The 56264-nt window shown below is 68.1% G+C and carries 54 protein-coding genes and 1 tRNA gene (1 of these 55 running past the window's edge); 43 read left to right on the forward strand and 12 right to left on the reverse strand.

Features of this window, described 5'->3' with window-relative positions; translation table 11 throughout:
- Nucleotides 1-2056: respiratory nitrate reductase subunit gamma (locus HYZ11_02110; protein MBI3126381.1), on the reverse strand; the 2056-nt coding region annotated here is incomplete at its 3' end.
- Between the two features lie 250 nt (nucleotides 2057-2306).
- Between HYZ11_02110 and HYZ11_02115 the strand changes: the two genes are divergently transcribed.
- The 9 genes from HYZ11_02115 (at nucleotide 2307) to HYZ11_02155 (ending at nucleotide 8898) form a co-directional block, all read left to right on the forward strand.
- Complete coding sequence (locus HYZ11_02115; protein MBI3126382.1) at nucleotides 2307-2774, forward strand: Rieske (2Fe-2S) protein; 468 nt, start codon at nucleotides 2307-2309, stop codon at nucleotides 2772-2774.
- 4 nt (nucleotides 2775-2778) lie between these two features.
- Nucleotides 2779-3915 carry a cytochrome bc complex cytochrome b subunit gene (locus HYZ11_02120; GenBank protein MBI3126383.1) on the forward strand — a complete coding sequence of 379 codons (1137 nt, stop codon included), beginning with the start codon at nucleotides 2779-2781 and terminating at the stop codon, nucleotides 3913-3915.
- A 16-nt stretch (nucleotides 3916-3931) separates the two neighbouring features.
- Nucleotides 3932-5143 (forward strand): hypothetical protein, encoded by a 1212-nt coding sequence (locus HYZ11_02125; GenBank protein MBI3126384.1) that lies wholly within the window; start codon nucleotides 3932-3934, stop codon nucleotides 5141-5143.
- A gap of 97 nt (nucleotides 5144-5240) precedes the next feature.
- Nucleotides 5241-5438, forward strand: a complete 198-nt coding sequence (locus tag HYZ11_02130; protein MBI3126385.1) for a type II toxin-antitoxin system HicB family antitoxin — start codon at nucleotides 5241-5243, stop codon at nucleotides 5436-5438.
- 109 nt (nucleotides 5439-5547) lie between these two features.
- Nucleotides 5548-6432 carry a 3'-5' exoribonuclease gene (locus HYZ11_02135; protein MBI3126386.1) on the forward strand — a complete coding sequence of 295 codons (885 nt, stop codon included), beginning with the start codon at nucleotides 5548-5550 and terminating at the stop codon, nucleotides 6430-6432.
- An 89-nt stretch (nucleotides 6433-6521) separates the two neighbouring features.
- Nucleotides 6522-6740: a hypothetical protein gene (locus tag HYZ11_02140; protein ID MBI3126387.1), complete on the forward strand. Its 219-nt coding sequence runs from the start codon at nucleotides 6522-6524 to the stop codon at nucleotides 6738-6740.
- 278 nt (nucleotides 6741-7018) lie between these two features.
- Nucleotides 7019-7438, forward strand: a complete 420-nt coding sequence (locus HYZ11_02145) for a cobalamin B12-binding domain-containing protein (protein ID MBI3126388.1) — start codon at nucleotides 7019-7021, stop codon at nucleotides 7436-7438.
- Nucleotides 7438-8271 (forward strand): tetratricopeptide repeat protein, encoded by an 834-nt coding sequence (locus HYZ11_02150; GenBank protein ID MBI3126389.1) that lies wholly within the window; start codon nucleotides 7438-7440, stop codon nucleotides 8269-8271. Before HYZ11_02145 ends, HYZ11_02150 begins: the two co-directional genes overlap by 1 nt.
- Before the next feature lie 189 nt (nucleotides 8272-8460).
- Nucleotides 8461-8898 (forward strand): hypothetical protein, encoded by a 438-nt coding sequence (locus HYZ11_02155; GenBank protein ID MBI3126390.1) that lies wholly within the window; start codon nucleotides 8461-8463, stop codon nucleotides 8896-8898.
- Nucleotides 8899-9198: 300 nt separating this feature from the next.
- Here the strand turns inward: HYZ11_02155 and HYZ11_02160 are convergent, their stop codons facing one another.
- From HYZ11_02160 to HYZ11_02170, 3 genes are read right to left on the reverse strand one after another with little or no spacing between them, the layout of a single operon-like run.
- Nucleotides 9199-10008: an ABC transporter permease gene (locus HYZ11_02160; GenBank protein ID MBI3126391.1), complete on the reverse strand. Its 810-nt coding sequence runs from the start codon at nucleotides 10006-10008 to the stop codon at nucleotides 9199-9201.
- Entirely contained in the window at nucleotides 10008-10928 is a 921-nt protein-coding gene (locus HYZ11_02165; protein MBI3126392.1) for an ABC transporter permease, read from the reverse strand. Before HYZ11_02165 ends, HYZ11_02160 begins: the two co-directional genes overlap by 1 nt.
- Nucleotides 10929-12560, reverse strand: a complete 1632-nt coding sequence (locus HYZ11_02170) for an ABC transporter substrate-binding protein (protein MBI3126393.1) — start codon at nucleotides 12558-12560, stop codon at nucleotides 10929-10931.
- A gap of 197 nt (nucleotides 12561-12757) precedes the next feature.
- On the opposite strand from HYZ11_02170, the gene HYZ11_02175 reads away from it, so the two are divergent.
- From HYZ11_02175 to recJ, 4 genes are read left to right on the forward strand one after another with little or no spacing between them, the layout of a single operon-like run.
- Nucleotides 12758-12970, forward strand: coding sequence for a hypothetical protein (locus tag HYZ11_02175; protein MBI3126394.1), 213 nt, complete (start codon nucleotides 12758-12760; stop codon nucleotides 12968-12970).
- A gap of 21 nt (nucleotides 12971-12991) precedes the next feature.
- On the forward strand, nucleotides 12992-13297 hold the full coding sequence (locus HYZ11_02180; protein ID MBI3126395.1) for a peroxiredoxin family protein: 306 nt from the start codon (nucleotides 12992-12994) through the stop codon (nucleotides 13295-13297).
- A gap of 23 nt (nucleotides 13298-13320) precedes the next feature.
- A complete protein-coding gene (dacB, locus tag HYZ11_02185; protein MBI3126396.1) occupies nucleotides 13321-15063 on the forward strand; it encodes a D-alanyl-D-alanine carboxypeptidase/D-alanyl-D-alanine-endopeptidase in 1743 nt (580 codons plus the stop codon).
- Entirely contained in the window at nucleotides 15060-16850 is a 1791-nt protein-coding gene (recJ, locus tag HYZ11_02190; protein MBI3126397.1) for a single-stranded-DNA-specific exonuclease RecJ, read from the forward strand. The genes dacB and recJ overlap by 4 nt, the downstream gene beginning before the upstream one ends.
- A gap of 346 nt (nucleotides 16851-17196) precedes the next feature.
- On the opposite strand, the gene HYZ11_02195 is transcribed toward recJ, so the two are convergent.
- On the reverse strand, nucleotides 17197-18372 hold the full coding sequence (locus tag HYZ11_02195; protein ID MBI3126398.1) for an SAM-dependent methyltransferase: 1176 nt from the start codon (nucleotides 18370-18372) through the stop codon (nucleotides 17197-17199).
- Nucleotides 18373-18609: 237 nt separating this feature from the next.
- Between HYZ11_02195 and HYZ11_02200 the strand changes: the two genes are divergently transcribed.
- Complete coding sequence (locus tag HYZ11_02200; GenBank protein ID MBI3126399.1) at nucleotides 18610-18861, forward strand: MoaD/ThiS family protein; 252 nt, start codon at nucleotides 18610-18612, stop codon at nucleotides 18859-18861.
- Nucleotides 18861-19313, forward strand: coding sequence for a molybdenum cofactor biosynthesis protein MoaE (locus HYZ11_02205; GenBank protein MBI3126400.1), 453 nt, complete (start codon nucleotides 18861-18863; stop codon nucleotides 19311-19313). Before HYZ11_02200 ends, HYZ11_02205 begins: the two co-directional genes overlap by 1 nt.
- Nucleotides 19314-19347: 34 nt before the next feature.
- On the opposite strand, the gene HYZ11_02210 is transcribed toward HYZ11_02205, so the two are convergent.
- Nucleotides 19348-21309: a TRAP transporter permease gene (locus HYZ11_02210; protein ID MBI3126401.1), complete on the reverse strand. Its 1962-nt coding sequence runs from the start codon at nucleotides 21307-21309 to the stop codon at nucleotides 19348-19350.
- 158 nt (nucleotides 21310-21467) lie between these two features.
- Nucleotides 21468-22508: an immunogenic protein gene (locus HYZ11_02215; protein ID MBI3126402.1), complete on the reverse strand. Its 1041-nt coding sequence runs from the start codon at nucleotides 22506-22508 to the stop codon at nucleotides 21468-21470.
- A gap of 301 nt (nucleotides 22509-22809) precedes the next feature.
- Between HYZ11_02215 and HYZ11_02220 the strand changes: the two genes are divergently transcribed.
- The 11 genes from HYZ11_02220 (at nucleotide 22810) to HYZ11_02270 (ending at nucleotide 32439) form a co-directional block, all read left to right on the forward strand.
- Complete coding sequence (locus HYZ11_02220) at nucleotides 22810-23454, forward strand: phosphoribosylanthranilate isomerase (GenBank protein ID MBI3126403.1); 645 nt, start codon at nucleotides 22810-22812, stop codon at nucleotides 23452-23454.
- The gene (trpB, locus tag HYZ11_02225; protein MBI3126404.1) at nucleotides 23454-24686 is read left to right on the forward strand and encodes a tryptophan synthase subunit beta; all 1233 of its coding nucleotides are present in this window, start codon (nucleotides 23454-23456) and stop codon (nucleotides 24684-24686) included. Before HYZ11_02220 ends, trpB begins: the two co-directional genes overlap by 1 nt.
- Nucleotides 24686-25534: a tryptophan synthase subunit alpha gene (locus HYZ11_02230; GenBank protein MBI3126405.1), complete on the forward strand. Its 849-nt coding sequence runs from the start codon at nucleotides 24686-24688 to the stop codon at nucleotides 25532-25534. Before trpB ends, HYZ11_02230 begins: the two co-directional genes overlap by 1 nt.
- Before the next feature lie 26 nt (nucleotides 25535-25560).
- On the forward strand, nucleotides 25561-26961 hold the full coding sequence (leuC, locus tag HYZ11_02235; GenBank protein MBI3126406.1) for a 3-isopropylmalate dehydratase large subunit: 1401 nt from the start codon (nucleotides 25561-25563) through the stop codon (nucleotides 26959-26961).
- Nucleotides 26962-26963: 2 nt separating this feature from the next.
- Entirely contained in the window at nucleotides 26964-27602 is a 639-nt protein-coding gene (locus HYZ11_02240) for an isopropylmalate isomerase (protein MBI3126407.1), read from the forward strand.
- Complete coding sequence (gene leuB, locus HYZ11_02245) at nucleotides 27583-28677, forward strand: 3-isopropylmalate dehydrogenase (protein ID MBI3126408.1); 1095 nt, start codon at nucleotides 27583-27585, stop codon at nucleotides 28675-28677. Before HYZ11_02240 ends, leuB begins: the two co-directional genes overlap by 20 nt.
- Nucleotides 28677-29702 carry an aspartate-semialdehyde dehydrogenase gene (locus HYZ11_02250; GenBank protein ID MBI3126409.1) on the forward strand — a complete coding sequence of 342 codons (1026 nt, stop codon included), beginning with the start codon at nucleotides 28677-28679 and terminating at the stop codon, nucleotides 29700-29702. The genes leuB and HYZ11_02250 overlap by 1 nt, the downstream gene beginning before the upstream one ends.
- 34 nt (nucleotides 29703-29736) lie before the next feature.
- Entirely contained in the window at nucleotides 29737-30591 is an 855-nt protein-coding gene (gene mtnP, locus HYZ11_02255; protein ID MBI3126410.1) for an S-methyl-5'-thioadenosine phosphorylase, read from the forward strand.
- Entirely contained in the window at nucleotides 30588-31874 is a 1287-nt protein-coding gene (gene hemL, locus HYZ11_02260) for a glutamate-1-semialdehyde 2,1-aminomutase (GenBank protein MBI3126411.1), read from the forward strand. The genes mtnP and hemL overlap by 4 nt, the downstream gene beginning before the upstream one ends.
- Nucleotides 31875-31968: 94 nt before the next feature.
- The gene (locus HYZ11_02265; protein ID MBI3126412.1) at nucleotides 31969-32295 is read left to right on the forward strand and encodes a septum formation initiator family protein; all 327 of its coding nucleotides are present in this window, start codon (nucleotides 31969-31971) and stop codon (nucleotides 32293-32295) included.
- A 67-nt stretch (nucleotides 32296-32362) separates the two neighbouring features.
- Nucleotides 32363-32439, forward strand: a tRNA-Met gene (locus tag HYZ11_02270).
- Nucleotides 32440-32790: 351 nt separating this feature from the next.
- Here the strand turns inward: HYZ11_02270 and HYZ11_02275 are convergent.
- On the reverse strand, nucleotides 32791-33060 hold the full coding sequence (locus tag HYZ11_02275; GenBank protein ID MBI3126413.1) for a hypothetical protein: 270 nt from the start codon (nucleotides 33058-33060) through the stop codon (nucleotides 32791-32793).
- A 175-nt stretch (nucleotides 33061-33235) separates the two neighbouring features.
- Here HYZ11_02275 and fdhD point away from each other — a divergent pair, with 175 nt between their 5' ends.
- From fdhD to HYZ11_02350, 15 genes are all read left to right on the forward strand, one after another.
- Nucleotides 33236-34606: a formate dehydrogenase accessory sulfurtransferase FdhD gene (fdhD, locus tag HYZ11_02280; GenBank protein MBI3126414.1), complete on the forward strand. Its 1371-nt coding sequence runs from the start codon at nucleotides 33236-33238 to the stop codon at nucleotides 34604-34606.
- Between the two features lie 689 nt (nucleotides 34607-35295).
- The gene (locus tag HYZ11_02285; GenBank protein ID MBI3126415.1) at nucleotides 35296-37167 is read left to right on the forward strand and encodes a 4Fe-4S binding protein; all 1872 of its coding nucleotides are present in this window, start codon (nucleotides 35296-35298) and stop codon (nucleotides 37165-37167) included.
- A gap of 44 nt (nucleotides 37168-37211) precedes the next feature.
- Nucleotides 37212-37934 (forward strand): molecular chaperone TorD family protein, encoded by a 723-nt coding sequence (locus HYZ11_02290; GenBank protein MBI3126416.1) that lies wholly within the window; start codon nucleotides 37212-37214, stop codon nucleotides 37932-37934.
- A 237-nt stretch (nucleotides 37935-38171) separates the two neighbouring features.
- Nucleotides 38172-38414 carry a hypothetical protein gene (locus tag HYZ11_02295; protein ID MBI3126417.1) on the forward strand — a complete coding sequence of 81 codons (243 nt, stop codon included), beginning with the start codon at nucleotides 38172-38174 and terminating at the stop codon, nucleotides 38412-38414.
- A gap of 16 nt (nucleotides 38415-38430) precedes the next feature.
- Nucleotides 38431-38631, forward strand: a complete 201-nt coding sequence (locus HYZ11_02300; protein MBI3126418.1) for a hypothetical protein — start codon at nucleotides 38431-38433, stop codon at nucleotides 38629-38631.
- A 39-nt stretch (nucleotides 38632-38670) separates the two neighbouring features.
- Complete coding sequence (locus HYZ11_02305; protein MBI3126419.1) at nucleotides 38671-41520, forward strand: formate dehydrogenase subunit alpha; 2850 nt, start codon at nucleotides 38671-38673, stop codon at nucleotides 41518-41520.
- A gap of 27 nt (nucleotides 41521-41547) precedes the next feature.
- Complete coding sequence (locus HYZ11_02310; GenBank protein MBI3126420.1) at nucleotides 41548-42120, forward strand: 4Fe-4S dicluster domain-containing protein; 573 nt, start codon at nucleotides 41548-41550, stop codon at nucleotides 42118-42120.
- A 100-nt stretch (nucleotides 42121-42220) separates the two neighbouring features.
- Entirely contained in the window at nucleotides 42221-43270 is a 1050-nt protein-coding gene (gene nrfD, locus HYZ11_02315; protein MBI3126421.1) for a polysulfide reductase NrfD, read from the forward strand.
- On the forward strand, nucleotides 43270-43698 hold the full coding sequence (locus HYZ11_02320) for a cytochrome c (protein MBI3126422.1): 429 nt from the start codon (nucleotides 43270-43272) through the stop codon (nucleotides 43696-43698). Before nrfD ends, HYZ11_02320 begins: the two co-directional genes overlap by 1 nt.
- A gap of 67 nt (nucleotides 43699-43765) precedes the next feature.
- Complete coding sequence (locus HYZ11_02325) at nucleotides 43766-44875, forward strand: VCBS repeat-containing protein (protein ID MBI3126423.1); 1110 nt, start codon at nucleotides 43766-43768, stop codon at nucleotides 44873-44875.
- 183 nt (nucleotides 44876-45058) lie between these two features.
- Nucleotides 45059-45781: a dienelactone hydrolase family protein gene (locus HYZ11_02330; protein ID MBI3126424.1), complete on the forward strand. Its 723-nt coding sequence runs from the start codon at nucleotides 45059-45061 to the stop codon at nucleotides 45779-45781.
- Between the two features lie 25 nt (nucleotides 45782-45806).
- Nucleotides 45807-46784 (forward strand): fumarylacetoacetate hydrolase family protein, encoded by a 978-nt coding sequence (locus tag HYZ11_02335; GenBank protein ID MBI3126425.1) that lies wholly within the window; start codon nucleotides 45807-45809, stop codon nucleotides 46782-46784.
- Between the two features lie 80 nt (nucleotides 46785-46864).
- On the forward strand, nucleotides 46865-47185 hold the full coding sequence (locus HYZ11_02340; GenBank protein ID MBI3126426.1) for a hypothetical protein: 321 nt from the start codon (nucleotides 46865-46867) through the stop codon (nucleotides 47183-47185).
- A 268-nt stretch (nucleotides 47186-47453) separates the two neighbouring features.
- Nucleotides 47454-48443, forward strand: a complete 990-nt coding sequence (locus HYZ11_02345; GenBank protein ID MBI3126427.1) for an ABC transporter substrate-binding protein — start codon at nucleotides 47454-47456, stop codon at nucleotides 48441-48443.
- A 315-nt stretch (nucleotides 48444-48758) separates the two neighbouring features.
- Nucleotides 48759-49751 carry an ABC transporter substrate-binding protein gene (locus HYZ11_02350; GenBank protein ID MBI3126428.1) on the forward strand — a complete coding sequence of 331 codons (993 nt, stop codon included), beginning with the start codon at nucleotides 48759-48761 and terminating at the stop codon, nucleotides 49749-49751.
- A gap of 73 nt (nucleotides 49752-49824) precedes the next feature.
- On the opposite strand, the gene HYZ11_02355 is transcribed toward HYZ11_02350, so the two are convergent.
- The 4 genes from HYZ11_02355 to HYZ11_02370 form a co-directional block, all read right to left on the reverse strand.
- On the reverse strand, nucleotides 49825-50685 hold the full coding sequence (locus HYZ11_02355; GenBank protein ID MBI3126429.1) for a hypothetical protein: 861 nt from the start codon (nucleotides 50683-50685) through the stop codon (nucleotides 49825-49827).
- Nucleotides 50686-50909: 224 nt separating this feature from the next.
- On the reverse strand, nucleotides 50910-52493 hold the full coding sequence (locus HYZ11_02360; GenBank protein ID MBI3126430.1) for an ABC transporter substrate-binding protein: 1584 nt from the start codon (nucleotides 52491-52493) through the stop codon (nucleotides 50910-50912).
- A gap of 114 nt (nucleotides 52494-52607) precedes the next feature.
- The gene (locus tag HYZ11_02365; protein MBI3126431.1) at nucleotides 52608-53063 is read right to left on the reverse strand and encodes a YaiI/YqxD family protein; all 456 of its coding nucleotides are present in this window, start codon (nucleotides 53061-53063) and stop codon (nucleotides 52608-52610) included.
- A gap of 47 nt (nucleotides 53064-53110) precedes the next feature.
- On the reverse strand, nucleotides 53111-53851 hold the full coding sequence (locus HYZ11_02370) for an aspartate/glutamate racemase family protein (GenBank protein MBI3126432.1): 741 nt from the start codon (nucleotides 53849-53851) through the stop codon (nucleotides 53111-53113).
- 181 nt (nucleotides 53852-54032) lie between these two features.
- On the opposite strand from HYZ11_02370, the gene HYZ11_02375 reads away from it, so the two are divergent.
- Nucleotides 54033-55187 carry an acyl-CoA dehydrogenase family protein gene (locus HYZ11_02375; GenBank protein ID MBI3126433.1) on the forward strand — a complete coding sequence of 385 codons (1155 nt, stop codon included), beginning with the start codon at nucleotides 54033-54035 and terminating at the stop codon, nucleotides 55185-55187.
- Nucleotides 55184-56264, forward strand: the 5' portion of a protein-coding gene (locus tag HYZ11_02380) for an acetate--CoA ligase family protein (GenBank protein ID MBI3126434.1). The gene runs 1055 nt beyond the window's last position; 1081 of the gene's 2136 nt are visible here — the first part of the coding sequence; the start codon lies at nucleotides 55184-55186; its stop codon lies off the right edge, out of view. The genes HYZ11_02375 and HYZ11_02380 overlap by 4 nt, the downstream gene beginning before the upstream one ends.

Here is a 56264-nt window from a genome sequence, read left to right on the forward strand (position 1 = left end):
CCCCGCCCGCCCCGCAGCAGAGCGAGCGGTCGCGCGAGCGCCGGAGCTCGCGGTAGTCCCCCGAGATCCGGTGGAGGACCTCGCGCGGGGCCTCGAACACCCCGTTGTGCCGGCCCAGGTAGCAGGGGTCGTGGTAGGTGAGGGAGGGGAAGGCGCGCTTCGGCTTGAGGCGGCCCTCCCGGATGAGGTCGGCGATGAGCTGGGTGTGGTGGATGACCTCGTACTTGCCGCCGAAGTCCGGGTACTCGTTCTTGTAGGTGTTGAAGCAGTGGGGGCAGGTGGTGATGATCTTCTTGATCCCGTAGCCCTCCAGGGTGGAGATGTTCTTCTTGGCGCACATCTGGAAGGTGAACTCGCCTCCCGCGCGCCGCGCCGGGTCGCCGGTGCAGGACTCCTCGGGGCCCAGGATGCCGAAGTCCACGCCGGCCGCCTTGAGCACCTTCACCATGGCGCGGGAGACCTGGATGTTGCGGTCGATCATCGAGCCCGTGCACCCGACCCAGAAGAGGTACTCGGCCTTCTCGCCCTTGCCGAAGACCTTCACGTCGAGGCCCTCGTACCACTCCTCGCGGTTGTGCTGGGCGCCCACCCAGGGGTGCATCCGCTCTTCCATGGACTTGAGGAACTGGCGCGCGTTCTCGCTCGTCTTCGATTCCATCATCACGAGGTAGCGCCGCATGTCCACCATCTTGGGGATGTGCTCGATGTAGACCGGGCACTCGTGCATGCAGGCCCCGCAGGTGCGGCAGCCCCAGAGCTCCTCCTCCAGCACGGCCGGGGCGGGCGAGCCCTCGGCCCGCTCCCCGAAAAGGGGCGGGCGCCCGGCGGCCTCCCCTCCGCCGCTGCCGTCCGCGGCCCCCTTGCCCGGGAGCCCCGTCCCCACCTCGGAGAGGTGCCGCTTCAGGTCCTGGATGAGCTTCCGGGGGCTCAGCGCCACCCCGCTCTGGGAGGCGGGGCAGACGTCCTGGCAGCGGCCGCAGTTGGTGCAGGCGTCGAGGTCGAGGAGGCCCTTCCAGGTGTACTGCTCGATCCGGTTCACCCCGAGCGTCTCGAGGGACTCGGGGTCCTTCTCCATCGCCTCCTCGATGTCGGGGTAGCTGAGCTTCCCGGTCGTGCCCAGGTCGCGGAAGAAGATGTTCAGGAGGCCGTACCAGATGTGGTTGAGCTTCCCGAAGCCCAGGTAGCCGATGACGACGAAGGCCGTCCCGGCGTGGAACCACCAGTTGAAGCGGTAGAAGGCGCCCAGCCGGTCGATGGTCCAGCCCCGCATGGCGAGGGCGATTACGTAGCCCACCGGCGACCAGCGCGCCATCGCGGGGTTGCCGTTGAGCTCGGTCGCGGCGATGCGCGCGCCCTCCACGGCGAATCCCTGAACGAAGACGAGGAGCAGGAGGCCGAGCGCGATCCAGTCGTCGAGGAGCGTGTTGAGGTGCTTGGGGCGCATGAAGAGGCGCCGCCAGATGGCCATCCCGATCCCGGCGATGGCGAGCAGGCCGAAGAGATCGGTCAGCAGCGAGTACCAGAGATAGACGCTTCCCTTGAGGAAGGGGGTCCGGAGCCATTCCTGGATCGCGATCAGCGAGGTGGCGATCAACTCGGCGAAGAAGCCGTAGAAGATGAAGAGGTGCATGAGGCCGGAGTAGGCGTCCCGCGAGAGCCGGCGGTAGCCGAATACGTCCACCAGGAGGCCGAGGAAGCGCCTGGGGATCTGGTCCAGGCGGTTCGCGCCCGCGCCCGCGCGCCAAAGGAGATAGCGCGACCGGATGCCCTGCGCCATGAACATCAGGGGGAGCAGGGCGAGGAGATACATGGGGAAGATGTGGGTGGCGAACTCCTTCTTCTGCTGCGTGTGGCAGCTCTGGCACTGCGAGGCCAGGGAGAAATTGGGCATTCCGTGGGGATTATGGCAGGTGGTGCACTCGACGACCTTCTGGGGGTTGCGGAGCAGCTCTCCTTCCTTCGGGAAGGCGGCGGCGGAGGAAGCGCACGCCAAGGCGGCGAGGAAAGCCAGGAATCCTCCGGCGAGCATGCGGCGGGCGTTGCGGGCGCGAGCCATTCACTTCCTTTCTTAAGAGCCTCTTACGAGCCGGCATGCTGCGAGCCGCGCGCCGTTCGCGGGGGGCGAGCCGCCGTAAGCTATCAGGTCGTCGGCCCGTCCCGCAACGGCGGGGCGGGGGGGGGGCGAAAGGCCACGCCGGGAGGGGCCGGGATAGTTGATTTTAAGATTCGGTTGATCCTATTCTGGCCGCCATGAGGCTTGATTTTGCTTTCCTCCGTGAAACGACTGCTTGAGGAAACCCTTCCCGGTGTCTGCCTCCGAGTCGCCTCCCATGCCGCAGGAGAAGCTGGATCGCAGAGAGGCGATGATCTCCCTCTCGATGGCCGCGGGGCTCGTCCTCAGCTGCGGGACCGCCGCCTTCTACGGCCTTCGCTACCTGTTCGGAAGGCAGGCCCCCGCCCGGAAGGTCAGCGTGCCCGTCGCGGTGACGGATGACGTGCCGGAGGGGAGGAGCCTCCTGCGCGAGGACCTCTCGGGCCGGAAATTCCTTCTCGTCCGGCGGGGCGAGGGCGTCCGCGCCTTTTCCACCACCTGCACCCACCTCGGCTGCCAGGTCCACTGGAAGCCCGAGGAGAAGACGTTCTTCTGCCCCTGCCACGACGGCGTGTTCGACGCGGACGGCAACCCCGTCTCCGGCCCGCCGCCCGCCCCGCTGGCTCAGTACCCCGTGGAGCTGCGCGGTTCCACCGTCTTCGTCACCATGCCCGAGGCCTGAGCCCGTGAGCGGGAGAATCGCCGGCTGGCTGAACGAGCGCATCCCGCTGGATTGGGACGTGCTCCGGAAGGCGCTCGGCGAGCCCATCCCGCTCCACATGCACAAGTGGTGGTTCTGCCTGGGCGGAACGCCTCTTTTTCTTTTCACCGTCCAGATCCTGACCGGGCTCGCCCTCGCCGTCTACTACGTTCCCGAGCCCGGCAAGGCCTTCGAGTCCGTCCGCTACATCACCCAGGAAGCCCCCTTCGGCTGGTGGGTGCGGGGCGTGCACCGCTGGTCGGCCGAGCTGATGGTGGTGTCGGTGATCCTCCACATGATCCGGGTGTTCTTCACCGGCGCCTACCGCCGGCCGCGCGAGCTGAACTGGTTCATCGGCATGGCGCTCCTCGTGGCCGTCCTGACGTTCGCGTTCTCGGGCTATTCCCTCGTCTACAACCAGCTCTCCTACTGGGCCACCGTGGTGGGCGCCAACATCACCTCCTCCATCCCGCTGGTGGGAGGCCTGGCGGGGGGCTTCATGCGGGGCGGGCCCGAGATCACCGCCAACACCCTCACGCGCATGTACGTCCTCCACGTCGTGGTGCTGCCGGGGGCGACCGCCGCCCTGATCGCGCTGCATTTGCTCCTGCTCCGCCTGCACGGCGTGAGCGAGCAGGACGGGAGGGCGGGGGAAGGCGAGGCGCCCGGGCGCTTCTTCCCGTTCTATCCCGATCACATGATGACCGAGCTGCTCGCCGGCCTCTTCCTGATCTTCCTCGCCAGCCAGCTCGCCATCGTCCTGCCGGCCGGCCTCGGCGATCCGGCCAACCCCGCCGTCACGCCCGAGCACATCCGGCCCGAGTGGTACTTCTGGCCGGTCTTCCGGTACCTCAAGCTCTTCTCCGCCCAGGTGGGGATCATCAGCATCCTCGTCTTCGTCGCGGCCATGTTCGCCTGGCCCTGGATCGACGCTGCCCTCGAGCGGCGCTTCCCGGGGCGCAACGTGGGCTTCGGCTTCGGCGTCTTCGCCGCCGTGACGATGGTCATGCTCATCGTGGTGGAGGGCCTCTCGGAGCAGCCGGCCTATATCGCCCTGTTCTTCGCGGTGGGCGTTGCCGTGACCCTGGCTTTGTTCGTCCTGAAGAGCCTGTTGAGACAATGAACGGAGGGTTCCCCGCGTGAATTTGCAGGCCAAGCAGGTGGCGGTGACGGTGCTCAGCCTTTTCTTCCTGGGCTCGCTGCTCATCGTGGGGTACATCGAGAGCGAGCGCTTCATCCCCGAGAAGCGGCCGAAGCCGGTCGTCACGAAGAACAACCTGGGCTGCATGAACTGCCACGCCGACAAGTCCCCGGCCGTGGTCGCCCAGTGGAAGGAGAGCCGCCACGCCGCCCTCGGCGTCGGCTGCATGGACTGCCACGAGGCCAAGAAGGGGGACCCCGACGCCTGGGAGCACGAGGAGGCGCTCGTCGCCATCATCCCCACCCCCAAGGACTGCGCCCGCTGCCATGAGAAGCAGGCCGAGGAGTTCGGCCGGAGCGCCCACGCCCGCGCCGCCGAGAACGTCCCCCCCCTCGGCAGCTTCCGCGGGGAGGCGGTGGCCGGGGGCCTCGCCGAGGCGATCGCCGGGTGCCAGAAGTGCCACGGCAACGAGGTGAAGGTCCGCCAGGGCGGGACTCTCGATCCCGCCACCTGGCCCAACACGGGGGTGGGCCGGACCAACCCCGACGGGAGCAAGGGCTCGTGCTCGGTCTGCCACACCCGCCACCAGTTCGCCTCCTCCCAGGCCCGCCGGCCCGAGAGCTGCGGCAAGTGCCACCTCGCCCCCGAGCATCCGCAGATCGAGACCTACGCGGAGTCGAAGCACGGGCTCCTCGTCCAGTCCCGCATCGGCGAGATGAACCTCACCAGCCTCGAGTGGATCGCGGGGAAGAACTACAACGCCGCCCCCACCTGCGCCACCTGCCACATGAGCGCGACCAAGAGCCTCCTCCTCACCCACGACGTGGGGGAGCGGGTGGCCCGGGTCCTCTCCCCCGCCGCCTCCAAGACGCGCGAGGACGCGGAGCGAAAGCGCAAGAACATGCTCAGCGCCTGCAACGCCTGCCACGGGCCCGAGTACACGAAGGCCTACTTCGCGCAGTCCGACAAGGTCCTCGACGAGTACAACCTGAAATTCGCAGCCCCGGCCGAGGCCATCATGGAGGCGCTCAGGGCCGAGGGGAGGCTCACCCCCGACCCCTTCGACGAGAAGATCGAGTGGGTCTACTTCGGGCTCTGGCACCAGGAGGGCCGCCGCCCCGGGGAGGTCGCCCGCATCTTCAGGTACGAGTTCCTCCCCGAGGCCGAGCGGCTCTCCCCGGGCATCGCGGCGCGCTTCGCGAGGAACTAGGCGGCGAGGGCCGGGCCGGAAACGCAGATTCGCCGAGCGTAAGGTTTCCGCGCCATATGTTATGATATGGAAGCTTTATATGATTAGGAGGCATAGCATGAAGTACAAAATCGCGCTGTTGAAGACGGATGAGGGCTACAGCGTCTCCGTCCCTGGCCTGCCGGGCTGCTGGTCGCAGGGTTCGACGGAGGAGGAAGCGCTCCAGAACATCCAGGACGCGATCCGGGAATATCTCGCCGCCCGCGAGGGGCTTTTGGAGGGGGCGGAGGTGCGCGAGGTCGAGGTCACGACCTAGGCGTGCCGAGAATTCCCGGCGTTAATCATCATGACAGGCAGGGCAAACACACTGGCCTTGAGAAATATTTGGTTGAAAAAGATATACGGAAACAGCGAAGGAAGAGCTGATGAAGTTCATTGCTGTTGACGTCGAGACCGCCAATGCAGACATGGCCTCAATCTGCGCGATTGGCGCGGCAGCCTTTGAGGACGGCCAGCTTTCTTCAGAATGGTATTCACTGGTTGATCCGGACGATTACTTTGACCCGGTAAATGTCTCCATCCACGGTATTGACGAGCGCATGGTTGCCGGGTCGCCGACATATCGGGACGCAGCGAGCACCATTGAACGGCTTTTCTGTGACGCAGTGGTGGTGACGCACACGCATTTTGATCGGGTAGCAATCCACCAAGCCGCACGTCGGTGGACCCTTGAGCCGCCTCGCTGCAACTGGCTAGACTCAGCCAAGGCGGCGCGCCGCGCCTGGGCGGAGTGTGCCCGGAGTGGCTATGGGCTTGCGGACGCGTGCAAACGGATTGGCTACAAGCTACGTCCCCACAACGCCTTGCACAATGCCTTGGAGGATGCGAAGGCCGCTGGACACGTGCTACTCGCGGCGATGTCCGAGATGGGGCTTGATCTCGAAGGCATTCTCCGACGGGTCCGCCTGCCGATCGATCCCAGCAGTGCAAGTTCCGGAGCAATTAAGCGCACAGGTAACCCGGATGGTTCGCTATTTGGTGAGGTGGTCGTATTCACCGGCGCGCTGGAAATACCTCGGCGTGAGGCGGCTGACTTAGCTGCTGTCGTTGGATGCGAGGTGGCACCGGGCGTGACTAAGGCAACGACGCTCTTGGTTGTCGGTGACCTGGATGTGAAGCGGCTGGCGGGCCACCAGAAGAGTTCCAAGCACCGCAAAGCTGAGGAGTTGATAGCCAAGGGTTTTCCTATTCGGATCATCCGCGAGACTGACTTCCGCGAGTTCATAGGAGCGGCCCAAGACGGAGTTTGAAATAAGCCACTACGCCGCCTGATGGTTGGACACACCGCCCCCACCCAGCGTAAAATTTCCTTGGGTGAAGCTAAGCCAAGGAGATCATCATGACCAAGGCTTTGGAGAAGGCTTTCGAGGCGGCCGCCCGGCTGCCCGAGGCGGAACAGGAGGCTCTCGCCGCCGCCATCCAGGCCGAGATCGAGGCGGATGCGGAGTGGGAGAAGTCTTTCGCCCGCTCGCAGGATAAGCTGGCCCGGCTGGCCGAGGAGGCGCTCGCGGAATACCGGTCCGGGAAGACGCGTCCGTTCAATCCGGACGAACGGTGATTTCCCACACCAGCGAACGTTTCCGAAAAGCGTTTCAGGACCTTCCTCCCCATGTACAGCACCGCGCCCGTATGGCTTACCGGACGTTTCAGCAGAATCCGAGCCATCCCAGCCTTCAATTCAAGCGGGTTCATCCCGTCCAGCCGATTTTTTCCGCCCGCGTCGGATTGGGCTACCGCGCTGTTGGCGTTCGGGAGGGCGATGTGGTGATCTGGTTCTGGATCGGGATACATGCAGATTATGAGCGGCTTTTGGCACGGCTATAGATGGAGTCCCCCATGCCCGAGCGCAAGATCCGCGTCCTGGTGGCGAAGCCAGGCCTGGACGGCCACGACCGCGGCGCCAAGGTGGTGGCCCGGGCGCTCAGGGACGCGGGGATGGAGGTGATCTACACCGGGCTCCGCCAGACGCCCGAGCAGATCGCCTCGGCCGCCCTCCAGGAGGACGTGGACGCGGTGGGTCTCTCCATCCTCTCGGGGGCGCACAACCTCCTCTTCCCGCGCATCCGGGAGCTGCTGGACGCCCAGGGGATGGAGGACGTCCTCCTCTTCGGCGGGGGCATCATCCCCGAGGCGGACGCCCGCGCCCTGAAGGAGAAGAGGGTGGACGCCGTCTTCACCCCCGGCGCCCCCCTGCACACCATCGTCACCTACGTGCGGGACGCGGTGGAGGCGCGCCGGGCCGGGAAGGGGGCCTGATGGCCCGGGCGAAACCCGCCCTGTCCCTCGCCGGCCTTCTTTTCCTTCTGGGAGGATGCGCGGGGGCCCCATCCCCGAAGGAGCCCCCCGCCGCGCCCCCGGCGGCGGCTTCCGGCCAAGCCAAGCCCCCCTCCGCACCCTCCACCGGGCAGGCCATCGCCCTCTTCAACCGGGGGGAGGAGCACTTCCGCCACGGGGAGTACCCCGAGGCGGAGCGCCTCTTCCTCCAGGCCGCCGAGGCCGACCCGCGCCTCCATCCCGCCTTCCAGGCCCTGGGCGAGGCCCGGGAGAAGACGGGCAAGAAGAAGGAGGCGGCCGAGGCCTACCGCCGGGCGCTCCGCCTCAAGCCGGACGACCCCAAGGCCCACCTCGCCCTGGGGCGCCTGGGGGAGGAGGGGGGCCAGATGGAGGCGGCGCTCTACCACTACGAGCGGGCGGCCGGGCTCGCGCCGGACAGCTTCCTCGCGCACTTCCGGCTGGGGCTCCTGCGGGCGGAGCGCGGGCAGGCGGACGCGGCCATCCACCATCTGCGGGCGGCCGTCCGGCTCGACCCCTCCCACCCCCGCGCCCGCTACCTCCTCTGGATGGGCCTCGCGCGGCGCGGCGGCTCGGAGGGCTACGAGGTGGAGCTGGGCCGCGGCCTCGTCGAGGAGGGCAACACCCTCCCCATCCGCTTCTACCAGGGGCAGGCGGCGGAGCACTTCCGCGCGGGGCGGGTGGAGGAGGCCCTGCGCGCCATCCAGAAGGCAGTGGACGTGAACCCGAACTGGCGCGGCCGGGAGTGGCGCGGCGTCATCGAGGACATGGAGCGCTACCGCCGGGCGAGGCGGTAGCACTTGCGCGAAACCAATCCGAACCCAGCCTGAACGCAACCTTTCCCCGCAGGGCGCGCCGCGCCAGGACTGCGGAAAAACCTTGAGTCCGATTACGGCGAATCATTGACCCTGGCGGGAGGGCTCCCTATACTCTCTGCCGCACGTTGGCTTTATTCCGGATCCGGGCGTCATAGCATGGGAGTGCACATGAAGCGCGTGGGACAGGCGGTGGCCGCTCTCTCTCTCGCCCTGGCGCTGGGCGCCTGCGCGAAGGAACCCATCCAGAAGGCCGTGGCGGGCAGCCTCCTTCCGGCCGAGGAGAACGTGGTGGTGACGAACCACTGCCAGGGCTGCCACCTGCACGCCAAGTTCAACGCCGAGGCCCACCTCGCCAAGATCCGCGACCTCTACCCGGCGGACAGCCCCCTGCGCGAGAACACCCAGTGCCTCAAGTGCCACCAGCTCAAGCTGGAGAACATCTTCCGGAACGAGGTCCGCCGCACCGAGTTCCCCCACAAGAACCTCGTCGGTTTGACGGACATCCCCAAGCCCGCGGCCGTGGTGAAGGCCCCGGACAAGAAAGAGATGCCCAAGACCGAGGCGGAGCAGAACAAGCGGAAGTGGTACTTCTTCTATCTGTTCTGAGCCTGATTTCCCGCGCGAGATGATGGCAGGGGCGCACCGGATGCGCCCCTGTTTCTTTCGGCCCTCCCCCTCCGGGGGAGGGTTGGGTGGGGGAAGCCATCTTAATGCTTGCCCTCTCCCCGTCCCCTCCCGGCGGGAGGGCAGAGCAATCTGGGTTTCATTGCCGCAGGGGCGTGTGGCATACGCCCCTGCTTTTTTGTGCGGTCCGTAAGGGCGATCCTTGTGATCGCCCCTAATTTCCTTTCCCCGGAATGGCGAACACGAGGTTCGCCCCTACGGACGTATTCGCGGTATCGCCCCCTACCTCCTCCCCGTCGGATCGAGCCAGTCCCTGAGGCCGTCCCCCAGGATGTTCAAGCTCATCACCGTGAGCGCGATGGCGACCCCCGGGAAGAGGGTGAGGTGGGGCGCGATCAGGAGGAAATCCCGCCCCTCGGCCAGCATCGCGCCCCAGCTCGGCTCGGGCGGCTGGATGCCCAGCCCCAGGAACGAGAGCCCCGACTCGGCCACGATGGCCCCCGCCGCCCCGAAGCTCGCCTCCACGATCACCGGCGAGATCAGGTTCGCGAGCAGGTGGCGCGCGAAGATGCGCCTAGGCTTCGCTCCCGCCGCCCGGGCCGCCGTCACGAACTCCCGCTCCCGGAGCGAGATCACCTGGGCCCGCACCAGGCGCGCGTAGCCCACCCAGCCGAAGGCCGCAAGCGAGACGACCACGTTCGAGAGCCGGGGGTCCAGCACCGACATCAGCGCGATGGCCAGGAGGATGCCCGGGAAGGCCTGGAACACGTCGGCGAGCCGCATCAGGCCCTCGTCCCAGGCCCCGCCCGCCGTGCCCGCGAGCCCCCCCACCGCGGTCCCCACCAGGAGCGAGACGAGCACCGCCGTGAAGCCCACGAGGAGGGAGACCCGCCCGCCGTGGAGCACCCGGCTCAGGATGTCGCGCCCCAACTTGTCCTGGCCGAAGGGGTGCTCCGGCCCGGGCAGGGAGAGCCCCCCGGCCAGGTCCTGGGCGTAGGGGTGGTGGGGGGCGAGCCAGGGCGCGGCCAGGGCGGCCAGCACGAGAAGGGCGAGGAGCGTGCCCCCGAAGGCGAGGGCGAGCCGGCCGCGCATCAGCCGAGCCTCACGCGCGGGTCGAGCCAGGCGTAGGCCAGGTCGGCCAGGAAGTTCACCGCCACGTACACCCCCGCGATGAAGAGCACGCAGCCCTGGACGACGGGATAGTCCCGCGCGGCGATGGCCTGAATGGTGAGCCGGCCCACCCCCGGCCAGGCGAAGACCGTCTCGGTGATGATGGCGCCCGAGAGTAGCGCCCCCATCTGGAGGCCCAGGATGGTGATGAGGGGGAGGCAGGCGTTCCGCAGGGCGTGGAGCCAGAGCACCCGCCGCTCGGAGAGCCCCTTGGCGCGCGCCGTCGCCAGGTAGTCCTGGGGCAGCACCTCGAGGAGGCTCGACCGCGCCATCCGCATCAGGATGGCGGCGAGCGCCATGCCCAGCGTGGCGGCGGGCAGCACGAGGCTCAGGGGCCCCGCCCGGCCCGAGACCGGGAACCAGCCCAGCCCCAGCGAGAAGGCGATGATGAGGAGCGGCCCCAGCCAGAAGACGGGCAGGCTCGCCCCCAGCACGGCCAGCATCCCCGCGAGGAGATCCAGCCACGAGCCCGCCCGCCGGGCGGCCGCCATGCCGAGGGGGAAGGCGATCAGCATGGCCACCGCGAGGGAGGCCAGGGCCAGCTCCGCCGTGGCGGGCGCGCGCTCGGCGATGAGGCCCGCGACGGGGCGGCGCTGATGGAGAGAGCTGCCCAGGTCGCCCCGGAGGAGATCGCCCAGGAACTCCGCGTACTGGACGGGGAGGGGGCGGTCGAGCCCCAGGGCCTTGCGCATCTCCTCGCGCTGGGCCGGGCGGGCCGTCTCGCCCAGCATGAGGTCCACCGGGTCGCCCGGGATGACGTGGGTGACGAGAAAGACGAGGGTCGAGACCCCCCACAGCACGGGGAGGAGCAGGAGCAGGCGGCGCAGGAGGAAGCGGCGCATCTAGCGCTTCTCCCCGGCCCCCGCGGGGGCGAAGCGGGCCCGGGCGAGCGAGATCAGGTCCTCGTTCGGGTAGACCTCGAAGCCCTCGATGCGGCGGTCGAGGGCGGCGGCGTTCTCGGCGTGCCAGAGGTTCACGTAGGGGAGGTCCTCCGCCAGGATCCGCTGGACCTCGTGATAGAGCGGCGCCCGGCGGCCGCGGTCGAGGACGCGCTGGGCCTCCTCCACCAGCCCGTCCACCCGCCGGTTCGAGTACCGCCCCCGGTTCAGGCCCTCGGGCGGCGCCTGGGCGCTGTGGAAGACGAAGCGGTAGATGTCCGGGTCCGAGATGCCCACCCAGGTCAGGCTGTAGAGCTGGAAGTTCCCGGTGCGGATGTCCCCGAAGAAGGTGCCCCACTCGTAGGCGCGCACCTTCACCTCGATGCCCACCCGCGCGAGCTGATCGGCGATGACGCTCGCGGTGCGGCGGCGGATCTCGCTCTGGGAGGTCTTGAAGACGAGCGCGAAGCGCGGCAGGGGCCCCGGGCCGTCCGGGTCCGGGAAGCCCGCCTCGTCGAGGAGCTGCCGGGCCCGGGCCGGGTCGTGGTGCAGGGCGGGGAGGCCCGGCGCGTGGGCCCAGTGCCCGCGCGGGAGGAGGCCGTCCGCCTTGCGGGCCAGGCCCTTCAGGATGTGGCGGATGATGGGATCCCGGTCGATCGCCAGGGCGATGGCGCGGCGGACCTTGGGCTTCGCGAGAATCGGGTCCCGCAGGTTGAAGCCGATGTAGGTGAAGTTCGTGCCCGGGCGGCTCTGGACCCGCAGGCGCGGATGGGCCTCGAGGCGCGGGAGGAAGTCCGGCGAGAACGTGCTCTGCAGCAGGTGCAGGCCGCCGCTCTCCAGCTCCAGGATGCGGATGGTCTCCTCCGGGAGGATGCGGAAGATCAGCCGCTCGAATTCGGGCGGCGCGGGGTGCCCCGCGAAGGCGGCGAGCTCGATCTTTTCGTCGGGCACGAAGCGGACGAAGCGGAAGGGCCCCGTCCCCACGGGCCGCGATCCGAAGTCCTTGCCCGCCCCCGCCGCGCTCCGGGGCACGATCCCGACCATGAGCGCCTCGGGGAAGGAGGCCGAGGGCCGCTTCAGGCGAAAGGCCACCTCGCGCGGGGAGGGGGTCTCGATGGCGGCCAGCTCCCGCAGCGCCGCCGCCTTGGGGGAGCCCATCGCGGGATCGCGGATGGAATCGAAAGTGAACTTCACGTCCGCCGAGGTGAGAGGAGAGCCGTCGTGGAAGCGGATGCCCTCTTTCAGGCGGAAGCGGTGGACGAGGGGCGAGGCCTCCCACGCCTCCGCCGCGTCCAGGGCGGCGGCGCCCGAGGCGTCGTAGGCGAGGAGCTGGCGAAAGAGCAGGCGCTGGAGCTGCCAGGAGATGGCGTCCTGGGAGAGGCGCGGGTCGAGGCTGGTGGGGTTGCTGTCCACCCCGACGATGAGGGCCCGGCCGCCGGCGGGAGCCTCCCCCCCGCCGCAGCCTCCCCCGGCCAGCAAGACGGCCAGCAGAAAGGCCGCCAGAATCGCGGGCGCGGCCCGCCGGGCCGGTTGCCGGAAGCGCGGGAGCGGCGAGAGGAGCTGGCGTGGCGGAGAAAAGGTCACGGGTCGGGCCATTCCGGAGGGCGGAGCATCCCTGTCCGGGACGTTGTCACAGCGGGGCCGCAGCGTCAACGGCGAGGCCCGCGCGCGCAGGATTGCACGATTTTTGCCGTTAAAATTGCATCAAATTGCCTGGATATCCCCATTAAGGATTGCAGGGTGCGGATGAGGCGTTTATGATAAATCCCGTGCTTGTCGGAGGAATATCCCGCATGCAGTCGAGGTTCCATGCCTGGAGGGCGATCAGCGGTTTCGTTCTCGGGCTGATCCTTCTCGCCGCGCCGGCGGTCCAGGCGCCTGCCCAGGAGGCGGCCCGGCTGAAGGAAGGCGAGAAGGCGCCCGTCTTCGAGATCCAGGGGTTCAGCTCCGAATCCCTGATCGGCAAGAAGCACCTCCTGCTGGTCTTCTACCGGGGCCACTTCTGAGGCCATTGCCAAAGGCAGCTCGTGGAGCTGCAGGAGCATCTCAAGGCCATCCGGGAGAGAAATACCGAGGTCGTCGCTGTCAGCACGGACGGCGCCTTGGAGATGAACCTCTCGATCCGGGAACTGGGTGTTCGGTTCCCCCTCATCTCGGATCCGCAGCAAAGGGTGATTCGCCAGTTCGGCGTTCCGCTTCTGAAAGATGGGGTCGCGCGGCCCACGACGGTCCTCATCGATCTCAAGGGCATCGTCCGGCTGGTTTACGTGGGAACGGATTTTTCGGATCGGCCGTCCATCCGGGCCATTCTCCAGGCCCTGGCTTGGCTCTGACGCCCCCGGCGAGAAGGCGCAGCATGAGCGTGACCCCGGCAGTGAGAATCGGCGCTTCGGCCCTCGCGGGCGCTTTTGCGCTCCTTCTCGGCATGGGAACGGCCCATCCGGCCCCCGCCCCCAAGGCGGTGCCGAAGAAGGCCGAGCCGGGAATCATGTCGGCCGCGGCCCTGGAGGGGGGCCTCCGGCGGGCGATCGCGCGGCAGTGCCAGCGCCCCGGCAGCGTGAGCGTGCACGTGCGCTCCCTCACCGCCGGGGAAACCCTCTTCTCCCACGAGGCCCGCGAGAAGCGCATCCCCGCCTCGAACCTCAAGCTGGCGACGACCGCCGCGGCGCTCGCCCGCCTCGGGCCGGACTACACCTTCCCCACCGACGTTTACTCCGACGGCGCTTTCCGGGGCCCCCTGCTCGCGGGGAACCTCTACTTCAAGGGATACGGCGACCCGTTCCTCGTGCAGGAGCGGGTGCGGGAGCTGGCCCACGAGCTCCGCGCGCGGGGCCTGCGGCGGGTCAAGGGCGACCTGGTGGCGGACGAAACCTACTTCGACTCCGAGCGCTTCGGGAAGGGCTGGCACGCCGAGGGCTCGCTCCGCCCCTACCAGGCGCCGCACGGCGCCCTCTCGTTCAACTTCAACGTCATCTGGGTCATCGTCACGCCGGGGCAGAACCCGGGCGAGCCCGCCCGGGTGCGCCTCGACGCCCCGGCCGAAACCGTCCGGCTCGAGGGCGGAATCGAGACGGGCCCCCGAAACGGCCGGCCGGCCGTGCAGTTCTCCCGCCACCTGTCGGGCGGCCTCGACCGCATCCGGGTGGGCGGCACCGTGCCCGCCGGGGGCTCGCAGGTCACCTATCCCGTCACCATCTCGGACCCCGCGATGTACGCCGCCGGAGCCTTCGCCCTCTTCCTGAAGGAGGCGGGGATTCTCCTGGAGGGCCGGATCCGGCGCGGCAGCACCCCGGCCGATGCCGAGCTCCTCGCCCGCACGCTCTCCCGCCCCCTGGGGGAGCTGGTGCGCGACGTGAACAAGATCAGCAACAACTTCATGGCAGAGCAGATCCTCAAGACCCTCGGCGCCGAAGAGCACGGGCTGCCCGGGACGGCGGAGAAGGGCGTCCGGGCCGTGCGGGATTTCCTGGTGTCGGTGGGGGTCCCGGCGGACGGCTTCGAGCTGGCCGACGGCTCCGGCCTCAGCCGGCTGAACCGCTTCTCGGCGGAGGGTCTGGTGGCGCTGCTCGAAGGGGTGCACCGCGACTTCCGCCTGCGCCCGGAGTTCGAGGCGTCGCTCGCGGTCGTGGGGGTGGACGGCACGGTGCGGAAGAAGCTGCAGCGCACCGGCTCGGTCCGGCGGGTGCGGGTGAAGAGCGGCCTCCTCGACGGGGTGCAGAGCCTGAGCGGCTACGGGCTGGCCGACAACGGCGAGCTCATCGCCTTCGCCATCATCTCGAACGACAGCGCCTGCCACGCCGAGCGGCTCTTCCGCGACATGATCCTGGACATGACCGATCTGGACCGCCCCCTGCCCCCCGCCCTGGCGCATGAGACGGCGGGCGTCCGGCGGACCCTGGCCCTGCCGATGCCCGATCCCCGCCGGAGGGACAGCTGGCGCGCCCGGCACCGGGCCCGCCTGGGGCCCGCGCCGGAGACGGCCGACACGGCCTCGGTCGGCAAGGTGAAGGCCTCGGCGGGGGAGGAGGTTCCCCCAGCCGGGCTCAGCATCATCGAGAGCGAGAGCGCGCCGCCGGGGGACCGGGGCGCGCGTCCGTGACCCCTCAGGCCGCCGGCCCCCGCCCCCTCGCGCGCGGGGCCGCGGCGCAATCGTGGCGCGTCCGCCCCGCGGATGAGGACGAGGTCCGGCGCCTCGCCGCCGGGCTGGACGCTCCTCCCCTCCTGGCCCGGCTCCTCTCGCTGCGCGGCATCCGAAGCCCCGAGGACGCCCGGCTCTTCCTCCAAGCCCCGCTCACCGGCCTCCACGATCCCTTCGAGATGCTCGGGATGGACGCGGCCGCCGCCCACCTGGCCGGGGAGGTGGAGCGGGGCGGCCCCGTCGGGGTGTACGGCGACTACGACGTGGACGGCATCACCTCCACGGCCCTCCTGGTCCGCTTCTTCCGCTCCCTGGGAATCGAGGCGCCCTACCACGTGCCCCGGCGGCTCGAGGAGGGCTACGGCCTCCACCTCGCCGGCCTCCTGCGGCTGAAGGAGGCGGGGTGCCGGACGGTGGTGACGGTGGACTGCGGAATCACGGCGGCGGAGGTGGCCGCCGAGGCCAAGGCCCAAGGCCTCCGCCTCATCGTGACCGATCACCACCGCCCGCCCGAACGGCTCCCGGAGGCCCTGGCCGTCCTCAACCCCCGGCGGCCCGGCTGTCCCTATCCCTTCAAGGGGCTGACCGGGGCCGGGATCGCCTTCAAGCTCGCGGCGGCGGTGCGGCGGCTCCTTCGGGACAAGGGCTTCGCGCGCTCCCTCCCCAACCTCAAGCAGCACCTCGACCTCGTCGCCCTGGGCACGGTGGCGGACGTGGCGCCCCTCCTGGGGGAGAACCACATCCTCGTGCGGGCGGGGCTCGGGGCGCTCTCCGCGCCGCCCGGCCTCCCGGACCGGCGCAAGGCGGGGGTCCGCGCCCTCCAGGCGGCGGCGGACCTCAAGGCGGACGAGATCAACGCCGGGCACGTCGGCTTCGTCCTGGGCCCGCGCCTCAACGCCGCCGGGCGGGTGGGGGACCCCCGGGCGGCGGTGGAGCTCCTCCTGACGGACGATCTGGCCGAGGCGCACGCCGTCGCCGTCCTCCTGGACGACTGGAACCACCAGCGCCAGGAGCTCCAGCAGGAGGCGCTGGAGGAGGCGGAGGTCCTCCTCGCGGCGGCCGGGGAGGCGGGCCTCGGCGGGGCCATCGTGCTCGCGAGCGAGCGCTGGCACTCCGGCGTGATCGGGATCGTGGCCTCCAAGCTGGCGGAGGCCTACCGGCTTCCCGCCGCCCTGATCCGCCTCGACGGCGAGGGGGGCCGGGGCTCGGTGCGCGGGGTCGAGGGCTTCCACGTCTACCGGGCGCTCGAGGGTTGCGCGGACTGCCTCGTCCAGTTCGGGGGCCACAAGGAGGCGGCGGGGCTGGCGATCCGGCGCGGGATGGTGGACGCCTTCCGGGCGCGCTTCCAGGAGGCCAGCCGGCTCGCCCTGGGGCCGGAGCGCGGGGAAGAGGTGCTGTGGCTGGACGCCTCGGTGGGCTTCTCCGACCTGGACCTCGGCCTCATCGAGCGGCTGGAGGAGATGGCCCCCTTCGGGCCCGGGAACCCCCGGCCCCTCCTCGGGGCGGCGGGCGTTGAGGTGGTGGGCGTCCCGGGCTTCGCCGGCCGCGACCGCGAGCACCTCAAGCTCGCCCTGCGCCACCAGGGGCGGACGATGGAGGCCATCGGCTTCGGGATGGGCCCCCTCGCGCGGGAGGGCGGCCTCCCCCCCGGCAAGATCGACATCGCCTGCTGCCCCTGCGTCAACCGCTGGCGGGGTTCCACCAAGCTCCAGCTCGAGCTCAAGGCGATACGGCCGGCGGGGGGATAGGAAGGAAGACATTCGGTCATGTTCATGATGATCGCCTAGCTATTGTAGGGGCGGTTCGCGAACCGCCCCTACAGAAGTCGCATCGCCCAAAGATGTCATCATGAGCCCTGCGCTCAGGACAGGCTCCACGAAGAATATCAGTTTGAAATCCTTCGCTCGCTGCGCCCGGAATGACATCAGATCCCCAGGTCCTGGCGGGATGAACCCGCAGGGGCGGCCCCCCATGGCCGCCCCCGCCCGGGGCAGGCACAGGGGCCTGCCCCTACAGAAAATCGGTCGGCGGATTTGTCCGTAGGGGCGAGGCATGCCTCGCCCCTACATATGTGCCTCCCGCGCCGCATCGGTCTCACTCCCGCAGCGTCGCGTACGACTCACGGTCCTCGGGCTTCATCGAGAAGGCAGGAAACAGCGTTTCCTCCAGCCCCTTCGCGAGCAGCATGACCTTGATGGCGCTCCCGAGGCCGCCCGGGTCGAGGAGCCCCATGACGGCGCGCCGCTCGCGGGCGGCGTCCGCCCCCTCCGCGCTCGCCAGCGCCTCGGCGAGCCCCAGCCCGAGCAGGAAGTGCATCTGGTCGGTGAAGCCCCCCAGCCGGAGGCCCGCCCCCTCGGCGGCCCGGAGGAGGGAGGTGAAGTCCACGTGGGCGGTCAGGTCCGTCTCCCCGGGCCGCGCCAGGGCGTTTGGCTCCAGGGTGTGGCCGCGGTAGCCCCGGAGCGTCCCCTCGTGCCTTTCGTGGCCGTAGAGGACCCGGGCGGAGTAGCCATAGTCCCACACGAGAATCGCCCCGCGCTTGAGTTTCGCGGCGACGGCACGGACCCACTCGCCCGCCTCCGGGCAGGCCTCCGCCCGCTGGCCGGGGGCGAGCTCGATCCCCAGGCGCGCGAAGTGGCCCTCCAGCCGGGGGTCGGACAAGGGGCCTTCCACGAGGGCGAGCCCCTCCCCGCGCCGCTCGACGTGGAGCTCCTTCAGTCCCTCCTCCGCCCGGAGGAGGAGATGGACGGGGAGGGCGTCCAGGAACTCATGGGCCAGGACCGCGCCCTCGAAGGCCCATTGGCCCGGGGGCCACTCGTTGAGGCGGGCGCAGGGGCCGCCCGGGCGCCCGGAGGCCCACGGCGCCAGGCGCTCGCCCAAGCGCTCGCGCGCGGCGGCGCTCCGCTCGATGGGCACGTACTCAAGGGCCGCGCGGAAGCCCCCGTCCACGGGTCCCTCGGAGGCGTGGGCGAGGATGTCATGGGCCAGCCAGCCCTCGCCCGCCCCGTACTCAAGGACGGGGAAGACGGCGGGGCGGCCGAGCGCCTCCCAGACCGCCTGGAGCTGGCGGGCCGCCATGCGGCCGAACCAGGGGCTCTGGTGGGGGCTGGTGAGGAAGTCCCCCCCCGCCCCGATGCGCGGGCGGGGCTGGGCGTAGTAGCCCCCCTCGGGATGGTGGAGGGCGAGCTCCATGTAGCGCCGGAAGGGGATGGGCCCTCCGGCCAGCGCTTCCTCCAGGGCCCGCGCCAGGGCGGGATGGGACGCGAGGGGCATTTCCGCCGCTCCAAGGGTGAAATCCGCTGCGAATCAGGGAAAGTCATTCCGAGGGCCGAAGGCCCGAGGAATCCGCTTCTCGTCTTGAAAAGCAGATTCCTCGCTGCGCTCGGAATGACATGCCTCCAAAGTGGTACCCCGTCGCGTGATTGGGGCGCCTTGATCGTTCGCCGCCGCGATTCTATCCTTTTTGAAGCGCGCGGCCTTCCGCCGCCGGCCGCCGCGCCGGAGGCGTCCATGCAAGTGCTTCTCAAGTGCTTCGCCTGGGCCCGGGAGGTGACGGGCGAGGAGGATATCTCGGTCGACATCCCCGACGGGGGGACGGTGGCCGACCTGCGCGCCCGCCTGGAGGAGCGCTACCCGGTCTTCGCCGGCCGCATGGAGTCCATCGCCGTCTCGGTGAACCAGGAGTTCGCCGGGGACTCGGCCCCCATCCGCCCGGGGGACGAGGTGGCCCTCATCCCTCCCATCAGCGGAGGACGCTCGTGATCTGCCGGATCGTGGAAACCCCCATCGACATGCAGGCCCTGGCCGCCCACGTGGAGGAGGCGGAGTCCGGGGCGGTGTGCACCTTCGCCGGGCTCGTGCGGAACCACAGCCGCGGCCAGCGGGTGACCCACCTGGAGTACCAGGCCTACCGGGAGATGGCCGAGAAGAAGATGCGGCAGGTGGCCGAGGAGATCGAGGAGCGCTTCGGCGTCACCCGCCTGGCGATGGAGCACCGCGTGGGCGCGCTGCGGATCGGGGAGGTGGCCGTGGGCATCGCCGCCGCCTCGCCGCACCGCGACGCCGCCTTCAAGGCCTGCCGCTACGCCATCGACCGCATCAAGCAGATCGTGCCCATCTGGAAGAAGGAGTTCGGGGAGAACGGCGCCGTCTGGGTCGAGGAGTGCGCCGTGGACGCCGCCTCCGCCCGGGAGCCGGAGCGCCCGAAGAAATAACCGCCTTCGTGACCTCTCCCCCGCCGCCGCTCTCTCAGGTCGCGGGCCGCGGCTGGAGCTCGCCCTTCGGGGGCGCGACCAGCCGGTGGCGCCAGATGCCGTAGATCGTCGCCGGCAGCAGGAAGACCGCCGCCGCGACCGCCACCTTGTCGTTCGGGTGCAGAAGCACCGCGAGCGAGAACAGCGCCAGCGCGGCCCGGAACATCCAATTGGCGCCGGCGCGGTCGAAGAAGCGCCCGAAGATGGCGCAGGTCATGCCGCAGCAGCCGATTACGATGAGCAGCATGTCCGCGATCTGGGCCCACCCGGGATTCACCACGATATCCTGGCGCACGAAGATGGCGAAGGACATGAGGGTGATGGGCAGGCACAGCTTCAGCGCCAGCCACATGGTCTGCATGAAGGAGGCCTCCGCTATCCGCGCGGCGACCGCGGCGGTGAGGGAGGTCGGCGGGGACAGCTCGCCCCAGACCGCGATCAGGAACGCGAAGAAATGGGCGACCCAGGGGTCGATGCCGAGCTTGCGCAAGGGGTCGACCACGATGACCGCGAGGATGATGTAGGTGGCGGTGGGCGGCAGGCCCGCGCCGGCCAGCCAGCCGAAGACCCACGCCATAAGGATGGTGGCGATGACGCTCCACGCGCCGAGCTCGAGCAGGATCGCCCCCATGCGGTTGATGAAGCCGGTCACCGTGAACAGGCCGATCATGATCCCGAGCGTCGCCAGCATCAGCGTCAGGTAGGACGTCATCTCGGCGTGCGTTTCGATTGCGCGCCGGACGTTGCCGAGGAATGTTTCCTTCCCGGCCTCCGGATCCTTCAGCAGGTTCTTGAAATAGAGGAACGCGAGGAGCAGGAGTATGAACATGAAGAGCGCGGTGAATAGCGCGGCGCGCAGCGAGCCGTAGTTGAGCCACCCCATGAGCATGAGCAGAAAGCCCACCGAGAGGAAGAAGATGGCGGTTTTGACCTGGTCGTAGCGCGGCACCGCCTGCAACGGGATCGGCTCGGGCGGCAGCAGCCGCACGCTCAGGAGGTAGACGGAGAGAGAAACCGTGGAGTAGTAGACGAAGGCCAGGGCGAAGCCCCGGATCACCACGTCCCAGTAGGGCACGCCGAGAAACTCCGCCATCAAGAAGCCGGCCACCGCCATCATCGGCGGCATGATGAGGCCGCCCATGGATGCCGCGGTCTCCACCGCGGCGGCGAAGGCCGCCGGCACGCCGTAGCGCTTCATCAGCGGAATCGTGAAGCTGCCGACCACCGCGGCGTTGGCGGCGCCGCTGCCGCTCACCAATCCGAGCGAGGCCGAGGCGAGCACCGCCGTCTGCGTGACCAGCTGCCGCGACCGGCCGGCGAGCCGCCGCATCACCATGACCATCGCATTCTGCGCCTCGAAGCCGCTCGCGGTACCCGCCAGGAGCATGAAAGCCGCGATCAGCGTCAGCGCGATCTGGGCGTAAAGCCCGTAGATGCCGGTGGCGAGCTCGACGGTGCTCGAGGTGACGACCCGGTAGAAGGTGGTCCCAGGGTGCCAGAAGAAATCGATCGGGCTCAGGTACCCCCACATGGTGTAGGCGACCAGCACGACGTTCACCCAGAACAACTCGTTATGGCAGATCCGGGACAGCTCCATCACCAGGAGGAAGACCAGCAGGCCCACGATGAAGTCCTGTGTGGTGTAGGATCCCTGCCGGTAGATCGCAATCTCCTCGTAGTCGAGAAAGAAGTAAATGAAGGCATAAAGGCAGATGCCGACGTAGCACGCGACGATGGCGTTTTTCGTGGGGCCGGAAAGGGAAGGGTAGAGGCCGTTATCCCGGTGGAGAATCAGGATTTGCAGGATCAGCGCGATCGGCAAGAGGTAGGTGGCGAGCTCGCTCGGGCCGCCAAAGCCCGTGTAGAAGTACCAGATCAGCCAGACGAACATGATCAACGAGACGGCGAAGATCAGATTCTTGACGTTGGCGAGGCGCTTGATTCGCTCCATCGGCATGGCGGCGTCCTATCGCGAAGGGTATCCCTTGCTTTTCGGGTTGCCGGGGCGGGGACTCATGGCGACCGGAAATCACCCTCCCGCCGGGGCGGGGAGCCCGCGCCGGCCATGCGCGGGCCTCCCCCCTGGCGAGAATCAGGCGTTTCCGGATATTCCGCTTACTTGGCGATCTTCCACTTGTCGTTCCACGCCTTGTGCTCTTTCAGGAACTTGGCCATCCCGGCGTGCACGGGGATATGGGGATTGGCGTTGATTCCCTGCACCTGCATGCCCACGAAGTCGCGCGCCATCGGGGTGAAGCCCGGGTCCGCCTTCGCCAGCACCGCGCGCTGGTTGTAGAACGCGGAGAGCATCTTGTAGACGACGTCCTCCGGCATGTCTGGGCGCACGTTGTAGGCGAAGAGGATGGGCACGCCCAGGACCTTCGCCACGCCGACGTCCTTGCTGAAGGCCTGCTTCGGGTCGACCTCCGCGATGGCGAGGCCCGCCGCCTTCAGCTTCTCGACCTCGTTCGGGCAGGGGTTGATCAGCTTCACGTCCGTGCGCAGCTCTGTCTCGCGCCAGTAGGAGGCGAGCGAGCGGCCGGCGGTCGTGTAGGCGACGGCGCCGACGATCGTGCCGGCCTGGAACGCGTCCGACTGGGTCGCGGGGTCGATCTGCACGTGCTTGAACTGGTAGCCGAGCACCTTGTAGATGCGCTGGAAGTTCAGCCAGTTCATGAAGCCGGCGGTGGTGAAGAAGACCGGCTTGCCGCTGAAGTCGCCCCAGCACTTGTACTGGCCGGCCTTGGCGGCGGGGGCCGCCATGAACGACTCCATCGGGTAGGAGTACCAGGCGTGCACCAGCAAGCTCTTGGCCGGCTTGTAGTTCTTGAACCCGCCCTCGCGCGCGTAGAGCTGGGTCATTCCGACGTCGGCCGTGTAGCCGATCTCCGCCCCGCCATCCATCGCGGCCTTCATGGCGCCGGTGGTCGAGGGATACGGGTTGACGGTGATGGTGTACTGGCCGCCGAGCGCCTCCTCGAGCACCTTGACCATCGAGGCCGCCACCTTGTAGCCGTAGGAGCCCGTGTTCGACGTGGCCCAGCGGATTGACTTTCGCTCCTGGGCGGAAGCCGGCCCGGCCGCCGAGGCCAGCGAGACGGCGGCCAGGGCCGCCAGGATCAGGCCAAATCGATGAATCCATCTCCTGTTTAACATCAAGCTTCTCCTTGGTTCGGGTAGGACGGCTGCCGCGGACGTTCGTTCGCCCATCTGCCGGGAGGGCCAAAACCTTGAGATTTCGCGGATTATGAGACATCGGCTCCGTTTTCTCAACCCAGGATGGCTTCGTTCCGCCCGATTTTCCGCCCCCCCCGGCGCCAAGCGGGATACCCCCGAAATGCGCCGGCGGCGCACCGGGAGGGCCCCCGGCCTCCCCCGCGCGCGCCTTTTCGCCCCGGTGTGCTATAACTGGCCCCCTGCCCGCCGGGAAGATTGCCGCCCGGCGCGGGAGGAGGCTATGATTCGGATCAAGATTTGCGGCGTCACCACCCCGGAGGATGCCCGCTTCGCCCTGGACTGCGGGGCGGACGCCCTGGGCCTGAACTTCGTGCCCGGCACCCCCCGATGCCTGGAGGCCGACGCCGCCCAAAAGCTGGCCGCTGCGCTGCCTCCCTTCGGCGTCCGGGTGGGCGTCTTCGTGAACGAGGATCCCCGGCGCATCGAGCAGATCGCCCGGAAGGCCGGGCTGGACGCCGTCCAGCTCCACGGGGACGAGCCCCCCGGGGACTGCCACTGGCTCCAGGAGCGGGGCCTGCGGGTCATCCGGGCGCTGCGCGTCCGGGGGCCGGAGACCCTGGCCGAGGCCGGGCGCTTCCCGGGCTGCGCCATCCTCCTGGACGCTTACGCCGAGGGGAAGCCAGGGGGGACGGGGAAGATTTTCGACTGGTCCCTGGCCCGGGAGCTGGCCGGGCGGCGCACCGTCATCCTCTCGGGCGGGCTCAGGCCCGAGAACGTGACCCAGGCCATCCAGGAGGTCCGCCCCTACGGGGTGGACGTGAGCAGCGGGGTGGAAGGAGACGCGCCCGGCCGGAAGGACCCGGAGCGGGTGCGCCGCTTCATCGAGAACGCGCGCGGGGTGTTCGCCGCGATGGGAGAGGCATGATGGCCACGGCCCCGGCCGAGCCCAAGGGGCGCTTCGGGAAGTTCGGGGGGCAGTTCGTCCCCGAGACGCTGATGCCCGCCCTGGAGGAGCTGGAGGCGGCCTACGCGGAGGCGCGGAGCGATCCGGCCTTCCACGCGGAGCTCGCCTCGTACCTCAAGGTCTACGTCGGGCGCCCCACCCCGCTCTACCACGCGGCCCGGCTCTCGGCGAGGCTCGGGACCCTCAAGGTCTATCTCAAGCGCGAGGACCTCTGCCACACCGGCGCCCACAAGATCAACAACACGCTCGCCCAGGCCCTGCTCGCGAGGCGGCTCGGCAAGCGGCGCCTCATCGCCGAGACGGGGGCGGGGCAGCACGGCGTGGCCACCGCCACGGCGGCGGCCCTCTTCGGGCTGGAGTGCGACGTCTACATGGGCGAGGAGGACGTGGCCCGCCAGGCCCTCAACGTCTTCCGGATGCGGCTCCTGGGCGCCCGCGTCATCCCGGTCACCTCGGGGAGCCGCACCCTAAAGGACGCGACGAACGAGACACTGCGCGACTGGACGGCCTCGGTCCGCACCACCCACTACATCATCGGCTCGGTGGTGGGGCCGCATCCGTTTCCCACGATGATCCGCGACTTCCAGTCCGTCATCGGCCGCGAGGCGCGCGAGCAGGCGCAGGCCGCCGAGGGGCGCCTGCCCGACTGCTGCGTCGCCTGCGTGGGCGGGGGGAGCAACGCCATCGGCCTCTTCCATCCCTTCGTCGAGGATAGGGCCGTCCAGCTCATCGGGGTCGAGGCGGCGGGCCGGGGCATCGAGACGGGCGAGCACGGCGCCTCCCTCACGGCGGGGCGGCCGGGCGTTCTCCACGGCTGCCGGACCTTCCTCCTCTACGACGACGACGGCCAGATCATCCCCGCGCACTCGGTCTCGGCCGGGCTCGACTACCCCGGAGTGGGGCCAGAGCACGCCCATCTCAAGGACACGGGCCGGGCGCGCTACGTGGCGGTGGACGACCGCCAGGCGCTCCGGGCCTTCCGGGAGCTCGCCCGGCTCGAGGGCATCATCCCCGCCCTCGAGAGCGCCCACGCCATCGCCTACCTGGAAACGCTGGCGAAGGAGGCGGGCGGCGGCGCCGCGAGGCCCAAGGTCGCCGTGGTGTGCCTCTCCGGCCGGGGGGACAAGGACGTGCAGCAGGCCGAGGGCCTGCTCCAGGAGATGCTCGACGAGCGGGCGGAGGGGCGGGGCTGATGCAGAAATCCTCCCGGCTCGCCGCCTGCTTCGAGCGCCTGCGCGCGGAGGGAAGGGCGGGGCTTTTTCCCTTCGTGACGGCGGGGGACCCGGACCTCGCTTTCACCCGGAAGCTCCTCCCGGCCCTGGCCCGCGCCGGGGCGGACGGCTTCGAGCTCGGCGTCCCCTTCAGCGATCCCCTGGCGGACGGCCCGACCATCCAGCGCGCGAGCGCCCGGGCCCTGGAGGCCGGCACCCGGCTCAAGGACGTGCTCGCCCTCGTGGGGGACGCGCGGAGGGAGCTCCCGGAGGCCCCCATCGTCCTGATGACCTACTACAACCCGGTCATCGCCTTCGGGGAGAAGAACTTCGCCCGGGAGGCGGCGCGGGCGGGGGCGGACGGGGTGATCGTCCCGGACCTCCCGCCGGAGGAGGGCGGGCCGCTGCTCGAGGCGATGCGGGATTTCCCGCTGGACGCCGTGTTCATGCTCGCCCCGACGAGCGGCCGCTCGCGGGCCGAGATCGTGAACCGTGCGGGCAGCGGCTTCATCTATTATGTGGGGCAGATGGGAGTGACCGGGGCGCGCGACAGCCTGGACGCCGGCCTCCGCGGGGCGCTGGAGGAACTGCGCCCCATCAAGAACCGGCCGGTGCTGGTGGGCTTCGGCATCAAGACCCCCGAGCAGGCGGCCGACGTGGGCGGGTACGCCGAGGGGGTGATCGTGGGCAGCGCCCTCATCGACGCGATGGAGAAGGAGGCGGGCCGGGCGGCGAAGATTGAGGCCGCCTCCCGCTACATCGGCTCCCTTCGGAAGGCCCTGGAGCAATCGGCGGCGGCCCGCCCGGGCGGCGCCGGCCGGTCCTCCTGAACATCGACGGACGAAAGGAACGGCGCATGTCCGAGCGGACGCTCTACGACAAGGTGTGGGACAGCCATACGGTGGCCAAGCTGCCGACCGGCCAGGACCAGGTCTTCATCGGGCTCCACCTCGTCCACGAGGTGACCACCCCCCAGGCCTTCGACATCCTGAAGGAGCGGGGGCTCAGGGTGGCCTTCCCGGAGCGCACGGTCGCCACGGTGGACCACATCATCCCCACCCTCGTCCAGATCCGGCCCTTCGAGGACGCGCAGGCGGAGGAGATGTTCGCCGCCCTCGAGAAGAACGTGGACGAGAACGGCATCCGCTTCCTCCACCTGGGCACCGGGCGGCAGGGCATCGTCCACGTCATCGGTCCCGAACTCGGGCTGAGCCAGCCGGGGATGACCATCGCCTGCGGGGACAGCCACACGAGCACCCACGGCGCCGTGGGCTCGCTCGGCTTCGGCATCGGCACGACCGAGGTGGCCCACGTGCTGGCCACGCAGACCCTCGCCCTGAGCCGGTTGAAGGTGCGCCGCATCAACGTGACGGGGGAGCTCAGGCCCGGCGTCTTCCCCAAGGACGTGATCCTGCGCATCATCCACGACCTCGGCATCAACGGCGGGCTCGGCCACGCCTACGAGTACGGCGGCGCCGTCTTCGACAAGATGACGATGGAGGGGCGCATGACCGTCTGCAACATGAGCATCGAGGGCGGCGCGCGCATCGGCTACGTGAACCCCGACGAAGCCACCCTCGCCTATCTGAAGGGCCGGGATTTCGCCCCCCAGGGGGAGGCCTTCGACAAGGCCGCGGCCTACTGGAAATCGGTGGCCTCCGAGAAGGACGCCGCCTACGACCACGTCTTCGACATCGAGGGGGAATCGATTGAGCCGATGGTGACCTGGGGCATCAATCCCGGCCACTCGGTCGGCATCTCGGAGAAGCTCCCCAGGCTCTCGGACTTCGAGGGGGAGGACCGGCGCACGGCCGAGCAGGCCTATGCCTTCATGGGCCTCAAGGCGGGGGACGCCATCCAGGGCACCAAGATCGACGTGGCCTTCCTGGGCTCGTGCACCAACTCCCGGCTCACGGACCTCCGCGAGGGGGCGCGCATCCTGAAGGGGAGGAAGGTGAACCCCAAGGTGAAGATGCTCGTCGTGCCGGGCTCCCAGAAGGTGAAGGAGCAGGCCGAGGCGGAGGGCCTCCACGCGATCTTCATGGAGGCCGGGGCCGAGTGGCGCGGGGCGGGGTGCTCCATGTGCCTGGGCATGAACCCGGACAAGCTCGTGGGCTCCGAGCGGAGCATCTCCTCCTCGAACCGCAACTTCATCGGCCGGCAGGGGAGCCCAAAGGGCCGCACCCACCTGGGCAGCCCGGCCATGGTGGCCGCCTCGGCCATCGAGGGCTGCCTCACCGACCCGAGGGAGTTCTAGCCATGGGCGCGGAGAAGGGCACCGTCATCCGCCAGATCCGGGGGAAGGCCATCCCCCTGCCGGGGGACGACATCGACACCGACCGCATCACCCCGGCACGGTTCCTGAAGGCCATCACCTTCACCGGCATCGAGAAGGCCCTCTTCTGCGACGAGCGGGAGCTCACGCCCGACCACCCTATCGACAACCTGGCCCACCGGGGCGCCCGGCTCATGTTCGTGGGCAAGAACTTCGGCTCGGGCTCCTCCCGCGAGAGCGCCCCCCAGGCCATCCAGCGCTTCGGCATCCAGGCCCTCGTCGGGGTGTCCTTCGCGGAAATATTCGCGGGCAACTCCTTCGCCATCGGGATGCCCCTGGCGACCGCCTCGGCGGAGAACGCCGCCCGCCTCATCGCCCACGCCCAAAGGCACCCCCAGACGGAGTTCGTCCTGGACCTCGAGAAGCTCACGGTGAGCTTCGGCGGCGAGAGCCTGCCGGTCGAGATGCAGGAGAACCGGCGCAGGTCCTTCCTGGCCGGCACCTGGGACATGCTCACCAACCTGGAGGCCAACCTGCCCAGGGTGCGGGAGGTGGCCTCTGGGCTTCCCTACATGGCCGGATTCACCATCGGCGAGAGAGGCGATCGCGTTGGGCGCGTATAATATCGCGGTCCTTCCCGGGGACGGCATCGGGCGGGAGGTGACGGTCCAGGCGCGCAAGGTGCTCGAGGCGGCGGGCCGGAGGTTCGGGGTTTCGTTCCGGTTCGAGGAGGCCCTGTGCGGCGGGGCGGCCTGCGACGCCGTGGGGGAGCCCCTACCCCGGAAGACCCTGGACCTCTGCCGGGCGAGCGACGCGGGGCTCTTCGGCGCCGTGGGCGGGCCCAAGTGGGACAATCTGCCCAAGGAGAAGCGGCCCGAGCAGGCCATCCTGGGGCTCAGGAAGAACCTCAACCTCTTCGCCAACCTGCGCCCCGCCAAGATGTTCGACCCGCTGGTGGACGCCTCCTCGCTCAAGCCCCAGTTCGTGAAGGGGCTGGACCTCCTCGTGGTGCGCGAGGGAGTGGGGGACATCTACTTCGGCCAGCCGCGGGGCATCGAGAGGCTCCCGAACGGGGACGAGCGCGCGGTGGACACCATGGTCTACACCACCCCCGAGATCCGCCGCATCGTGAAGACGGCCTGCGAGCTGGCCCGGGTGCGCCGCAAGCGGGTGTGCTCGGTGGACAAGGAGAACGTCCTCGACAACAGCCGCCTGTGGCGCCGGGTGGCCTCGGAGGTGGGGAAGGACTACCCCGACGTCGAGCTCTCCCACATGTACGTGGACAACGCTTCGATGCAGCTCATCCGCAACCCCCTGCACTTCGACGTCATCGTGACGGGGAACATGTTCGGGGACATCCTGAGTGACGCCGCCTCCATGCTCACCGGCTCCATCGGCATGCTGGCCTCGGCCAACCTGAACGAGACGGGCTTCGGCCTCTATGAGCCGGTGCACGGCACCGCGCCGGACATCGCCGGGCAGGACAAGGCCAACCCCATCGCCGCCGTCATGTCGACGGCCATGCTCTGCCGGTATACCCTCAAGCGGCCCGACATGGCGGACGCCATCGAGGCCGCGGTGGGCGGGGTGCTGGCGGAGGGCTGCCGCACCCCGGACATCTACACCCCGGGCGCCCGGGCGGTGGGCTGCAACGAAATGGGCGAGTTGATCGCGAAGCGAGTGGGAGGAAGCAAGTGATGGGCCTGCGGGTGGCCGTGGCCGGCGCGACCGGCGCGGTCGGAAGAGAAATGCTCCGGATCCTCGAAGAGCGGGCTTTCCCGGCCCGGGAGGTCGTCGCCCTGGCGAGCGCGCGGAGCGAGGGGAAGACGCTCCCCTATAAGGGCGGGGATCTCAGGGTGCGGCGCCTGACGCACGACGCCTTCGAGGGGATAGACCTCGCCCTCTTCTCGGCGGGGGCCTCGCGCTCCCTGGAGTTCGCTCCCTCGGCCGTGAAAGCGGGCGCGGTGGTGGTGGATAACTCCAGCGCCTTCCGGATGGACCCGGGCACCCCCCTCGTGGTGCCCGAGGTGAACCCGGACGCCCTGCGGGCCCACAAGGGCATCATCGCCAACCCCAACTGCTCGACCATCCAGATGGTGGCGGCCCTCAAGCCCCTCCACGACGCGGCGCGCATCAAGCGCGTGGTGGTGAGTACCTACCAGGCGGTGAGCGGGGCGGGCCAGGCGGCCGTGGACGAACTCGAGCGCCAGGTCGAGGCCCGGGCGCGGGGAGGAGAGTCCAGGCCCGTCAAGTTCGCCCACACCATCGCCTTCAACTGCCTGCCCCAGATCGACGTCTTCCTCGAGGCCGGGGACACCAAGGAAGAGCGCAAGATGGTGGACGAGACGCGGAAGATCATGGGCCTCCCGGACCTCCCCGTGAGCGCCACCTGCGTCCGCGTGCCCGTCTTCAACGCACACTCCGAGTCGGTGAACGTAGAGTTCGAGCAGCCCATCACCCCCGAGAAGGCCCGGGAGCTCCTCTCGCGCGCCCCGGGGGTCGAGGTGGTGGACGAGACGGGGAAGTCCGCCTATCCCATGCCCATCCATGCCTCGGGCGAGGACCCGGTGTACGTGGGCCGCATCCGGCGCGATCCCTCCGCCCCGAACGCCCTGAACCTCTGGATCGTGGCGGACAACCTCCGCAAGGGCGCCGCCCTGAACGCGGTGCAGATCGGGGAGCTCCTGCTGGCGAAGGGCCTCCTCCGGGTGAAGGCGGCTTGAGCCGCCGCTGGCGGTCCGGGGAGGATTCCGGGGCGTGAGAGCCGAGATCGGCGTCATCGGCGGGAGCGGTCTCTACGCCATGGCCGAGCTGACCGGGTTGGAGGAGGCCGATCTCTCCACCCCCTTCGGCAAGCCCTCGGCCCCCTACGTGCTCGGCACCCTCTCCGGCAAGCGCGTCGCCTTCCTCCCCCGCCACGGGCGCGGCCACGTGCTCATGCCGGGCGAGATACCCTTCCGCGCCAACATCCACGGCTTCAAGCAGCTCGGCTGCGAATGGATCATCTCGGTGAGTGCCGTGGGGAGCCTCAGAGAGGAAATCCGCCCCGGCGATATCGTCATCCCGGATCAGTTCATCGACCTGACCAGGAACCGCCCGGGCACCTTCTTCGGGGGCGGCGTGGTGGCCCACGTCTCGATGGCCGACCCGGTCTGCCACAGGCTCAGCGCAATCCTGGAAGCCGCCGCGCGCCGGGCCGGCGCCGCCGTCCACGCCGGGGGCGTTTACGTCTGCATGGAAGGGCCCCAGTTCAGCAGCCGGGCGGAGAGCTTCCGCTACCGCGACTGGAAGGCCTCCGTCATCGGCATGACCAACATGCCCGAGGCCAAGCTGGCCCGGGAGGCGGAGCTGAGCTACGCCACCATCGCCCTGGCCACCGACTACGACTGCTGGCACGAGGAGGAAGAGGACGTGAGCGTCGAGGCGGTGGTCGCCTTGATCCAGCGCAACGCCGCCCTCGCCCAGCGCATCATCCGCGAGGCCGTGCCCGAGATAGGGGGGCCCAGCCCCTTCGCCGGCTCCCTCGCCGCCGCCATCATCACCGACCGGGCCCACATCCCCCCCGAGGCGCGGGAGCGCCTCCATCTCCTGATTGGAAAGTACCTCCGATGACCGCACGGCCGAAGTCCGAAGCCCTCTTCCAGGCGGCCCAGAAGCGCATCCCCGGCGGGGTGGACAGCCCCGTGCGCGCCTTCCGCGGGGTGGGCGGCACCCCTTTCTTCGTGGAACGGGGGAAGGGCAGCCGAATCTGGGACGCGGACGGCAACGCCTACATCGACTACGTCCTATCCTGGGGGCCGCTCATCCTGGGGCACGCCCACCCGCGCGTGGTGGAGGCCCTGCGCGAGGCCGCCGCCCGGGGGACGAGCTACGGAGCCCCCACGGCGCTGGAGACCGAGCTGGCCGGGTTGACCCAGGCGGCCTACCCCTCGATGGAGATGCTCCGCTTCGTGAACTCGGGGACCGAGGCCACCATGTCGGCCATCCGGCTGGCGCGGGGGTTCACCGGGCGGGACGCCATCGTCAAGTTCGAGGGCTGCTACCACGGCCACGCCGACGGTCTCCTGGTCAAGGCGGGGAGCGGGGGCGCGACCCTCGGCGTGCCGGACAGCGCCGGGGTGCCGGCCGATTACGCCCGCAACACGTTGACCCTCGCCTACAACGACACCGGGGCCGTGGAGGAAATCTTCGAGGTGATGGGCGGGAAAATCGCGGCCGTCATCGTGGAGCCGGTGGCGGGGAATATGGGCCTCGTGCCCCCCCGGCCGGGCTTTTTGGAGGCCCTGCGGCGGGAGACGGAGAAGGCGGGCGCCCTGCTCATCTTCGACGAGGTGATGAGCGGCTTCCGGGTGGCCTGGGGCGGCGCCCAGGCTCGCTTCGGCGTCCGGCCCGACCTCACTACCCTGGGCAAGGTGATCGGGGGGGGGCTCCCCGTCGGGGCCTTCGGCGGCCGGCGGGAGGTCATGGAGCGCCTGGCCCCCTTGGGCCCGGTGTACCAGGCGGGGACGCTCTCGGGGAACCCCCTCGCCATGACGGCCGGCATCGAGACCCTGCGGGTGATGAAGGAGGAGGGGCTGCCCGAGGCCCTAGAGGGCCGGACGGCCCGGCTGGCGGAGGGGATGCTGGCCGCCGCCCGGGAGGCCGGGATCCCCGCCTGGGGCGCCCACTGCGGCACCATGTTCTGCCTGTTCTTTCAGGAAGGGCCGGTGTACAATTTCGCCGACGCCAAGCGGTCGGATACGAAAGCGTACGGGAGGTTCTTCCACGCGATGCTGGAGCGCGGGGTGGCCCTGGCTCCGAGCCAGTTCGAGGTGGGTTTCCTCTCGAGCGCGCACCAGGAGGCGGACGTGGAGGCCACCCTGGCCGCGGCGCGGGAGGCCTTCGCCTCCCTCTAGGCATCGGCTGTAGGGCTCGAATCCGCCCGCCCGGGCGGGAGGACAAGGCGCTGACCCTTCGACAAGCCCAGGTTCACGGCGAGCGGGCCGAACCATGAGGCTTCTCCGGCTGCCCTGGCTCAAGATCACCGGCGGGGGCTGGCGCCTGTTCACTTGGCTGGCCTTCTCCCTCTGCCTCCTGATGCTGGGCTCGGCCGTCCTGGGCCGGGACGGCTTTCTCTCCGTCTGGGTGAACCGCGAGCGTCTGGCGGGCCTGCGGGCCGACCTTGGGGAGATGGAGCGGGCGAACGGACGCCTGCGCCGCGAGGTGCAGTCCCTCCGGGAGGACATGCGGGCCATCGAGCGCATCGCCCGGGAGGAGCTGGGTCTCGTCAAGCCGGGCGAGACCGTGTACGAGTTCACCCCCGCGGAGGAGCGGTAGGCCCGCTTCGGGCGCCGCCGCTTGACAATGCCCCCGGCGGGACGTAAAAAAACCAGAGAGATGACGGTGCGGGGTGGAGCAGTCTGGTAGCTCGTTGGGCTCATAACCCAAAGGTCGCGGGTTCGAATCCCGCCCCCGCTACCAATCGAAATTCAAGGGGTTGCCGGTGATCCGGCAACCCTGTTTTTCTGGTCTAGACAACATTTTAGACAAACATGATTGGGGCTGATGCAAATTCTATAGGCTAAAATCCGCTCGCCTTCCGTTTCCCCGCCGGCGGCTCCTGAAAGTCTCATCGGCACCGGGAAGACTCAGGCATTGGCCATCTCGCGGCAAGATTCCAGGCCGGCCGCGCCGCCGCTCTCTTCTTGCTGTAGGCGAGCCAGCCGAAGAGGAGCACCGACGGCGATGACCCCGTCCGATAGCCTTGCGCGCCGCCGCCCCGGTTGTCCTCCCAAGCCCGCATGAGGTTGGGAAAAGCCGACGGGAATTGCTTCACCCCAGTCCCGCGCGCCCCTTGGCGCCTTGCCCGACGGCCGACAAGAGCGCCCGCTTGATGGTTTCGATGGCGCGCCCAGCCTCGCCGAATTTCTCCTCCACATCGGCGAGAAGCTCGCAGAGGTCGCGCAGAAGGGCAGCGACCTCCTCGGCCGAGGCGCCGGGGAGGCCTGCGGCGCGCTCTTGGATTCGCGCGGCTTCGTCCGCGAAATCGGTGGCGGCGACGCCAAAAACCTTCAGGATCCTCCGCAATTCGCCGGTGGCCATTGGCCTCTCCCTCCGTGTGCGGCCCTTCCGGCGGGTAGGACCATTTTTTCATCGTTGACGCGGCGGATCCGCCGGAATAGAATCTTGTAAATCATGATTATAGGCGTAGTTACGGAAATGCACCGGCCGGTGCAGAATTTGCCGTTTTTGGCAGTTTCGTGAAGGACGGCGCGCCATGTATCACCACGTCTACCATTTCAGCGCCGGCAAATTCTCTCAGAAGAAGATTCATGTGGTGGCCGAGATGCCGTTCTCCATCCGGGTGAACGGGCGCGAGCTGGCCACCATGATGTGCACTCCGGTGAAACTCCGGGAGCTCACCCTGGGATTCCTCGCCTTCGAGCGGTTCATCGATTCGATTGACGATGTCAAGAGCATCGAGGTGGATGAAGAGGAAGGCGAGGCGCACGTCGAGCTGAACAAGCCTCTCATCCAAATCGAGCGGCGGGTCTTCACCTCGGGCTGCGGGGGCGGGATCACCTTCCACCTGGACATTCACGACTACCCCCCGATCCGGACCAGCCGCGTCCTTGATCCTCTGACGATCCCCGGCCTGATCGAGAAGCTGACGGCGGCGGCCGTGCTTTACCGCCAATCGCGCGGCATTCACACCGCCGCCCTCTCCGATGGGGAGGAGCTGATTGCCGTGGCCGAGGACGTGGGGCGTCACAATGCACTCGATAAGCTGCGCGGCGAGACCCTGGAGAAAAGGATCGACACGCGCGACCTCATCCTGGTCGGCACCGGGCGCATTTCCTCCGAAATGCTTCGCAAGGCGGCGCGCATGAACGTGCCCTTCGTCGTTTCGCGGACGTCGCCGACGAGCCTCTCGATTGCCGTCGCCAAGCGGCTGGGCATCACCTTGGTCGGCTATGCCCGGCCGGGCCGCTTTACGGTGTATTCCCATCCCGAGAATCTGGCCCTGCCCAAAGCCGGCGGAGAGGAGATGGATGAGAGTCCCCGGCGGGGCGCGGCCCTCCGCGGAAACGGGATCCAGGGCGAGGGAAGCTCCGGCGGCCAAGCCGGTGCGGGGCGCTTGCCGGAGGCCGGCTCCCCTTCGAACGGGCAGGCCGGGTCCGCCGCGCCGGCGGTGCGCCGCGGCGAGCGGCGGGGAAAGCGGAAGGGCGGCCAGGCGGGGCGGAAGAAGGAAAAAGAGTTTCTCGACGTCGCGGACCAGGCCTTCGCGCATCAGGTCGCCGTTTCCACCTGGCGTGAGGCGGAAGAGGTGCTCGCGTCCGCCCCCTCGTTCGAGGAGGGCATCCGTCATTTGCGGGAGTTGGGGGATTTCGCGGAACGGGGGGAGTACGCGCCCATCTGGAAGCGGCATTGGGGCGAAGCCCTCGGCCGGCTGGAGCCGGCGGCTCCGCCTCACGCGCGCTTGGAGGTCCTGCGGGAGGCGGTTTTGAAATCGGTGGAGGAAGAGGATGAAGCCCGCCAGCACGAGGGACGGCTCTCCATCATCTATGACAAGGAAGGGCAAGAGTTCATTGACTACGCGATGCGGCGCTTGCTCGAGGAGGCCAGCGGTGAGATCGAGGATATCTGACGTTCTGCGCGCTGTCCGCACGCCGGGTGCCGCCGGGGCGGCGTCGCTTTCCGCGGCGGCGCTTCTGGTCTTGCTCCTTTCGGGGTGCGGGCAGGTAGAGAGCGGAGCCCAAGGCACCGGGAGGACCGTCCGCCAGGAGAAGCACATGAGCGTCAACGGCCTGGGCGGCTATCGTTCCGTGGAGATGCCTGAGCGGGCCCGCCAGAATCTTGTCGAGGCGAAGCCAGACGCGCCTGGAGCGGCCGCCTACCGGCACACGCTCGCCAACCGCTGAGAAGGGGAACGAACGGGATTCCCCGCTGACCCGGGGCGCCCGCGTACTGCCATCGGGGCGAGGCATCCCCTCGTATGGCATTTCCTTGCATGAGGTGGTCATGCCCAAGGATCGATGGGCGGTGCATCTTTGCACGTGCAATGGCGCCCTGCCGGTTTCGGCGGAGGAGATTGCCCGCCTGTCCGGACTCGATGGCGCGCCTTCCTTTCACCCGATCCTTTCGCGCGCCGGGATAGGCGTCTTTCGGGAAGGGGAGAAGCTTGGCGCAGACTTCCATCTCGTCTGTTGCTGCAGTCCCAGGGAGTCGTTCGCTCCCGTCCTTCGCGAGGCCGGGATCGACGAGGACAGGGTTGTATATCTCGACTTGAAGGGAGACGCCTTCTGGCGCGCGGGGGAGGCCGGGGACGGAAACCGGATGGCCGCCCGGCTGATTCGCTCCGCCATCACCCGCGCGGAGACAGAGCGCCCTCGCCCCGGGCTCGCTCTCTCCGTGCCCTCGACGGTGCTCGTCTACACGGATCGGCCCGAGGGGCTCCGGCTGGCGAGCCGCCTGGCGGAACAGATGGATGTGTGCGTCGTCCTCGATGAGGAGGCGGCGGGCTTCGACGAGTTGAAGCCCGGCCGTGCCTCTTCTTCCCTGACGCGGGGGAAGATCGTCCGGATCAAGGGCCATCTGGGCTCCTTCCGCGCCACCCTGCGGACGCGGCAGGCAATCGACCTGGACGTCTGTACCCGCTGCGACCGCTGCATACCCGCATGCCACACCCAGGCGATCACCCAGGGGCTCCGCTTGATCGCCTCGAAGTGCGACGAGTGCGGCGATTGCCTGAAGGAGTGCGCCGGAGTCGGCGCCATCCGCATCCCGCGAGATGAGACGAGAGAGATCGCCGTGGGCCAAATCGTCGCTCTCGTCGAGGGAGCGAGGGCGCCTCAATCCGGCCTGCATACGGGCTATCACCTCGTGCCGGCGGACGATGGCGCGTTCGACCTGGACGCGATCGCCTATCGGGTGTCCCGCCTCAGCGGCGGGTTCAGCCGGCCCGCCTATGTGAGCTATGAGGAAGAAATTTGCGCCGGGGGTTCCGCTCAGATCGAGGGGTGCGGGATTTGCCTCAGCCAGTGCCCCTATGACGCCCTCTCCCGGGCGGGCGCGCGGATTCGGGTGGAGGAGGCCTGCTGCGAGGGGTGCGGCGGCTGCGTTTCGGCGTGCCCGACCTCGGCGCTGCGTTTCCGCAGCCCCTCGCTCGAGGAGGTTGACGCCCAGCTGCGCGCGTTCCTGGCGCCGCTTCCGGACGAGCCTCCGGGGGGAAACCGCCCGGCGGTCGTCTTCCACTGCGGCGAGCGGGGGGCCGAGGCCCTCCGCAGGGCGGGGGAGAACCGGTGGCTGCCGGGGAGGAACTTTCTCGCGGTCGAGGTCCCTTGCCTGCGGTTCGTTTCGGAGGCGCTTGTGTTTCGCAGCTTCCAGCTGGGAGCCGCCGGGGTGGCGCTTTTGGGGTGCGCGGCCTGCCCGAACGGGGAGCGTCCCATGCTTGAGGCGCGCATGGCGTTCTGCCGCGCCACGCTCGAGGCCTTCGGTTTTGGTGAAGAGCGCCTGTCGCTGATCGCCGTGGAGGCTTCCGAGGAGCCCTACTACCTCGCATCGGCCGCCGGCGAGCTCGGGGCCTTCCTCGGCGCGCTCGGGCCGGCCCCGCTGCCCCCGTTCGGGGGCGGCGCCTTTTCACCTCCGGGGGAGGATGGAGACGGCCCCGGCGGATCCGCCGCGAACCGCCGGATGGTGGTCGACGCGTTGCGCGCCTTCCTGGGCGCGACAGGCAGGCAGCCGGGGCGGATACTCGGGGACACGCCCCTGCCTTATGCGGAGGTCAAGGTACGCAAGGAGGGCTGCACGCTTTGCGCCGGATGCGTCTTCGTCTGCCCGACGAACGCCCTCGTCATGGAGAATCCCGATGGCGCCAAGGCGCTGGCGTTCAACCATCTGAAATGCGTCGCGTGCGGCATGTGCGAGAAGGCGTGCCCCGAGGGCGTGGTGACGATCGAGCGCGGATTTGCCGTCAGCCGCGCCGCGCTGGGCTATCAGGACCTCGCCCGGGACGAGATGGTCAAGTGCATCGGCTGCGGGCGCGAGTACATCAATAAGCAGGCGCTCGAGGGCATCCTGGGCAGGCTGGTGGGGCTGGAGGGGCTCGGCGACACCTTCGCCGGCGGCCGCAAGGATCTGCTGCGGATGTGCCCGGACTGCCGCGGGGCCCAGGCGATGCTGGAAGTGGAGCGGGGCTGGACGCCATGACGGGAAATCGGGAACTCCTCGCCCTGAGATCGGAGTATTGCACCTTGCTCTCCCGGCTCTTTCTGGCCGAGGCGGCCGCGGACTTGATGCGCGTTCTGGCCCAGGGAGCGCGGGAGAGGGGGCGAAATGCGGCGGCGATGGATCCCCTCATCTCCGAGGGCTGGTTCCAGCTGGGAGAACTCTGCGCCAAAGGAGAGGTTCAGCAGTGGGCGGATGATTGCAGCCGGGAGTACGTGACCCTTTTTGTGGGGCCGGGAATTCCCCGGCTCACCCCCTGCGAATCGTACTACCGCTCCGGCCGGGCCTATGGCCCTCATCTGGCCCTTGTGCGCGGCTTTATGGAGAAGGCCGGGCTCGAGGCCGCGGAGGATGCCTCGGAGCCTGCAGACCACATCTCTTTTGAATTTCAGATTCTCCAATGCCTCATCGAGAAGCAGGCTTCCTGCGAGGCTCCCGACGACGAGGCGGAATGGCTTTCCCTGCAGGGAGAGTTCGTCCGGCGCCACCTGGGAGCATGGGCCCCGCGGTTTTTCGAGGATATCGCCAATGAAAAACCCTTGTTCTTCGGAGCGTTTGCGAAAATAGGGAGTGGCTATATCGCATGGGAGCGATCCCTGCTCAAGGAGTGGGGGCCGCAGGCCGAGGAGGAAAATCTCGTTCAAATTCGGCTGGATCGGCCATGGAAAGGCCCTCTTTTCGATCCTTCTCCGCCTCATCCGGAGAGGATCGAGCAGCCTCTCTCCGAGGAAAAGGATTCCAGAAGCTGATACTCCGATATTTTTTCAGGAATTTTGCAATTGTCCTGAATGTTTTGTCGTATAATTTTGCCATCATCCATTTGCCGCACGCATCGTGCCACGAGCCTCCGCCCGGGTCTTGAAACGCGCATCGCTTTTGGCGCGTTCCAGGGGCGGGCTATCCGTGCGGATGGCTTGTGCCCTAAGTGAAATTTTCCAGAGCTGAGCATTTCGGATTTGAAAGGCCTCTTGATAGGAGGGCGGACGGTGGTGGAAGCCCAAGTGAAGCAGGTGGACCGCGCGAACAAGGTGCTGGTCGTCCAGACCGCAGACGGCAAGGAAATTTCGATGCACGTCGGCGAGCACGCGAATGTCGAGGTGCTCGAGCCGGCGACGGCGGGGCTCATAAGCGGCACTCTCGACGACATCGAGGTGGGCTACCTGGTGAATCTTGAGTACACCGAGGGGGCCGGCGGCTGCAGCTGCAGTTCCCTCGAGTGCATCAGCTAACCGAGGAGGCGAGGCCATGAGCGAGGAGAAAAAGGAAAGCACCCGGAGGGGGTTCCTCCTCGGCCTTCTGGCGGGAGTGGGGGCCATCGCGGCCTTCGGAGGCGCGGCGAAGGGGTCGGCGGCCCCGGGGCCGTCCGGCGCGAAGCGGCCGCACGACCCGGTCCTGTACCGGAGGACGGAAGAGGCGGAGCGGTACTATCGGACCCTCTATAACTAACCCTTTCTGGGAAGGGGATGCAAAATGAAGCTCAAGAGGATGTCCGTTGAGAAGAAGGCGGAGATTTCCCCCTCCTGGACCCGTACGCTCGATCCCCTGATCCAGCGGCGCAGCTTCCTGAAGAAGGCGGGCGCGGGCCTTGGCGCGGGCGCGCTGGCGGCCATTCTTCCGAAGCCCCTTGTCCGCCAGGCGGAGGGGGCCGAGACCCGCAAGGCGCCCAGCCCGCCCAAGCTTGAGCAGCATAAGACCATCTGCGGCAACTGCTCGGTGGGCTGCGGCTTCATCGGAGAGGTCCAGAATGGCGTGTGGGTGAGCCAAGAGCCCTGGTTCGAGCATCCCATCAACCGGGGGAGCCTGTGCTCGAAGGGAGCGTCCGCCCGCGAGCATGTCATCAGCGAAAAGCGCCTCCGCTATCCCATGAAGCTCGAGGGAGGGAAATGGAAGCGCCTGAGCTGGGACCAGGCGATGGGCGAGATCACCCAAAAGCTCCAGGACATCCGCCAAAAGCACGGCCCCGACGCGCTGATGATCCTCGGCTCGGCCCACCACAACAACGAGACGGGTTACTCCCTCCGCAAGTTCGCCGCCCTTTGGGGGTCGAATAACATCGACCACCAGGCCCGCATCTGCCACTCCACCACGGTCGCGGGCCTGGCGAACGTGTGGGGCTTCGGGGCGATGACGAACAGCATGAACGACATCAGGAACAGCAAATCCATCCTGATGATCGGCGAGAACGCCGCCGAGTCCCACCCCATCTCCATGCAGCACATCCTGCACGCGAAGGAGGTCAACAAAGCGGTCTTCATGGTGGTCGATCCGAGGTTCTCGAAGACCGCCGCCTTCGCGAACATCTATGTCCGCCATCGCACCGGGACGGATGTGGCCTTCATCTACGGGCTGATCAACATCATCCTGGCGAACGGGTGGGAAGACAAGAAGTTCCTGAACGAGCGCACCTACGGTTATGAGCAGTTCCTCCAGATCGTGAAGGACTACACGCCCGAGGCCGTCTCCGACATCACGGGCGTGAGCGTGGCGGAGCTCAACCGAATCGCGAAGACCATGGCCGACAACCGCCCCGGAACGGTCATCTGGGCCATGGGCGGAACGCAGCATACGAACGGTACGGGCGTGGTGCGCTCCTACTGCCTGCTCCAGCTCGTGCTGGGGAACATGGGGGTTCCGGGCGGCGGGACGAACGTGTTTCGCGGCCACGACAACGTGCAGGGGGCGACCGACATCGGCGTGCTTTCGGATTCCCTGCCGGGGTATTACGGCCTGAGCCAGGGCGCCTACAAGCACTGGGCGAACGTGTGGGACCTCGACTTCGACTGGCTGAAGGGCCGCTTCAAGAACGAGAAGATGATGGGGAAGTCGGGCTTCACGGTGGCGCGCTGGTACGAAGGCGTCCTGATGGACAAGAAGGACCTAGGCCAGGATGAGAACATCCGCGCCGTCGTCTATTGGGGTCACGCCAGCAATTGCCAGTCCCAGTACCACCGCGTGAAGCAGGGTCTCGAGAAGGTCGAGCTCCTGATCGACATCGACCCCTTCGTCACCAACACGCCGATCATCCCGGATCGGAAGGACGGCGTCTACATCCTGCCGGCGGCCACCCAGTACGAGCAGTACGGGACGGTGACGGACTCCAACCGAGGCATCCAGTGGCGGAACCGGATCGTCGCTCCGGTCTGGGAGAGCCGAACGGACCTGGCCATCCTCCTCGATTTGGCCGAGCGGCTCGGCCTGAAGAAGCAGCTTGTTCACAGCAAGAAGGGGGACTGGAAAGGCGTTGCGGCCAGCATGAAGAACGTGAAGGAACTGCCGGAGGAAACCCTCGCCTCGATCATCGACGAGTGGAATCTCGGCATGCGCTCGGTCGGGATGATCGGCCAGACCTACAAGCGTCTCAAGCGCCAGCAAGAGTGGGGGCATGCCTTCGGGATCGATGACAAGCGGGCCGAGGGCGGCCCGGTCCACGGCGAATACTGGGGGCTCTCGTGGCCCTGCTGGAGCGACAAGCACCCGGGTTCGCCCATCCTTTACCGCACCGAGGTCCCCGTGATGGAGGGGGGCGGAGGATTCCGGGCGCGCTGGGGAGCGAAGGCGCCGGACGGAGCGAACATGCTCGCCTCGCCTGGCTCGGCGCCCAAGGGGAGCTCCATCGAGGGCGGCTACCCCGCGGCGGCGAACTACGCGACTGACCTCACCGGGAAGGCCATCGACGACGCTCTCGCGAAGGGGCTCAATCCCTACGGCAACGGCCGGGCCCGCTTCAACGTCTGGAACCTCGCCTTCGAGCCCGTCCCGGTCCACCGCGAGCCGTTGCACAGCCCGCGGCCCGACTTGCTCGCCAAGTATCCGACGTATGACGACGTGAAGGATCACTACCGCGTCCCGACCCTCTACAAGAGCCTGCAGAAGGCCGACTGGAACAAGCAATTTCCGATCATCCTCACCACCGGCCGTCAGGTCGAGTTCGAGGGTGGGGGCGCCGCGGAGCGCGCCGCCTGGTGGCTCGTCGAGTTGCAGCCCGAGATGTACGTGGAGATTCATCCCAAGCTCGCCAATGACTATGGGGTGAAGAACGGCGAGTTCATTTGGATCGAAAGCCCGCCCGACTTCCCCGGCAAGCCGTATGGCGGCCGCGTGAAGGTGAAAGCGAAAGTATCCAGGCGCGTGGGACCGGACACGATCTTCCTGCCCTTCCACTGGGGCGGCAGCTACGAGGGTAAGTCGCTTGCGCAAAAGTATCCGGATGGGACGACGCCGTACGGCGTCGGCGACTCGGCCAACGTAGTCACCAACTACGGCTATGACCGGGTCACGCAGATGCAGGAGACCAAGACCGGCCTCTGCAGAATCCGCAAAGTGACGGAGGTGTAAGCCATGGCGACCCTGTCTCCTGCCCGGATGAAGTTCTACATCGACACCAAACGGTGCATTGAGTGCGGCGGCTGCGAAGTGGCTTGCAAGAACGAGAACAACGTTCCCCAGGGGATCGCCCGCATCCGCGTCGTGACGGTCAACGAGGGCCAGCCCGGCGAGACGAACGTGGCCATCCCCTGCATGCACTGCTCCAAGGCGCCGTGCGTGGCCGTCTGCCCGGTGGACGCGCTGTACCACCGCCCCGACGGCATCGTCCACGTGAACAAGGAGACGTGCATCGGTTGCGGCTACTGCCTCTACGCGTGCCCCTTCGGAGCGCCCCAGTTCCCCAAGGGCTCGCCCTTCGGCGCGCGCGGCGTGATGGACAAGTGCACGTACTGCGCGGGCGGCCCCGAGGAGGCTTTCTCCCCCGATGAGCGGCGCAAGTACGGATCCAACCGCATCGCCGAGGGCAAGCTGCCCATGTGCGCCTCGGTCTGCTCCACGAAGGCCCTGGTGGCAGGCGACGCGGAGGAAGTGGCCAGGGTGGTGCGCGAGCGGATCGCGGCCCGCGGCTCCGGCGGCGGGGCCTGGGGGTGGGGCACCGCCTACCGGTAGGCGGGAGCCTAAATCGGGATTCGCTTGGGAGGAGGGCCGTTGGCCTAGGAGGGGCGGTCCTCCTCCTTCGTTTCAGGGTTCTGCGAAGCGGGGGGAGTGAATGGAACCCATCGTCCTGATGCAAACCAAGTGGGGCGCGACCTTCAACATCCCCTGGTACCTGTTCCTGGGCGGGATGTCGGGCGGCATTCTCATCATCGCCGCGTGCGCCGAACTGTTCGGCGGGAGGAATCCGCGCTTCCAGGCCCTGGCGGGCCTTTCGGCGCTGCTGAACCTCCCCTTCATGGTCATCGGGGGCCTGGCGCTCACGTTTCACCTGGGGAAGCCCGAGCGAGGCTTCTTTTTCCCCATTTTCATGACGAACTATCACTCCTGGCTGGTCATCGGGGGTTGGATCATCGGGATCTTCGTCCCGGCCAGCATCGCGATGGCCATGGCCTGGTATTACGAAGTAAGGCGCAGCCTGAGGATGATTTTGGCCATCGTCTCCCTTCCTCTCGGGGTGGCGATGTGCTTCTACACGGGCATCCTGCTCTCCGAGGCCCAATTCGTGCCCCTCTGGGCCTGGCAGTTCCTGCCGGTGCTCTTCCTCCTCTCGGGGCTGTCCACGGGCTTGGCGGCATGCGCGATCAACGCCTACGTGGTCAAGTTCCTCCCCTTCCCGGCGCGCGCGCGGGATCGGATCCAGCGCGCCGGCCTGGAGGAGACCGCGCCCCTCCTGGGCCTCATCGACGTGGCCGTCCTTCTCCTGGAGCTCCTTTGGCTCTTCCTTTTCATCGCGGCCCTGAACAACGGCGCCCCGGGGCACCGTCTCGCGGCCTACATGCTGACGAAGGGCGAGTTGTCCCATTGGTTCTGGGTGGGCGTGGTCACGATTGGATTGGTCCTTCCCCTGGCCTTGAGCCTCCTTGAGTCCCTCCTGAAGAAACTCTTGCGGCGCGAGGAGGGGTGGGCGGTGGGATGGCCGCTCTTCTGCAAGCTTCACTTGGTTCTCCTCGGCGGCATCATCCTCCGCTACGTGATCGTCTGGGGAGGGGACATCAAGCAGCCGCTCATATTCCCCTCTCAGCAGGCGCAAGTGCCGATGGTTTCGGGTCAGGGCTCGCCGGAATCGCTCGGCGAGGCCCTCCGGATGATCAATCGCCGCTGATGCGGAACACTCTCCGCCGCCCGGCCCCGACCGCCGTCGTTTTGTGGGGCTCCGTCCTCTGGGCGGCTTTTTTCCCGTCCGGCGCGGCTTCGGCGGCGAGCGCGCCCAGGGAAAGCCTGGAGCGGGGAAAGATTCTTTATACGGAGCGTTGCGTCTTCTGCCACGGGAAGGATGGCAGGGGATGGGATATGCAATCGAGGATCGCACGCCCTCCCGTGCCGGTTCCGGACTTGACCGATTCCGCTTTCATGCGCGGCTTCACCGAAAAGGAGCTGTTCCGCGTCATCAAGGAAGGGGGGACGCGTGAGGGGAAGTCCCGTTTCATGCCGCCCTCGGGCCTTTGGCTGAGCGATGAGGACATCCGGGACGTCATCATCTACGTGCGAAGCCTGGAGCGGAGGCCCGCCGGTGGCCAAGATGGCCGGTGAAGAGAGGCTCCCCGCCCCTTTCGTTTCCTCGGCGCCTCCGCCCACGGCTCGTTTTTCCGCCCTTCTAATGTTGTTTCTCGCTCTCTGCTCCGCCTTCCTCCCCGGCGTCTCGGATGCGGCCATCAATTACCTGAAGGCCGGCCGTTTCCCTCACGCCCTGACCCTCGCCGACATCGATCGCGATGGCAAGCTGGATGTCGTCGTCGCCGCCTCGGCGGCGAGGCAGATCGTCGTCTTGATGGGGGACGGGAGAGGGGGCGTTTCCCGTACCCTCGAGCTCCCGGTGGGACAGGGGCCGGGCTGGGTGGAGGTGGGCGACCTGGACGGGGACGGCCACGCGGACATCGTGAGCGCCGAAACGGGCGCGGGACAAGTGACCATCCAGTATGGGGACGGAGGGGGAGGGTTCCCCCGGCGGCGCACGCTGAAGGTGCCGGCGGCGGCCTCGGTCGGGGTGGACGATCTGAACGGAGACGGGAAATCGGATCTCGTCGTCTCCCAGGCCGTGCCCGGGAAAATCCTGGTGTTCCTGGGACGGCCGGGCGGAGATTTCGAGAAGCCCGCGGAGCATGAGCTCTTCCGCGGCCTCCACATCCTGGTGGTGGCGGACGTGGATGGAGACGGGAAGAAGGACATCGCCGTGGGGGGGCTCGGCCAGCACCACGTATCGGTCCTGCCCAATAAGGGGGATGGTACCTTCGGGCCGCCCCGGCATTACTCCCCCGGCCGCCTGCCCCACTACATGGCGGTCCGCGATTTCAACCGGGACGGGCTGCCCGATATCGCCGTGGTCCTCGGAGGGGAGGATGCCGTTCAAATGCTCTGGGGAGACCGGAAGAGCGGCTTCGCTCCCGGCGCCCGCTGGAAAGTGGGCGCGAATCCCCACGGGATCGCCGTCGGGGATTTCAACGGGGACGGGTTCAGTGACTTCGCCGTGGGGAGCCGGACCTCACACGATGTGTCCGTTTATCTGGGAAGTCCAGAAGGCGCCTTCCGCCTGGCCAGAGTGTTCCGCGTGCCGGACGACGTCATCACCCTCGCGGCGGGGGATATGAACGGGGATGGCAGGCTCGATCTTGTCCTTGCCTTTGCCAGCCGCCATGAGGTGGGGATTTATCTCGGCGATGGCAAGGGAGGGTTTTCCCCCTCCGACGCGCCCCCGAATGGCCGGCGCTAAGGAGGGTTGGCCGGGAGAGCGGATGCGCTGCCGCCGGGCGGCTGACGGGGAGACCCACATCCGCGTCACGCATTTCTTCATCGATCCCGCCGGTGCCCGCGAAGTCGCCCTTGCCTCCGCCCCCCGCCCTTTGGCACCATGTTTTCTTCAAACCACATTCCGGCGAAGAGAAGGGGGAGGCCCATGGCGTACCGCGTCGAGACGGTCCAGGTGAAAGGCAGCCCGATGGAGGTGTTCCTCTTCGATCCCAAGGGGCCGGGGCCGCACCCGGGACTGGTGCTCTGCCAGCACATCCCCGGCCACACGGGAATCGACAAGGACCCCTTCACCCTGAAGACGGGGGAGCGCTTCGCCGAGAACGGCTACGCCGTCTCGGTGCCCTTCCTCTACCATTGGTGGCCCAAGGAAGCGGACATGCAGGTCAAGCGCGAGGAGTTCCGGGACGACTGGACGGCGCCCGACCTGAGGGCGGGCTTCGACGTGCTGGCGGCGCAGAAGAACGTGGACGCCGGGCGCATCGGCATCGCCGGCCACTGCTGGGGCGGGCGGGTGTGCTGGCTCGGCGCGTGCACGGACTCCCGCTACAAGGCCTGCGCCGTGTTCTACGGGGGCGGGGTCAAGGAGGTGCGGGGGAAAGGGAATCCGCCCGCCATCGAGCTCGCGGGAAAAATCCCCTGTCCTGTCATCGGTTTCTTCGGGAACGACGACACCAATCCCTCCCCCAAGGACGTGGACGACTACGAGGCCGCCCTCGAGAAGGCGGGCGTCGAGTACGCCTTCCACCGCTACGACGGCGCGGGCCACGCCTTCCAGTGGGCCGATAACCCGGAGCGCTACCGGGAGAAGGCCAGCGAGGACGCCTGGGAGAAGGTGCTCGCTTTCTTCGCCGAGAAGTTGAAGAAGTAGCCACCCTTTCCTGGAGGCGGACGGCATGCGACTGGCGACCTACCGCAATCTCTCCCCCGGCGCCAGCGGCGACCGGCTGGGGGCGCTCCTCTCGGACGGGCGGCTGGCGGACCTGCGGCTGTGCTACGCGGCCTGCCTGGCGGAGAAGGAGGGGGAGGGCCGCCCTTACGCCATGGCCCACGCCCGCGTCCCCCGGGACATGCGGGAGTTCCTCCTGGGCGGCGGGCCCGCCCTGGCCGCCGCTCGGAAGGCGCTGGAGCACGCCGAGGGCGTCCTGAAGGCGGGGAAGATGCCCTCCGGGCCGGACGGGGAGGCCGCCGCCCTGGCCGCCGGGCAGTACCGGCTGCGGGCCGTCATCCCGAAGCCGGGCAAGTTCCTGCACACCGGCCTCAACTCCATCAAGCACGTCGAGCACACGGGCAACAAGAAGCCGCCCCAGGTGCCGGGCGCCCCGCGCTTCAACACCAGCCTGATCGGCCACGAGGAGCCCGTCGTCTACCCCAAGCAGACGAAGATGCTCGACTACGAGGTGGAGGTGGGGATCGTCATCGGCAAGCGCTGCAAGGACGTGGCGCGCGAGCGGGCCTTCGACGTCATCGCGGGCTACACCATCTACAACGACGTCACCGCCCGCGATATCCAGCGGGACGCGGCTCGGGGCGGCGTCTTCCTGGGCAAGAACTTCGACGCGACGAATCCCCTGGGTCCCCATCTCGTGACGGCGGACGAGGTGCCCGACCCGGAGTCGCTGCGGGTGTTCTGCCGGGTGAACGGCCAGACGCGCCAGGACGAGCGCCTCACCGACATGATCTTCAAGATCCCGGACCTCGTCGCGTTCTACAGCCAGATGACGCTGGAGCCGGGCGACGTCATCTCCTCGGGCACCTTCTCTGGCGTGGCCATCGAGCAGGCCGACCCCGGGCCCTTCCTCCTCAAGCCCGGGGACGTGGTGGAGTGCGAGGTGGAACGCCTCGGGGTGCTGCGGAACCCCATCGTGGCCTGAGGGCCGGGGTGCCTGCAGCCCGTTGTATCCAGGCCGTTTTCGGCCGAGAACGAATTCGCTCCCTCGCCTGTTCGGTAGGCATGGTGTTCCGGTCGGCGGCGGCGCGCCTTGGGCGGCCGGGGGGAGCCGTCAAGTCGCTCCGGGCGGTCGAGAAGCTGGACTTCGAACGCATCATCCCCGGGCACGGGCTGGCGACTGCCCCGGCCCCGGCGGTGCGCGAGACGCGCGAGTATTTCGAGGACCTGATCGCCGCCGTCAAGGAAGCGATGCAGAAGACGAGGGACGTGGACAAGATCAAGGAGATGGTCAGGCTCCCCAAGTACGAGAAATGGGGAATGTATGACCGGTGGCTCCCGCTGAACGTCGAGCGAATCGCGGGCTGGCTGAACGTGGGGCAGTGAGCGGCGGGGACTTCACCGGCGGGAGTTCCGGCCGCTTGCCGGGATTCGCCCCGGAACGAAAGGAGGAATTTCGCGGCGAAAATTAGGGTGGTCCCCGGCGCCGCAATTCATTATGATATTCCCCATCGGATTCGTTTGGTCGCCTAAAGGAAAACGTATTGTGTTTTCCGGAGTCGCCGCCTACGCGGAGCAGGTGCGCGGCGCAGGAAAACACGGGGGTTCGTTTATGCTTTTGGCCGAAAGATGCTCTGCCGCGTGGAGGTGACAGATGAAACCGATGGGGAAATGGTGGCTGGGCGCCGCGCTGGCTTTCTGCACGCTCGCCGCGGGATGGGGCGCCGAAAGCGCGGGGAAATTCCGCATCGGAATCCACCGCTCCGTGTACGGCTCCTATGAAGTGGTGGCCGACCGGATGGGCTACTGGAAGGCCGAGGGGCTGGACTATACCGTCCAGTACTTCAAGCAGGGCAAGCTCATGCGCAACGCCGTCATCCAGGACAACCTGGACGTGGGGACGACGGGCTTCTCCCCCTTCGTGACGGCGCAATCCAAGGGCGCCCAAGTGACGGGCATTGCCGTCACAGCCGACACCTGCGCCCACCAGCGCATCATGGTTTTGAAGAATTCCCCGCTCAAGAGCGTCAAGGAGCTCAGGGGCAAGACCGTCGCCACGAGCACGGGGACGAGCGTGGACCTCTCGTTCAAGACCTTCATGCTTCCGGCTCACGGCCTGACCGAGAAGGACCTGAAGTGGATCAGCGTGGTCACCACGGACCGCGTGCCGGCCCTGATGTCGGGCAACGCCGACGCGGCCATCGTGGGGGACCCGCAGGGCGAGATCGCGCTTCAGAAAGGCCTGGTCCGGGCCATTGACACCTTCTGCCCCTACGATCGGCCCCGGCTGATCCACATCGGCAATCCGCAGACCCTGAAGGAGAACCCCGAACGATACGTGAAGTTCTTCAAGGGCTGGCTCAAGGCCCAGAAACTGCTGCGGGAGGAACCCGAGAAGTTTGCCAAGAGCTACCATGAGGCCCTGCAGGAAGTGGGCGACAAGACGGAATACAAGGTCGCGCTGGCCGTTGTGAAGCGCCTCACGACGGAGCCCCTGATCGGCGACGAGATCCGCAAGAACATGCAGGACATCGCGCGGACGCAGAAAAAGCTCGGCTGGATCAAGAGCGAGCCCGATTTCATCAAGGGAAAGATGCTGGATGATACCCTCTTGAGGAAGGCGGCCAGCTCGCTGGCCAACTGAGCCGTCCGGCGCAGCGGTCGGGGCGGGCCGAGGTTCCCGCCGCTTTCCTAGAGGTACCGACGCCGATGACGCCGCACGGTCGCCTCGGCCGGAGTCCCGAGGGGGCCCTCGCCGGGAAGAAAGGGCGCCCGGACGGAGTGAAAAAAAGAGTAGTCAGCGGCGGCATGCTGGGATAGGATGTTTCCATCTAAAAGAAAGCGATTGTGGGGTTGCGATATGGGGATTCCGTTCCTCCGAATGGCGGAACAGGGAAGGGCCGGAAAGTCTTCGGTTTTACCCTGCATGGGTGGGATTTTCTTGAGAGGAGGAGGTTTGATGAATCGAATCGCCAAATGGTTTATCGGTATCGCGCTCGCGGGCGGCATGCTCGCTCCGGGATGGAGCGCCGAGGGCGCGGAGAAGTTCCGCATCGGCATCCACCGGGCGATCATGGGCTCCTTCGAGGTAATCGCCGACCGGAAGGGCTACTGGAAAGAGGAAGGGCTGGACTACACGGTCCAGTACTTCAAGCAGGGCAAGCTCATGCGCAACGCGGTCATCTCGGGCGACCTCGACACCGGCACGACCGGGTTCTCCCCCTTCGTGACGGCCGTCTCGAAGGGCGCCAAGGTGACGGGCATCGCCGTGACAACGGAGATCTGCGCCACCTCGGGACGCATCATGGTGCCGAAGGATTCGCCCATCAAGAGCGTGAAGGACCTCAAGGGCGTGACCTTCGCGACCCTCGAGGGGACCAGCACGGACTTCGCCTTCCGGACGAAGGTCCTGCCCCGCTACGGCCTGAAGGCGGACGACCTGAAGTGGCTTAACGTCGTCGCCACGGACCGGGTGGCGGCCGTCGTGTCGGGCAACGCGGGCGCGGCCCTCATCGGCGATCCGCAGGCCGAGATCGCGGTCCAGAAGGGGCTCGTCCGGGAGCTCGAGAATGTCTGCGAATACGACCGCACGCGCATGATGCACATCGGGAACCCCCAGACCCTGAAGACGAAAAGCGTGCAGTACGAGAAGTATTTCAGGGGCTGGCTCAAGGCGCACAAGCTTCTGAAGGAGAACCCCGAGGAGTTCGCGAAGGTCTATCACGCGGCCCTGCAGGAGGTCGGCGACAAGACGGAGTACAAGGTGGTCCTGTCGGTCATAAAGCGCCTGCCTTCCACGCCTCTCTTCACGGATGTGTCGAGGAAGGACCTCCAGGACATGGCGAAGATGCAGATCAAGCTCGGTTACATCAAGAAACACCCCGACTTCACCAAGGGCGCGATGATGGACGATTCCATCGTCCGCAAGGTGGCCGGCGCGCCCAAGAACTGAGTCCGCGCGAAACACGAAAGCCCCGGGGGAAGCTCCCCCGGGGCTTTCTCTTTTCCCGCGCGGGCGGCGAAGGCTACATCCGCACTTTCCGGGGGCGCCGCTTCGGGCGATCGTCCGGGAAGGTGACGCCGCTCGCGTTCACCCCCAGCCCCACCAGCATCTTGGCGAGCTGGATGGCGGCGCTGTAGCCCTCGAGCACGGGAACCTCCCACCCGAGTTCCAGGAGCCTCTCCTGGACGAACGGCTGAAGCCAGAAGGTCCCCGAGCACCCGAACGTGATGACCTCGGCGCCGTCCTCCTCGAGCGCCGAGACGGCCTCCTTCACCGCGCGCTCCACCGCCTCCGAGCGTTCGCCGCGCCGGGCCTTGTCCCTCTCGTGCTCGAGGACGGGCTCGCCGCTGTAGCCCGGCCTGGGATGGTAGTAGCCGATGTTCCGGATGGAGGCGCACCGGTGGTCCATGCGGTGCTGGTACACGAGGTTGCGGTAGTACATGTTGTGGGTCTCGGCGAAGTCGATGACGCTGAACTTGTCGCCGAGCATGCAGGCGATGTGCATCTGGGAGAAGGCGCAGGCGGTGACGACGACGCCGTGCTTGCGGGTGATCTCCCGCGCCTCCAGGAAACCGGGCTCGCCGCCGCCGAGCAGCACGATGCCGTTGTACTTCCCGCTCTCGCACGCCTCCTTCACGATGGGCAGGCGCGCCACCGACGCGTAGGCGAACTCCTCGCGGTTCTCGACCTGCCAGTCTCCGTAGGGCGCCAGGGCCCCCTCGTGAAGGTCCCACTCCACGTCCTCGAGCAGGCTCAGCACGTTGACGTAGCTCCTCACGCGCTGCTCCTTGGTGAGCTTGGGATCGTACTTCACGAAGCGGCCGTTCTCCGGCAACCGGAACGCGGGGACGAGCAGGAAGCGGAATTTTCTTGAGTCGGCCATATCGGCCCTCCTGGTTCTGCGAGCGCCGGAAAATGGGGGATGAACGGCCGGCGCGAAACCGCGCGCAGTATATGTCTTCGGCCCGGCGGGTGGAATCGCGGAAGGCGCCTCGGGAAAGACGGGAACTCGGGAAGGACGGGAAGGAAAAGCGGGTCTGAAATCACCCGCCCCGGGGGGAAGGCCGGGGGCCGGGCCGCCGGCGGGCGGCCCGGCCCGGCCGGGGGTTACTTGTCCAGCCAGACGTCCCGCATGTCGAAGAATAGCTTGTTCAGGTTCTTGTTGCCCTTCACGTAGTCGCGGGTGGCCTGGACGAAGGGCGATCCGGCGAAAGCCGGGTAGTAACCCATCTCGACCATGTAGCGCTGCATCCGGTGGCTGAGGTCGAGTTGCTTCTTCGCGTCCACCGTGGAGCGCCAATCCTCCAGCCAGTTGTCCAGCTTCGGATCGTTCATCCCCAGGTAGTTGATGGGGCTCTTCGTGTGCCAGATCTGGGAGGTGGAGTTGATGTCCAGGACGGGCAGGGTGTCCTGCAGGGTCATGTCGAGGGCCTTCCGCCGCACGAGGAGCCCGATCCAGGCGGCCCGGTCCACCACCTGGATGTCCATCTCCGCGCCCACCTTGGCGTACATGGTCTTGAGGGCCTGGGAAATCTCCACGAAGGTGGGGTCGGTGTTGTTGATCACCATCGTGAACTTGAAGGGCTTCGAGGGCCCGTAGCCCGCCTCGGCCAGAAGTTGCTTCGCCTTCGCGGGATCGTAGGGACACATCGAAGTGAGGTCGATGGCGTCGACAGACCCCGGCGCCGAGTAGCTGTTCCAGGGGATGGTGAGCCCGCGGAGGGCGGTGTTCACGATGTGTTTCCGGTCGATGGCGTAGCAGCCGATGGCCCTGCGGACGCGCACGTCCTTCCAGACGGGGCGCTGGCTGTTGATCGTCGCCACGAAGGTGGTGGCCGTCTTCCCCGCGTCCACGACGACGCCCTTCGTCTCCTGCAGGGTTTTCACGATGCCCTTCGGCACGTTCAGGATCATGTCGATCTCGCCCGAGCGGAGGGCGTTCATCCGCTGCGTGGCGTCGGGTATGACGTAGGCCTCGATGCGGTCCAGGTAGGGGCGATCCTTGATGAAGTAGCCCTTGAAGCGTTCCATGATGACGTGCTGGTTCGGCTTATACTCGACGATCCGGAACGGCCCGCCGTAGACGGGGTGCCGCCGGAACCGCTCAATGTCCTTGTCGTAGGCCTTGGGGGAGACGAGCACGGGCCGGTTCCAGTAGCCCCCGAGGGCGGCCAGCGTCATCCCCTTGCCCACGTCGGATTGGTGGAAGCGGACGGTATACTTGTCCACCACCTCTACCTTCTTGATTTGCATGAGATAGGCGGTGTAGCTGGAGCCCAGCCTTGCCTTCGGGTTCTTCTTCTTTTGCTCCTTCAGCCATGCGGGGTCGAGCCGGCCGGTGAGCATATCGATGTTCCACTTGACCGCCTCGGCGTCGAGGTCCGTCCCGTCGTGGAACTTGGCGCCCTTGTGGAGATGGAAGGTGATTACCCGGCCCTCATCCGCGACCTCCCATTTGTGGGCCAGCTCTCCGATGAGCTTGTAGTCCTCGTTCAGTCCCAGGAGGCCCGCCCCCATCGTGTCCCGGTAGAACTTGATGGGGATCCCCAGGGCGACGGTACCGTCCATGTGCTCGACGTTGCCCTCAATGGCGATGCGGAGGGTGCCTCCTCTCTTGGCCGCCGAGGCGGCCTGCCCCCCGATGAGCAGTCCCAGGAACAGGAACGGAAAAATGCGGACGAAACGTCTCATGGTGGTTCCCTCAAAGGAGATGTCCAAACGAGCACCCGGGCAGCATGATGTTCACGCGTCGAATGGGGAAATTATAGGGGAAAGAGGCGGGGGTGGCCAGGCATGCGCGGAGAGCTATGCGTCCTTGAGGCGCTTGGTCAGCTCGCGGTCCAGGGCCGAGGCGAAGCGGTGCCGATCCAGGGGAGAGAAAGGGGCGGGCCCGCCCTGGATGAGCCCCCCGCTGCGGAGATCCTGGTAGAAGTCGCGGAGGGAGAGCTTCTCCTGCGCGTTTTCGGAGTCGAAGACCTCGCCCCGCGGGCTGATGGAGACGCCGCCTTTCTCCGCCACGGCGGCGGCCAGGGGGACGTCGGCCGTGACCACGATGTCCCCCGCGCCCATGGCCTCGGCGATGTGCTTGTCGGCGGCATTGAAGTCCCGGCCCACCAGGACGGACCGGATGAGAGGGGATTCCGGGAGCGTCACCCTCCGGTTGGCCACGAAGCAGACCGGGAGCTGCAGGCGTTCGGAGGCCCGGAAGACGATATCCCGGATCTCCCCCGGGCACGCATCGGCATCAATCCAGATTTGCAACGCGCATCCTTTTCAGCGCCCGCGGCGGCCGGGGCGCTGGAAGCCGGTCAACTTTTCCCGGCGGGGGCGCCGGGCGCGGGCGAGTTCACGGACGCCCGGGCGCGGGCCGCCTCGTGGCGGCGCCGCACCGCCTGGATGGCCGCCAGGTTGCTGGTCATGATGGGTAGCCCGGGATAAGCGGACCGCAGCAGGTGCAGGGCCCGCACGGCGGGAAGATTGGTGCAGGAGATGAACAGGCAGTCGGCCCGGGCCAGGAGGGAGGAGGGGATGGTTTCCCGGGCGAAGGCGAGAATCTCGGCGCCGCTCAGGCCGCCGATGCGGGTGTTCTCCACGATGCCCATGCCCCGGATGAAGAGGACCTCCAGCCCGTCCTCCTGGAGGCTTGCCCCCACGGCCTCGGTGAGATCGGGCGTGTAGGGCGTCAGGACGACGAGCCTCCGCGCCCCGAGCAAGCCGAATTCCTCGCCCAGGGCCGAGAGGATGGTGATGGCTTCGGTCCCGGTGGTGGCCTCGATGGACTCCTGGATGCGGCGGTCGTAATCCCGGCCGAAGAGGGCGCCGCCCGAGGTGCAGCCGAAGACGGCGACGTCGGGCTTCATCGTCCGGAGCGCCCGCGCCGCCTCGGGGAGGGAGTCCTCGATCATCCGGATCTCGCCCTCCCGCGTCGTGTCCTCGAGGTACATCCGCGCGGTGGCCGTCTCCACCTCCTCCGGCAGGGTGCGGTGGAAATCCACCTCCATCGTCGTGTTGGAGGAGGGGACGATCAGTCCAGCCCGGTACGTATCCATCATCGCCTCGAACTGAGCGCGCAGCGATCACAGCCCCCGTGGATTCTCGCACGGCACCCCCGCCCGGGCCAACCCGCCGCCGGGGGATGTGGACCGGCCCTCGGTATCGGAATAAAATAATTCATCTGACTTTCATTCGAGGCGGAGAATCGGCGGGCCGGGAGCCCGCCGGGAGGGGGACGTGGACTTCCAGCTCAGCGCCGAGGACCGCCTTCTCCAGCAGACCGCCCGCGAGCTGGCCCTGCGGGAATTCGCGAAGGACGCCTACGGCTACGAGAAGACGGGAGAATACCCGCGCCGCTCCATGAAGGTTCTGGCCGCGCACGGGATGATGGGCATGACGGTGGCCGAGCCCCACGGCGGGGGCCGCTCCATCTTCGATGCCTGCCTGGTGATGGAGGCCGTCTCCCAGGTGTGCCCCCACAGCGGGGACGTGGTGCAGATGGGGAACATGGGTCCCATCCGGATTATCGACGAGCTGGGGACGGAGGCGCAACGGTCGCTCTTTCTCCCCCCTCTGTGCCGGGGCGAGAAGATCATCTCCATCGCCATGTCCGAGCCCGAGGCCGGCTCGGCCGCGACAGACCTCAAGACCTCCGCCCGATACGACGGCGAGAGCGCCGTCCTGAACGGCCAGAAGTGCTTCAGCTCGAACGCGCCGCACGCGGACCTCTTCGTGGTCTACGTCCGCTTCGGCCCCCGGACGCGGGACTGCGGCGCCGTGGTGGTGGAGACGGGGACGCCCGGTTTCACGAAGGGCGGGGCCGAGCGCTACATGAGCGGCGAGGCCTACTGCGCCCTCTACTTCGACGAGGCGCGGGTGCCCCGGGAGAACGTCCTCGTCGACGACGACGGTTTCAAGGTCCTGATGCCCATCTTCAACGTCGAGCGACTGGGAAACGCCACCCGCTGCCTCGCCCTCGCCCAGGCGGCCTACGACATGGCGGTCGAGCACACCCAGACGCGGCGCCAGTTCGGGCGCCCTCTGTGCGAGTTCCAGGGGGTGCAGTGGATGGTGGCGGACATGCGGGTGAAGCTGGAGGCGGCCCGGCTCCTCCTCTACCGGGCGCTAGCGAACGCCCGTGCGGGCATGCCCTCGGCCCTCGAAACCACCGCCGCCAAGCTCTACTGCAACGAGATGGCCCGCCAAGTGGCCGACGACGCGATCCAGCTCCACGGGGCCTATGGCTACTCGACCCAGATGCCGCTGGAGTTCCTCTACCGCAAGATCCGGGGCTGGTCGATCGCGGGCGGCACGACGCAGATCCTCCGCAACCGGATGGCCGACCTCATCTACGGGCGCTCGTTCAGCCAGCGCCCGCCGCGCCCGGAATGAGCGATCCCTCCGCCACCCGCCAAAGCCTCCGCCGCCTCCTCGCCCCGGCCTCCGTGGCCGTGGTGGGGGCCTCGGCGGACCTCGAGCGCTTCAACGGCCGGGTCCTCAAGAACCTCCTGCGCCACGGCTACCCGGGCCGCGTCTATCCGGTGAATCCCAAGTACAGCGAGGTGGCCGGGGTTCCCTGCTGGCCCTCCCTGGACGTTCTTCCCGAGACGCCGGAGACCGTCTTCATCGCGGTGGGGCGGGAGCATGTCCTGGGCGTGGTGGAGGAATGCGCGGCGCGGGGAGTCGCGGCCGTCACCATCTACACGGCGGGTTTCTCCGAGACGGGCGGGGAGGGGGCGCGCCTGGAGCGGGGGATACTCGCCCGCGCCCGGGCCTCGGGAATGCGCGTCTGCGGTCCCAACGCGGCCGGCTACCACAATTTCCACGCGCGGCTCCACCTGGCGGGCATCATCGCCCTGGAGATCGACGGCGTGCTCCCGGGCGCCGTGGGGGTGGTGTGCCAGAGCGGGAGCATCGGGGGCGCGCTCCTCTCGCGGGCCACCCGGCGGGGGATCGGCTTCAGCTACATGATCTCCTGCGGGAACGAGATGGACCTCGAGGCCGCGGATTACGTGGACTTCCTGGTGGAGGATCGCGAGACGCGCGCCATCGCGCTCTACCTGGAGGGCCTGCGCGACGGCCCGAAGTTCCTGCGGGCGGCCGAGCGGGCCCTGGCGGCGGGTAAGCCCATCGCCGCGCTGAAGGTGGGCCGCGCCGAAGCGGGCCGCGCCGCCGCGGTGAGCCACACGGGAGCGCTGGCGGGGGAGGATTTCGCCTGCGACGCGGCGTTCCGGCACTGGGGGGTGACCCGGGTAGAGGGGCTGGAGGCGCTGTTCGAGACGGCCCACATGTTCGCCTCGACCCCTCTTCCCCGGGGCCGCCGGGTGGGGATCGTCTCCACGACGGGGGGAGGAGGGGCCCTCGTGGCCGACGCCTGCGGCGCCCTGGGGCTGGAGGTGCCTCCCCCGGGCGAGCGGCTCGAGGCGCGCCTGCGGGAGGCGCTCCCCGGAGCCGCCCCGGCGGCCAATC

This window comes from Candidatus Tectomicrobia bacterium, assembly GCA_016192135.1.
GTDB lineage: Bacteria > UBA8248 > UBA8248 > UBA8248 > UBA8248 > 2-12-FULL-69-37.

Coding starts and splice junctions, on each gene's coding strand:
- HYZ11_02130 (MBI3126385.1), top strand. CDS start 5,241: ATGAAGTACAAAATCGCGCTGTTGAAGACGGATGAGGGCTACAGCGTC.
- HYZ11_02135 (MBI3126386.1), top strand. CDS start 5,548: ATGAAGTTCATTGCTGTTGACGTCGAGACCGCCAATGCAGACATGGCC.
- HYZ11_02140 (MBI3126387.1), top strand. CDS start 6,522: ATGACCAAGGCTTTGGAGAAGGCTTTCGAGGCGGCCGCCCGGCTGCCC.
- HYZ11_02145 (MBI3126388.1), top strand. CDS start 7,019: ATGCCCGAGCGCAAGATCCGCGTCCTGGTGGCGAAGCCAGGCCTGGAC.
- HYZ11_02150 (MBI3126389.1), top strand. CDS start 7,438: ATGGCCCGGGCGAAACCCGCCCTGTCCCTCGCCGGCCTTCTTTTCCTT.
- HYZ11_02155 (MBI3126390.1), top strand. CDS start 8,461: ATGAAGCGCGTGGGACAGGCGGTGGCCGCTCTCTCTCTCGCCCTGGCG.
- HYZ11_02160 (MBI3126391.1), bottom strand. CDS start 10,008: ATGCGCGGCCGGCTCGCCCTCGCCTTCGGGGGCACGCTCCTCGCCCTT.
- HYZ11_02165 (MBI3126392.1), bottom strand. CDS start 10,928: ATGCGCCGCTTCCTCCTGCGCCGCCTGCTCCTGCTCCTCCCCGTGCTG.
- HYZ11_02170 (MBI3126393.1), bottom strand. CDS start 12,560: ATGGCCCGACCCGTGACCTTTTCTCCGCCACGCCAGCTCCTCTCGCCG.
- HYZ11_02175 (MBI3126394.1), top strand. CDS start 12,758: ATGCAGTCGAGGTTCCATGCCTGGAGGGCGATCAGCGGTTTCGTTCTC.
- dacB (MBI3126396.1), top strand. CDS start 13,321: ATGAGCGTGACCCCGGCAGTGAGAATCGGCGCTTCGGCCCTCGCGGGC.
- HYZ11_02195 (MBI3126398.1), bottom strand. CDS start 18,372: ATGCCCCTCGCGTCCCATCCCGCCCTGGCGCGGGCCCTGGAGGAAGCG.
- HYZ11_02200 (MBI3126399.1), top strand. CDS start 18,610: ATGCAAGTGCTTCTCAAGTGCTTCGCCTGGGCCCGGGAGGTGACGGGC.
- HYZ11_02210 (MBI3126401.1), bottom strand. CDS start 21,309: ATGCCGATGGAGCGAATCAAGCGCCTCGCCAACGTCAAGAATCTGATC.
- HYZ11_02215 (MBI3126402.1), bottom strand. CDS start 22,508: ATGTTAAACAGGAGATGGATTCATCGATTTGGCCTGATCCTGGCGGCC.
- HYZ11_02220 (MBI3126403.1), top strand. CDS start 22,810: ATGATTCGGATCAAGATTTGCGGCGTCACCACCCCGGAGGATGCCCGC.
- trpB (MBI3126404.1), top strand. CDS start 23,454: ATGGCCACGGCCCCGGCCGAGCCCAAGGGGCGCTTCGGGAAGTTCGGG.
- HYZ11_02230 (MBI3126405.1), top strand. CDS start 24,686: ATGCAGAAATCCTCCCGGCTCGCCGCCTGCTTCGAGCGCCTGCGCGCG.
- leuC (MBI3126406.1), top strand. CDS start 25,561: ATGTCCGAGCGGACGCTCTACGACAAGGTGTGGGACAGCCATACGGTG.
- HYZ11_02240 (MBI3126407.1), top strand. CDS start 26,964: ATGGGCGCGGAGAAGGGCACCGTCATCCGCCAGATCCGGGGGAAGGCC.
- HYZ11_02250 (MBI3126409.1), top strand. CDS start 28,677: ATGGGCCTGCGGGTGGCCGTGGCCGGCGCGACCGGCGCGGTCGGAAGA.
- hemL (MBI3126411.1), top strand. CDS start 30,588: ATGACCGCACGGCCGAAGTCCGAAGCCCTCTTCCAGGCGGCCCAGAAG.
- HYZ11_02265 (MBI3126412.1), top strand. CDS start 31,969: ATGAGGCTTCTCCGGCTGCCCTGGCTCAAGATCACCGGCGGGGGCTGG.
- HYZ11_02275 (MBI3126413.1), bottom strand. CDS start 33,060: ATGGCCACCGGCGAATTGCGGAGGATCCTGAAGGTTTTTGGCGTCGCC.
- fdhD (MBI3126414.1), top strand. CDS start 33,236: ATGTATCACCACGTCTACCATTTCAGCGCCGGCAAATTCTCTCAGAAG.
- HYZ11_02285 (MBI3126415.1), top strand. CDS start 35,296: ATGGCCGCCCGGCTGATTCGCTCCGCCATCACCCGCGCGGAGACAGAG.
- HYZ11_02300 (MBI3126418.1), top strand. CDS start 38,431: ATGAGCGAGGAGAAAAAGGAAAGCACCCGGAGGGGGTTCCTCCTCGGC.
- HYZ11_02305 (MBI3126419.1), top strand. CDS start 38,671: ATGTCCGTTGAGAAGAAGGCGGAGATTTCCCCCTCCTGGACCCGTACG.
- HYZ11_02310 (MBI3126420.1), top strand. CDS start 41,548: ATGAAGTTCTACATCGACACCAAACGGTGCATTGAGTGCGGCGGCTGC.
- nrfD (MBI3126421.1), top strand. CDS start 42,221: ATGGAACCCATCGTCCTGATGCAAACCAAGTGGGGCGCGACCTTCAAC.
- HYZ11_02320 (MBI3126422.1), top strand. CDS start 43,270: ATGCGGAACACTCTCCGCCGCCCGGCCCCGACCGCCGTCGTTTTGTGG.
- HYZ11_02325 (MBI3126423.1), top strand. CDS start 43,766: ATGTTGTTTCTCGCTCTCTGCTCCGCCTTCCTCCCCGGCGTCTCGGAT.
- HYZ11_02330 (MBI3126424.1), top strand. CDS start 45,059: ATGGCGTACCGCGTCGAGACGGTCCAGGTGAAAGGCAGCCCGATGGAG.
- HYZ11_02335 (MBI3126425.1), top strand. CDS start 45,807: ATGCGACTGGCGACCTACCGCAATCTCTCCCCCGGCGCCAGCGGCGAC.
- HYZ11_02340 (MBI3126426.1), top strand. CDS start 46,865: ATGGTGTTCCGGTCGGCGGCGGCGCGCCTTGGGCGGCCGGGGGGAGCC.
- HYZ11_02345 (MBI3126427.1), top strand. CDS start 47,454: ATGAAACCGATGGGGAAATGGTGGCTGGGCGCCGCGCTGGCTTTCTGC.
- HYZ11_02350 (MBI3126428.1), top strand. CDS start 48,759: ATGAATCGAATCGCCAAATGGTTTATCGGTATCGCGCTCGCGGGCGGC.
- HYZ11_02355 (MBI3126429.1), bottom strand. CDS start 50,685: ATGGCCGACTCAAGAAAATTCCGCTTCCTGCTCGTCCCCGCGTTCCGG.
- HYZ11_02360 (MBI3126430.1), bottom strand. CDS start 52,493: ATGAGACGTTTCGTCCGCATTTTTCCGTTCCTGTTCCTGGGACTGCTC.
- HYZ11_02370 (MBI3126432.1), bottom strand. CDS start 53,851: ATGGATACGTACCGGGCTGGACTGATCGTCCCCTCCTCCAACACGACG.